This is a genomic window from Streptomyces sp. NPDC046203, assembly GCF_040646255.1.
In the GTDB taxonomy this organism is placed as follows: Bacteria; Actinomycetota; Actinomycetes; order Streptomycetales; family Streptomycetaceae; genus Streptomyces.
Map to the genome: position 1 here is coordinate 1 of NZ_JBEYZX010000052.1, position 45,041 is coordinate 45,041.

Annotated in this window: 32 protein-coding genes, 1 tRNA gene, 1 rRNA gene and 1 pseudogene; 10 read left to right on the forward strand and 25 right to left on the reverse strand. The window is 72.2% G+C overall.

Features of this window, described 5'->3' with window-relative positions; translation table 11 throughout:
* Positions 1 to 215: 215 nt before the first annotated feature.
* The 3 genes from ABZ990_RS26910 to miaB are packed head-to-tail and all read right to left on the reverse strand — an operon-like array spanning position 216 to position 2,827.
* Positions 216 to 923: a hypothetical protein gene (locus tag ABZ990_RS26910; protein WP_361236697.1), complete on the reverse strand. Its 708-nt coding sequence runs from the start codon at positions 921 to 923 to the stop codon at positions 216 to 218.
* Between the two features lie 26 nt (positions 924 to 949).
* Positions 950 to 1,255: a hypothetical protein gene (locus ABZ990_RS26915; RefSeq protein ID WP_361236700.1), complete on the reverse strand. Its 306-nt coding sequence runs from the start codon at positions 1,253 to 1,255 to the stop codon at positions 950 to 952.
* A gap of 51 nt (positions 1,256 to 1,306) precedes the next feature.
* Positions 1,307 to 2,827 (reverse strand): tRNA (N6-isopentenyl adenosine(37)-C2)-methylthiotransferase MiaB, encoded by a 1,521-nt coding sequence (gene miaB, locus ABZ990_RS26920; RefSeq protein WP_361236703.1) that lies wholly within the window; start codon positions 2,825 to 2,827, stop codon positions 1,307 to 1,309.
* 448 nt (positions 2,828 to 3,275) lie between these two features.
* Here miaB and ABZ990_RS26925 point away from each other — a divergent pair, with 448 nt between their 5' ends.
* Complete coding sequence (locus ABZ990_RS26925; RefSeq protein ID WP_361236706.1) at positions 3,276 to 4,274, forward strand: TAXI family TRAP transporter solute-binding subunit; 999 nt, start codon at positions 3,276 to 3,278, stop codon at positions 4,272 to 4,274.
* Positions 4,275 to 4,363: 89 nt separating this feature from the next.
* Here the strand turns inward: ABZ990_RS26925 and ABZ990_RS26930 are convergent, their stop codons facing one another.
* On the reverse strand, positions 4,364 to 5,797 hold the full coding sequence (locus ABZ990_RS26930) for a HAMP domain-containing sensor histidine kinase (RefSeq protein WP_361236710.1): 1,434 nt from the start codon (positions 5,795 to 5,797) through the stop codon (positions 4,364 to 4,366).
* Between the two features lie 21 nt (positions 5,798 to 5,818).
* Positions 5,819 to 6,523, reverse strand: coding sequence for a response regulator transcription factor (locus tag ABZ990_RS26935; protein ID WP_361236713.1), 705 nt, complete (start codon positions 6,521 to 6,523; stop codon positions 5,819 to 5,821).
* 406 nt (positions 6,524 to 6,929) lie between these two features.
* On the opposite strand from ABZ990_RS26935, the gene ABZ990_RS26940 reads away from it, so the two are divergent.
* From ABZ990_RS26940 to ABZ990_RS26960, 5 genes are all read left to right on the forward strand, one after another.
* Positions 6,930 to 7,715 carry an amino acid ABC transporter ATP-binding protein gene (locus ABZ990_RS26940; protein ID WP_361236716.1) on the forward strand — a complete coding sequence of 262 codons (786 nt, stop codon included), beginning with the start codon at positions 6,930 to 6,932 and terminating at the stop codon, positions 7,713 to 7,715.
* A gap of 288 nt (positions 7,716 to 8,003) precedes the next feature.
* On the forward strand, positions 8,004 to 8,921 hold the full coding sequence (locus ABZ990_RS26945) for a glutamate ABC transporter substrate-binding protein (protein ID WP_361236719.1): 918 nt from the start codon (positions 8,004 to 8,006) through the stop codon (positions 8,919 to 8,921).
* A 131-nt stretch (positions 8,922 to 9,052) separates the two neighbouring features.
* Positions 9,053 to 9,700 carry an amino acid ABC transporter permease gene (locus ABZ990_RS26950; protein ID WP_361236722.1) on the forward strand — a complete coding sequence of 216 codons (648 nt, stop codon included), beginning with the start codon at positions 9,053 to 9,055 and terminating at the stop codon, positions 9,698 to 9,700.
* Positions 9,697 to 10,611, forward strand: coding sequence for an amino acid ABC transporter permease (locus ABZ990_RS26955; RefSeq protein ID WP_361236725.1), 915 nt, complete (start codon positions 9,697 to 9,699; stop codon positions 10,609 to 10,611). Before ABZ990_RS26950 ends, ABZ990_RS26955 begins: the two co-directional genes overlap by 4 nt.
* 189 nt (positions 10,612 to 10,800) lie before the next feature.
* Entirely contained in the window at positions 10,801 to 12,618 is a 1,818-nt protein-coding gene (locus ABZ990_RS26960) for an FAD-dependent monooxygenase (RefSeq protein ID WP_361236728.1), read from the forward strand.
* Positions 12,619 to 12,780: 162 nt separating this feature from the next.
* Here ABZ990_RS26960 and recX read toward each other — a convergent pair whose 3' ends face one another.
* The 4 genes and pseudogenes from recX to ABZ990_RS26980 form a co-directional block, all read right to left on the reverse strand.
* Complete coding sequence (gene recX / locus ABZ990_RS26965) at positions 12,781 to 13,608, reverse strand: recombination regulator RecX (RefSeq protein ID WP_361236731.1); 828 nt, start codon at positions 13,606 to 13,608, stop codon at positions 12,781 to 12,783.
* Positions 13,499 to 14,608 (reverse strand): annotated as a pseudogene (recA, locus tag ABZ990_RS26970) (recombinase RecA); the annotation flags it as partial. The gene recX and the pseudogene recA, both read right to left, overlap by 110 nt.
* A 146-nt stretch (positions 14,609 to 14,754) precedes the next feature.
* Positions 14,755 to 15,894, reverse strand: a complete 1,140-nt coding sequence (locus ABZ990_RS26975) for an AI-2E family transporter (RefSeq protein ID WP_361236782.1) — start codon at positions 15,892 to 15,894, stop codon at positions 14,755 to 14,757.
* A 427-nt stretch (positions 15,895 to 16,321) separates the two neighbouring features.
* Positions 16,322 to 16,516, reverse strand: a complete 195-nt coding sequence (locus ABZ990_RS26980; RefSeq protein WP_361236733.1) for a DUF3046 domain-containing protein — start codon at positions 16,514 to 16,516, stop codon at positions 16,322 to 16,324.
* 79 nt (positions 16,517 to 16,595) lie between these two features.
* On the opposite strand from ABZ990_RS26980, the gene ABZ990_RS26985 reads away from it, so the two are divergent.
* Complete coding sequence (locus tag ABZ990_RS26985; RefSeq protein ID WP_361236736.1) at positions 16,596 to 17,531, forward strand: hypothetical protein; 936 nt, start codon at positions 16,596 to 16,598, stop codon at positions 17,529 to 17,531.
* Positions 17,532 to 17,592: 61 nt separating this feature from the next.
* Here ABZ990_RS26985 and ABZ990_RS26990 read toward each other — a convergent pair whose 3' ends face one another.
* The 3 genes from ABZ990_RS26990 to ABZ990_RS27000 all read right to left on the reverse strand — a co-directional run bounded on the left by ABZ990_RS26990 (position 17,593) and on the right by ABZ990_RS27000 (position 19,593).
* On the reverse strand, positions 17,593 to 17,901 hold the full coding sequence (locus tag ABZ990_RS26990) for an AzlD domain-containing protein (RefSeq protein WP_361236739.1): 309 nt from the start codon (positions 17,899 to 17,901) through the stop codon (positions 17,593 to 17,595).
* On the reverse strand, positions 17,898 to 18,686 hold the full coding sequence (locus ABZ990_RS26995) for an AzlC family ABC transporter permease (RefSeq protein WP_361236742.1): 789 nt from the start codon (positions 18,684 to 18,686) through the stop codon (positions 17,898 to 17,900). The genes ABZ990_RS26990 and ABZ990_RS26995 overlap by 4 nt, the downstream gene beginning before the upstream one ends.
* Before the next feature lie 127 nt (positions 18,687 to 18,813).
* Entirely contained in the window at positions 18,814 to 19,593 is a 780-nt protein-coding gene (locus tag ABZ990_RS27000; RefSeq protein ID WP_361236785.1) for an AraC family transcriptional regulator, read from the reverse strand.
* A 626-nt stretch (positions 19,594 to 20,219) separates the two neighbouring features.
* Here ABZ990_RS27000 and ABZ990_RS27005 point away from each other — a divergent pair.
* Positions 20,220 to 24,929 (forward strand): ATP-dependent helicase, encoded by a 4,710-nt coding sequence (locus ABZ990_RS27005; RefSeq protein ID WP_361236745.1) that lies wholly within the window; start codon positions 20,220 to 20,222, stop codon positions 24,927 to 24,929.
* 7 nt (positions 24,930 to 24,936) lie between these two features.
* The gene (locus ABZ990_RS27010) at positions 24,937 to 25,719 is read left to right on the forward strand and encodes a DNA-formamidopyrimidine glycosylase family protein (RefSeq protein WP_361236748.1); all 783 of its coding nucleotides are present in this window, start codon (positions 24,937 to 24,939) and stop codon (positions 25,717 to 25,719) included.
* A gap of 37 nt (positions 25,720 to 25,756) precedes the next feature.
* Here ABZ990_RS27010 and ABZ990_RS27015 read toward each other — a convergent pair whose 3' ends face one another.
* From ABZ990_RS27015 to ABZ990_RS27060, 10 genes are all read right to left on the reverse strand, one after another.
* Positions 25,757 to 26,155, reverse strand: coding sequence for a hypothetical protein (locus ABZ990_RS27015; RefSeq protein WP_361236751.1), 399 nt, complete (start codon positions 26,153 to 26,155; stop codon positions 25,757 to 25,759).
* A gap of 155 nt (positions 26,156 to 26,310) precedes the next feature.
* Positions 26,311 to 26,781, reverse strand: a complete 471-nt coding sequence (locus ABZ990_RS27020) for a DNA starvation/stationary phase protection protein (RefSeq protein ID WP_361236754.1) — start codon at positions 26,779 to 26,781, stop codon at positions 26,311 to 26,313.
* A gap of 377 nt (positions 26,782 to 27,158) precedes the next feature.
* Positions 27,159 to 27,542, reverse strand: a complete 384-nt coding sequence (locus ABZ990_RS27025; protein ID WP_359877594.1) for a helix-turn-helix transcriptional regulator — start codon at positions 27,540 to 27,542, stop codon at positions 27,159 to 27,161.
* A 109-nt stretch (positions 27,543 to 27,651) separates the two neighbouring features.
* Positions 27,652 to 28,185: a nicotinamide-nucleotide amidohydrolase family protein gene (locus ABZ990_RS27030; protein WP_361236759.1), complete on the reverse strand. Its 534-nt coding sequence runs from the start codon at positions 28,183 to 28,185 to the stop codon at positions 27,652 to 27,654.
* Positions 28,182 to 28,856 (reverse strand): CDP-diacylglycerol--glycerol-3-phosphate 3-phosphatidyltransferase, encoded by a 675-nt coding sequence (gene pgsA, locus ABZ990_RS27035; protein ID WP_361236762.1) that lies wholly within the window; start codon positions 28,854 to 28,856, stop codon positions 28,182 to 28,184. The genes ABZ990_RS27030 and pgsA overlap by 4 nt, the downstream gene beginning before the upstream one ends.
* Positions 28,853 to 30,385 (reverse strand): 30S ribosomal protein S12 methylthiotransferase RimO, encoded by a 1,533-nt coding sequence (gene rimO, locus ABZ990_RS27040; protein WP_361236765.1) that lies wholly within the window; start codon positions 30,383 to 30,385, stop codon positions 28,853 to 28,855. Before rimO ends, pgsA begins: the two co-directional genes overlap by 4 nt.
* 94 nt (positions 30,386 to 30,479) lie before the next feature.
* Positions 30,480 to 31,310, reverse strand: coding sequence for a helix-turn-helix domain-containing protein (locus tag ABZ990_RS27045; RefSeq protein ID WP_361236768.1), 831 nt, complete (start codon positions 31,308 to 31,310; stop codon positions 30,480 to 30,482).
* Between the two features lie 366 nt (positions 31,311 to 31,676).
* A complete protein-coding gene (locus ABZ990_RS27050; protein ID WP_361236770.1) occupies positions 31,677 to 34,529 on the reverse strand; it encodes a DNA translocase FtsK in 2,853 nt (950 codons plus the stop codon).
* Positions 34,530 to 34,622: 93 nt separating this feature from the next.
* Positions 34,623 to 35,297 (reverse strand): response regulator, encoded by a 675-nt coding sequence (locus ABZ990_RS27055; protein ID WP_361236773.1) that lies wholly within the window; start codon positions 35,295 to 35,297, stop codon positions 34,623 to 34,625.
* 596 nt (positions 35,298 to 35,893) lie between these two features.
* Positions 35,894 to 41,251, reverse strand: a complete 5,358-nt coding sequence (locus ABZ990_RS27060; protein ID WP_361236788.1) for a HAMP domain-containing protein — start codon at positions 41,249 to 41,251, stop codon at positions 35,894 to 35,896.
* A 393-nt stretch (positions 41,252 to 41,644) separates the two neighbouring features.
* Here ABZ990_RS27060 and ABZ990_RS27065 point away from each other — a divergent pair, with 393 nt between their 5' ends.
* On the forward strand, positions 41,645 to 44,296 hold the full coding sequence (locus ABZ990_RS27065) for a SpoIIE family protein phosphatase (RefSeq protein WP_361236776.1): 2,652 nt from the start codon (positions 41,645 to 41,647) through the stop codon (positions 44,294 to 44,296).
* A 30-nt stretch (positions 44,297 to 44,326) separates the two neighbouring features.
* Here the strand turns inward: ABZ990_RS27065 and ABZ990_RS27070 are convergent, their stop codons facing one another.
* The 3 genes from ABZ990_RS27070 to rrf all read right to left on the reverse strand — a co-directional run.
* Complete coding sequence (locus ABZ990_RS27070) at positions 44,327 to 44,734, reverse strand: YciI family protein (protein WP_361236779.1); 408 nt, start codon at positions 44,732 to 44,734, stop codon at positions 44,327 to 44,329.
* A gap of 136 nt (positions 44,735 to 44,870) precedes the next feature.
* A tRNA-Thr gene (locus ABZ990_RS27075) sits at positions 44,871 to 44,943 on the reverse strand.
* A 5-nt stretch (positions 44,944 to 44,948) separates the two neighbouring features.
* Positions 44,949 to 45,041: ribosomal RNA gene (gene rrf, locus ABZ990_RS27080) — 5S ribosomal RNA — on the reverse strand; the annotation flags it as partial.

Consider the following 45,041-nt stretch of genomic DNA (forward strand, 5'->3'; position numbering starts at 1 on the left):
CTCTCCCTCCGGTCGTGTGCCCGAACCGGCCGACGTGCGGACCGTCGGCCTCGTTCCGCGTCCAGCATGGAACACCGGATGACTTACGTCGGCGGCCACGGCCGTCCGCCGTTGTCACGCGCGCGTTCCCCGGGGCACGCGCGCGCGTGTGGTGCGGGTCGACGCCCACGGGGGTCAGCTCGTACGGGTCAGCCGTACGGGTCGGCTTGTCCGGGTCAGCTCCAGGTGGCGACGACGTACCCGACCCCGTAGGGGGCGTCCTCGTACAGCAGCCGCCCCGCGAGGTCCGTGCCCTCGGCGGCGCCCGCGAGCACCTGCCAGGGGGCCCGTCCGGCCGCCTTCAGCTCACTCCCCAGACCGGCGTCCAGTGCCAGCAGAGCGGCCGTGTCGGCCGTACCCAGCGCCCGCGCGGCGGCCGCGTCGAATGCCTCGGCGCGTTCGTCCAGGTAACCGGGCGCCTTGACCGTGCGGCAGGCGCTGCCGTCACCCATGACGAGCAGGGCGACCCGCTCCGCCGACCCGGCGATCTCCCGTCCGGTCTCCGCGCATCGGACGGCCTGCGCCGACTCCGCGACGCCGAGCCCCTCCACCGGGGCGCCGGACCAGTTGGTGTGGCCGAGCAGCCAGGCGGCGACGGAGAGCGAGGCGGGCAGCGGACGCTCGCCCCCGGACCCGCTGCCGAGGCGTACGGACAGATCGACTCCGAACGCGGCGAACGAGCCCGCCGAACCGCCCGGGAAGCCGCCCCGCGCGCCCTCGACAGCGGGGCCGACGACCACGAGCCGGTCGGGGCGGGCGGCGGCGAGCACGCCGAGCGCGTCGGAACAGGCCGTACGCGCGTCGGCGAGCTCCGACGCGGCACCGGCCGCGACGGCGGGCACGAGGAGCGGGGGGCAGGGACAGACGGCGGCGGCGACAAGCATGATCCGCAGCCTACTGCGCCAGGGCGCTACCAGGCCGGGTGCCGGTCCTTTGGCGTTCCGTCCGGCTCGGCCGAGTCGTACACCAGCTCGGCCAGGCTGAGGACGGTCTCTGTAGCGGACACCCTCCCCTTCACCCGGACGAGATAGCTGTCGCTCTCGCCCATCCGGTACACCTGACGCCGCTTCTCCCGCATCGGCCCGCGGAAGGTGAGAGCCACCTGCCGCAGTGCCTCCTCGGCCTGCTCCCGGTCGCCGGTCACTTCCGCGACGAGATCGGTCCTGTAGGGGTCGGCTCCAGTGCCGTACCTCGCCACGATGAGCCAGTGCCCCATGCGGTCCCCCCGCTGATGAGTGAGTGGTGCACGCGTGGGTGTACGCGTGCGTCAGTGACTCCCGCACGCCGGCGCGTCCGCCACCGGCAGCGGCTCCGGGACGCCGATCTTCGGCAGACCCAGCAGCACCCCGGCCGGCTTCGGCTCGGGCGCGGCGGTGCGCTTCTCCCAGGCGTCACCCGCGCGGGTGCGGCGCACGGCGGCGACCGGGCCCTCGGCGAGGAGGTGGTGCGGGGCGGCGTAGGTGATCTCGACGGTCACGACGTCGCCGGGGCGCACGTCCTCGTCGGGCTTGGTGAAGTGGACGAGCCGGTTGTCGGGAGCGCGGCCGGAGAGGCGGTGCGTCTCGCCGTCCTTGCGTCCCTCGCCCTCGGCGACCATGACGTCGAGGGTGCGGCCGACCTGCTTCTTGTTCTCGTCCCAGGAGATCTCCTCCTGGAGGGCGACCAGGCGCTCGTAGCGGGCCTGCACGACCTCCTTGGGGATCTGGTCCTCCATGGTGGCGGCCGGGGTGCCGGGGCGCTTGGAGTACTGGAACGTGAACGCGCTCGCGAAACGGGCCTCGCGCACCACGTGCATGGTCTGCTCGAAGTCCTCCTCGGTCTCGCCGGGGAAGCCCACGATGATGTCGGTGGAGATGGCGGCGTGCGGGATGGCTGCGCGCACCTTCTCGATGATCCCGAGGAAGCGGTCCTGGCGGTACGAGCGGCGCATCGCCTTCAGGACGGTGTCCGAGCCGGACTGGAGCGGCATGTGCAGCTGCGGCATGACGTTCGGCGTCTCGGCCATGGCGGCGATGACGTCGTCGGTGAAGTCGCGCGGGTGCGGGGAGGTGAAGCGGACCCGCTCCAGGCCCTCGATGTCGCCGCAGGCGCGCAGCAGCTTGCTGAAGGCCTCGCGGTCGCCCATGTCGGAGCCGTAGGCGTTGACGTTCTGGCCGAGCAGGGTGATCTCGGAGACGCCCTCGCCGACCAGGGCCTCGATCTCGGCGAGGATGTCGCCGGGCCGGCGGTCCTTCTCCTTGCCGCGCAGCGCCGGGACGATACAGAAGGTGCAGGTGTTGTTGCAGCCGACGGAGATCGACACCCAGGCGGCGTACGCGGACTCGCGGCGGGTCGGCAGCGTCGACGGGAACGCCTCCAGCGACTCCGCGATCTCGACCTGTGCCTCCTCCTGGACGCGGGCGCGCTCCAGCAGGACCGGCAGCTTGCCGATGTTGTGGGTGCCGAAGACCACGTCGACCCAGGGGGCCCGCTTGACGATGGTGTCGCGGTCCTTCTGGGCGAGGCAGCCGCCGACGGCGATCTGCATGCCGGGGCGGGCGGCCTTCTTCGGCGCGAGGTGGCCGAGGTTGCCGTAGAGCTTGTTGTCGGCGTTCTCGCGGACCGCGCAGGTGTTGAAGACCACGACGTCGGCATCGCCGTCGGCGGTCTCGGAGGCCCGTACGTAGCCGGCGTCCTCAAGGAGGCCGGAGAGCCGCTCGGAGTCGTGGACGTTCATCTGGCACCCGTAGGTGCGTACTTCATAGGTTCGCTGGACGTCCACTGTCTGGCTCCGGTCGCTGCTGGTCATGCGACAAGGGTATGCGGTGCCGGGCGCTGCCCCGTCCGGAGCGGCCGGGCGGGGGCGGGGCCGCTCCGCGGGACCGGCGTACACCGCGCGGCGCGCCCCCGGTACGACCCCGGTGCGGTCCCGATACGACGCCGGTGCGGTCCCGATACGACCCCGCCCGGGCAGCTCCTCCGCCGAGCCGGGGTTCGTCAGGTCGGCCCCGGCGCCTCGGCCGTACGCGGGGCCGGACCCCCGCTTTCCGCCGTCCTCCCGCAAGCCCGTCCGTCCGTGTGAACGGGCGGGCGGGCGGTATCACGGGCTGACGAAATCCGGCCATGTCGCCACCCTCACATCGGGGCCGTACGGCCCTTCTCATCAGGGCATATGCCACTTCGATCACCCGCCCCGCCCACTACCTCCCTCCGTCCCACCCTGGTCAGAAACGGGGCCCGGCTGGCAGGATCGCCAGGTGTTCGCCTCCCTGCCCCGTTCCGTCCGCCGCCGCGTCCTCCCTCTCGCGGTGGCGCTTCTGGCGCTGGCCGGACTACTGGTGGGATGGCTGGTTCCTTTCGGTTCGAAGTCGCCGAGCGGGCACATCACCTTCAGTACGGGCGTCCCCACGGGCGTCTACCAGCGGTACGGGGAGCTGCTCCAGCAGGCCCTCGACCGCGATCTGCCTCATGTCTCGATATCCCTGACGAACAGCGAGGGGTCCCAGCAGAACCTGGCTCGGCTCGCGTCCGGTGAGGCCGACTTCACCGTGGCGACAGCGGACGCCGTGGCCCAGTACCAGCGGGACCGCAAACCCGGCTTCGAACGGCTGCGCGGCTGCGCCCGGCTGTACGACGACTACATCCAGCTGGTCGTCCCCAAGGGCTCACCCGTCCAGTCGGTGGCGGATCTGCGCGGGCTGCGCGTCGGCGTCGGCCAGTCGGGATCGGGGGTGCGGCTGATCGCCGACCGGGTCCTCGCGGCGGCCGGGCTCACCCCGGATGTGGGCATCACACCCGTCCCGGCCGGCATCGACACGATGCCGAGCCTGCTGGAACGCCGCGAGATCGACGCGTTCTTCTGGTCGGGCGGGCTGCCCACCCAGGCCGTCCAGGCACTGTCCGAGCGGCTTCCGGTACGGCTGGTGCCGCTGGACGCGGCCCTGGCGCGGAGCCTGCACGACGTGGGCGAGTCCACCCGCTTCTACCGCACGGCGGTGATGCCGGGCGACGCCTACGCGCTCGCCCAGAACGGCAACCCGGTGGAGACCCTGGCCGTGGCGAACATCCTCGTCACCACCGACGCGGCCGACCCCGACCTGGTGGAGGGCTTCACCCGCACGGTGATCGGCAGCCGGGACGGGATCGGCAGCAAGGTGCACCCGGCCCAGCTGGTGGATCTGCGGACCGCGATCTACACCGAGCCGCTGCCGCTGCACGAGGGCGCACAGCGTTACTACCGCTCCGTGAAGCCCTGAAGCCCTGAGGCCTTGAGGCCTTGAGGCCCGGAAACCCGGAAGCCCCACAACCAGGCACCCACGAAAACCCCTGAGCCCCCTGCCCCGGACTACTCCTGCTCCCCGTCCGCTCCCCCGGGAAGCTCGCCGCGCGGATCCTCCCTCGGGACGCGGACGGTGACCTTCAGACCGTGCGGCGTGTGCGGGGCGTACGCGATCGTGCCCTCGCCCGCCGCGAGCAGCACCCGCGCGATGGACAGACCGAGCCCGGAACCGCTGATGTTCTGGTGCCGGCCGGAGCGCCAGAAGCGGTCGCCGACCCGCTCCAGTTCCTCCTCCGTGAGACCGGGCCCGTGGTCGGCGATCTCGATCTCGACGGTCCGGCCGTCCTGTGCGAGCCGGGTGACGACGGTGACGTCCTCACCCTCCGGGGTGAACTTCAGCGCGTTGTCGATCACCGCGTCGAGCGCGCTGGAGAGCGCCACCGGGTCCGCCCAGGCCGCCAGGGCCGCGAGGTCGGCCTCGATCCGTACGCCCTTGTCCTCGGCGACCGGACGCCAGGAGGCGACCCGTTCGGCGGTGAGCGCGCCGATGTCGGTGAGCCGCAGATCGGCGGCGGTGTGCTCGGCGAGGGCCAGGTCGAGCAGGTCGTCGAGCACCCGGGCGAGCCGCTTGCCCTCGGTGCGGACGGAGGCGATCTCCTCGTTGTCCTCGGGAAGTTCGAGCGCGAGCAGCTCGATGCGCAGCAGCAGCGCGGAGAGCGGGTTGCGCAGCTGGTGCGAGGCGTCGGCGACGAAGGCCCGCTGCTGTTCGAGGACTTCCTCGACGTTGTCGGCCATCTCGTTGAAGGAGCGGGCGAGGCGGCGCAGTTCGGGCGGGCCGCCGGCGGCGGCGACCCGGGAATTCATCCGGCCGGTCGCGATGTCGTGGGTGGCGGCGTCGAGGATCCGCACCGGGCGCAGCACCCATCCGGTGAGCCGGAAGGCGGCGCCGACCGCGAGCAGCATGGCCGCGACCTCGCCGACGAAGATCAGCAGCCAGCCGTGCAGGACGCGCGCACGCAGTTCGCCGGTGGGCGAGTCGGTGACGACGACGGCGACGACATCGCCGTCCCGGACCACCGGGGAGGCGATGATCAGCCGCGCGTCGCTCTGCCAGGGCCAGACCTGCGGCGGGTCGTGGCTGCGGCGGCCGAGCAGGGCCTCGTTGAAGGCGCGCCGGCCTTCCCCGTCGTAGGGGACGACCCAGTCCTCGGGCGCGGCGGCCATGGCGCGGTTGTCGCGGTAGAAGATGCCGGCCCGGATGTCGTACACGTCGTGGTAGCTGGCGAGTTCGCCGCTCAGGGTGGTGCGCCGCTCGTCGGGCCCGAAGCGGCGCTCGCTGACGAACTGGGCGAGCGCGGCGAAGCGGGCGGCGTCGTCGAGCCGGTCGACGACCACCCGCTGCTGCTCGGCGGCGGCGTTCCCGGCGGCCAGCGGGAAGCCGAGGGCGAGCAGCACACCGGCCATCAGGACGATCAGCAGGGGCAGGAGTCGGGTGCGCACGGGCGGGCCGGGGCAGGGTGGTTACGCGGCGGGCGCGACCAGGCGGTAGCCGACGCCCCGCACGGTCTCGATCAGGGCGGGCAGGCGCAGCTTCGAGCGCAGGGAGGCGACATGGACCTCCAGCGTGCGGCCGGTGCCCTCCCAGTTGGTGCGCCAGACCTCGCTGATGATCTGCTCGCGGCGGAAGACCACGCCGGGCCGCTGGGCGAGCAGCGCCAGCAGGTCGAACTCCTTGCGGGTGAGCGGGACGGTGTCGCCGCCGACGCTGACCCGGCGGGTGGGCAGCTCGACGGTGACGTTGCCAAGGCGCAGCACGCCCTCGTCGGCGCCCGTCCCGGCCTCCTCGCCGGTGGTGCTGCGCCGGCTGACGGCATGGATCCGGGCCAGCAGTTCGCCGGTGTCGTACGGCTTGACCACGTAGTCGTCGGCGCCCAGGTTCAGGCCGTGGATCCGGGACCGTACATCCGAGCGGGCGGTCACCATGATCACGGGGGTGCTGGTGAGCTTCCGGATCCGTCCGCAGACCTGGTAGCCGTCCTGGTCGGGCAGGCCGAGGTCGAGCAGGATCACCCCGAACGAGGGGCGCTCGCCGTGCGCGGCGGGCAGCACGGCCTGGAGCGCCTCCTCGCCGTTGCGGGCGTGGGTGACGGAGAAGCCATGGCGGGCGAGGATCGCGGAGAGCGCGGCGGCGACATGGTCGTCGTCCTCGACGAGCAGCAGTCTCATGGGCCCTCCTTCGTGCCTCGGGGTCGCTCGGGTGCACGCCCCTGGGATGGGTGCGCGGTACTGGGCGGTGACGTCGGGCATATGCCCGGCCGAATCCATGGACAGCCCGGCATATGCCCGGCCGCCCCGCGGATGCCACGCGGCGTCCCGCGGGTGAACACCCGCGGCGTGCGATGGACATCTGTCTACCAAGGCATGAACGCCGATGGTGGCGGTCTCCGTCAAGCCTTCCCCTGTTTTTCCGTTGTTTCCGTTATGCAGCCGGTACGCCACAGCACATCCTCTTCACACAGAGTGCCCGTTTGCGACCGGATCGTTATCCTCAAACTTCGCTCAGATGTGATGACTCCGCTCCCATCTGCTCTCTAATGTCCTCCCCAACCGAGCAGGACGGAGCGATAAGCCGATGAGCAATGTGTCAGTGACCAAGGGTGTGAGGGACGCCGTGCCGACCGCGGACGAGCTGGTCGTGCTCTCCGACGTGAACAAGCACTTCGGCGCGCTGCACGTGCTCCAGGACATCGACCTGACGATTCACCGCGGCGAGGTCGTGGTGGTCATCGGTCCGTCCGGGTCCGGCAAGTCCACGCTGTGCCGCACGATCAACCGCCTGGAGACCATCGACTCCGGCAGCATCACCATCGACGGGAAGCCCCTGCCCCAGGAGGGCCGGGAGCTGGCGCGACTGCGGTCGGACGTCGGCATGGTCTTCCAGTCGTTCAACCTCTTCGCGCACAAGACCGTGCTCGAGAACGTGATGCTGGGGCAGATAAAGGTCCGCAAGACCGACAAGAAGGAAGCCGAGACCAAGGCGCGCGCGCTGCTCGACCGGGTCGGGCTCGCCGCCCACGCGGACAAGTACCCGGCGCAGCTCTCCGGTGGTCAGCAGCAGCGCGTGGCCATCGCCCGCGCGCTGGCCATGGGCCCGAAGGTCATCCTGTTCGACGAGCCGACCTCGGCACTCGACCCGGAGATGATCAACGAGGTCCTGGAGGTCATGCAGCAGCTGGCGCGCGAGGGCATGACGATGGTCGTCGTCACGCACGAGATGGGCTTCGCCCGCTCCGCCGCCAACCGCGTGGTGTTCATGGCCGACGGCCGGATCATCGAGCAGGCCTCCCCCGAGGAATTCTTCAGCAACCCGCGCAGCGACCGCGCCAAGGACTTCCTGTCGAAGATCCTGCACCACTGAGTCCCCGGCCCCGCGCCGTGCCGCCGCACCGGCGGTACGGCGACGAGCCGAACCGGCGCCGCGACGCGCCCGCGCGGCCGACGCCCCGGCGTACCGGCACACCGACACAACGGCGTACCGACGCACCCGGAGCATCGAAGCCCCGGCCCGCCGGCGTCACCGACACGCTCGGCACAACCGGCGTACCGGCACTTCGGCGCCGCCTCCGGCAGCGGAAAACTCTCCGCCGCCGTACGCGACTTGCCGCACACTGACGATCGACTACCCACGACTTGAGGGATGTTCACGATGAAGCTCCGCAAGACCGCGGCCGTGGCCGTTGCCGTTCTCGCCCTCACCGCGACCGCCTGTGGCGGCAAGGAGGGCTCGGCCGGCGACAAGCCCGCCACGAAGCCGGGCGACTCCGCCGCCCCGCAGCTCCCCACCTACACCGTCGCGAGCGGTGTCAGCCTCGACTCCGCGACCTTCAAGAAGGCCAAGGAGCGCGGCAAGCTGATCATCGGCTCCAAGGCCGACCAGCCGTACCTCGGCTTCGAGGACCAGGCGACGAAGAAGCGCTCCGGCTTCGACGTCGAGATCGCCAAGATGATCGCCGCCGAGCTCGGCTTCTCCGAGGACAAGATCGAGTGGAAGACGGTCGACTCCAAGCTCCGTGAGACCGCGATCGCCACGGGTCAGGTCGACTACTACGTCGGCACCTACACGATCAACGACAAGCGCAAGGAGCAGGTCGGCTTCGCGGGCCCGTACTACAAGGCCGGCGCCGACCTCCTGATCCGCAAGGACGAGACCGGGATCACCGGCCCGGAGAGCGTCAAGGGCAAGAAGGTCTGCTCGATCACGGGCTCGACCCCGCTCCAGGAGATCAAGAAGCCGGAGTACGGCGCGCAGACGATCGAGCTGGGCAAGTACTCCGACTGCGTCCAGCAGCTGCTCACCAAGCAGGTCGACGCCGTCACCACCGACGACTCGATCCTCAAGGGCTACGCCGCCGCCAACTCCGGCAAGCTCAAGGTCGCGGGCAAGCCGTTCACCGAGGAGCCCTACGGCATCGGCATGGCCAAGGACGACAAGGTCCTGCGCGGCAAGGTGAACGACATCCTCGAGAAGTTCGAGAAGGACGGCACCTACAAGAAGATCTACGAGGCCACCCTCGGCCTCTCCGGCTCGGCCTACACCGCGCCGCCGGCGATCAACCGCTACTGATCCGCCACCGCGTGAGCGCCCCGTAGGCCCTTCCCCGCCTCGGGGCGCCCCGCGCCCCCTCCGGCCCGCGCGCCCTCGCCCGCGGGCCCGCTGTCCGTAAGCCCGCCGCCGACCGCCGACGCGGAGTCCTCATGAATGTACTGCTCGACCATTTCGCGGAATTCCGCGACGGGTTCATAGGAACCGTCGAGATCACCGCCATCAGCTCGGTCATCGCGCTGGTCCTCGGCATCGTCGTCGCCGGCTTCCGGGTCTCCCCCGTCCCCCCGCTGCGGTTCTTCGGCACCGCCTGGGTGACGCTGCTGCGCAACACCCCGCTGACGCTGCTCTTCCTGATCTTCTTCTTCGTCGTACCGGAGATCCTCTTCCCGGGCATGAGCCCCTTCCTGCTCGGCTCGCTCGCGCTCGGCTTCTACACCTCGTCCTTCGTGTGCGAGGCCGTCCGCTCCGGTATCGGCACCGTGCCGCTCGGCCAGGCCGAGGCCGCCCGTTCGCTGGGCATGTCCTTCTCGCAGACGCTGCGGCTGATCGTGCTGCCGCAGGCCACCCGGACCGTGCTGCCCCCGCTCAGCTCGATCTTCATCGCGCTGACCAAGAACTCGGCCATCGCCGGCGCCTTCAGCGTCACCGAGCTCTTCGGCTGGCAGACGCTGATGAGCGAGCAGGGTTACGCGATCGCCCCGATCTTCGCCTGGGTCGCCGTCGCCTACCTCGTCGTCACCTTCGCCATCAGCGGACTCTTCCGGGTCCTCGAGCGCAACATGGAGGTCGCCCGATGAGCGCCAGCGTTCTCTTCGACGCGCCCGGCCCGAAGGCGAAGGTCCGCAACCGGATCTACGCCGTCGTCGGCACCCTCGTCATCATCGCCCTGCTGGGCATCAGCATCTCCCGGCTGAGCGCCAAGGGGCACCTCGCCCCCGAGATGTGGGACATCTTCAACTACTCGGGCATCCGGCAGAACATCGCCGACGCCCTCGTCGCCACGCTGAAGGCCTTCGGCCTCGCGGCGGTCGGCTCCCTCGTCCTCGGTGTGCTGCTCGCCGTCGCCCGGCTCTCGGACCACAAGCCGGTCCGCTGGGCGGCCACCGCCTTCGTCGAGATCTTCCGCTCGCTGCCGCTGCTCATCACCATCTACGCGGTGTGGGTCGGCTTCCTCACCGACTACTCGATGTGGGCGCTCGCGCTCGGCCTGTCGATCTACAACGGCTGTGTCCAGGCCGAGGTGCTGCGGGCCGGTGTGAACGCGGTGCCGCGCGGCCAGCGCGAGGCGGCGTACGCCCTCGGCATGACGAAGACGCAGGTGATGATCACCGTCCTGCTGCCGCAGGCGATCCGGGCCATGCTGCCGACGATCATCAGCCAGCTCGTGGTGACCCTCAAGGACACCTCGCTCGGCTTCGTCATCCTCTACCCGGAGCTGCTCCAGACCGCCCGTCTGATCGCCTCCAACACGCTGGTCAACGGCCAGTACCCGTATGTGTCGACGATCGTCGTCGTCGGCACCATCTACATCGCGCTGTGCCTCGCCCTGTCGGGCCTCGCGACCTGGATCGAGAAGCGCGGCCGCCGGGCCAAGACCGGTATCGCCGTGGCCCACGCCGGTGCCCCGGGCACCGAGGCGGAGCCCGCCGGGGCCGACGCCCCGACGAGCGGCGGACCGGCCGACGGCGGCGGCATCGCGAAGATCTGACGGCATGTGACATCATCCGGGGGCAGTGGCGAGCGCCGCTGCCCCCATTCACTTGACGCGCGCATCCCCAGTGGGTTGCATACGTTCTGTGATCAAGTTCCGGGCCCGCGCCACCCTTCGCCGTGCTTCCCGCACGGCCGTACGGTCTCGGATCGTACGCCGCCCCCGCACCTCGTCGGGAGAAGCCCCGTGGAGCCGGTGATCATCGTGGGCGCGGGGCCGGTCGGCCTCGCGCTCTGCCTCGCGCTGGCCGCGCAGGACGTACCGAGCGTCGTCCTCGACGAAGGCTCCGGCACCGAGGAACCCCGTCCCGCCCGTACCGTCGTCCTGCGCGCCGACATGGCCGCGCTGGTGGAGCGGCTGGGTTGCGCCACCGTGCGTGACGAGGGGGTCCGCTGGGTCGGCTGGCGCGCCATGCGGCGCGGCCGGCAGACCCGGAACGTACCGCTCGACCTCGGCCTCGGTGGCGTCATCGCCGGCGAGGAGGGCCTGCCGGGCGACGCGGCGGGCCCGGCCGCACCGCTGCACATCCCCCAGCACTCCCTCGCGCGCGGTCTGCGCGACGCCGCTGCCCGCCACGACCTCGTCACTCTCGTCCCCGGTTCCCGGGTCGACATCATCGAGCAGGACGAGCACGGGGTCAGCGCCCACACCAGGGGTCCCGACGGGACCTGGTGGCGCGGCACCCATCTGGTCGGCTGTGACGGCGCCCGCTCCATCGTGCGCAAGCTGCTCGGTGTCCGCTTCCCCGGGCGTACGGCGGTGGAGCGGCACGCGGTCGCCGCGCTGCGCACCGAACTCCCGTGGGCGGGCGAGGCCCTGCTGCATCGCCGGCCGCCGTGGCGGAACGCGGGCGAGGAGATCGCGGCCCGGCCGCTGCCCGACGGGCTGTGGCGGATCGACTGGCTGCTGCCGTCGCGCGGCGATCTGGTCACGCCCGACGCGCTCGTCGGCAAGATCCGCGACACCCTCGCGGGCTGGTGCGAGGGGGAGACCCCGCCGTACGAACTGATCGACACCGGCGTCTACACCGTGCATCACCGGCTGGCCCGGCGCTGGCGGGCGGACCGGGTGCTGCTCGCGGGGGACGCCGCGCATCTGCTGGGCGCGGTCGGTACGCAGGGGGTCGACGAGGGGATGCGGGACGTCGACAACCTGGCCTGGAAACTCGCCCATGTCTGGCACCACCCGGACACCTCGGAGACCCTGCTCGACAGCTACCAGAGCGAGCGGCGGGCGGCCGTGGCCGGTCTGCTGCGCGCGGCCGACCAGGCGCTTCCGGTGCTGCGCGGCGGCGGAGGGCTGCGCGGCCATCTGCCGGGCGGCGGGCACCGGCACGACGTCCTGCTCACCGACGGGCATCTGGGGCGCGGCCCGCTGGGCGCGCTGCCCGCCTATCCGCACTCCCCGCTGGCGCCCGAGCCGTCCGCGGGCCGGATCCCGGTGGACACGCCGGACGGGGCGCCGGTCGACGACGTACGGGTCTCGGCACCGGACGGAACGACCGTACGGCTGCGCGACCGGCTCGGCCGGGGGCAGCTGCTGGTGCTCCTGGTCGCACCGGGCACCGGGGTGTGGGAGCGGCGGCACTGGGTGAGCGCGGGAGTGATGCCGCAGCTGGCCAAGGCCGTGAACGAGCTGCCCATGCCGGCCGAACTGCTGGTCACGGACGGCTATCCGGGCGCTCCCGCGCACGCGGTGCTCCTCGTCCGGCCCGACGGGCATCTGGCGGCCGCGTTCAATGGAGTGCTCCCGGAGGAACTGCACGCGGCGGCCGAAGCGGTACGGGGCGGCGACCCCGAGGCCGAGACCACCGAACCCACCGAGACCACGGACGGGGACTCCGACGCGGACCCAAACACAGCGGACGACGCGGGTGCCGACGACATGGCGGACGACGAGGGCCACGGCGACGAAGCAGAGACGGGGCGCGGAGGCCGGCGCGGGAAAATACGCCGGAAGACGCGCGCGAAGGACCGCGAGGACGTGGCGGCGGACGCCGGCTGACGTCCCGGGGAGCCTGCTGCCCCCGGAGCGAGCGTCCCGTTCGGGGAGCGCGCCGTCTCCCGAGCGGCCGGGTCCACGGGATCGGCTGGACCGCCCGGCCCGTGAAGGAAGCACCGAGGGTTCGCCCCGGCGGACGGGCGGACGACAGACGGCGGGCAGGACCTAGAAAGGCTCTTCGAGCCCCTCGGTGTCCTCGCCCTCTTCCTCCAGGGCCTGGCGTACCACCCGCAGCGCCATGCCCTCCGGGTATCCCTTGCGCGCGAGCATGCCGGCGAGTCTGCGCAGCCGCTTGTCGCGGTCGAGACCGCGGGTGGCGCGCAGCTTGCGGTCGACGAGTTCGCGGGCGCGGACCTCCTCCTGGTCGGAGTCGAGCCGCTCGACCGCCTCCTGGATCACCGTCGGATCCACGCCCTTGGTACGCAGCTCACGGGCGAGTGCCCGACGGGCGAGGCCCCGGCCGTGGTGACGGGAGTCGACCCACGCGCCGGCGAACGCGGCGTCGTCGATCAGCCCCACGTCCTCGAAGCGGGACAGCACCTCCTCGGCGATCTCGTCCGGGACCTCGCGCTTGCGCAGGGCGTCGGCGAGCTGCTTGCGGGTGCGCGGGGTCCCGGTGAGCAGGCGCAGGCAGATCGCCCGCGCCCGCTCGGCCGGGTCCTGGGACGACAGCGCCTTCTCGGCCCTCGACGAGTCGGGGCTGTCGTCCGGCCATTCGGTGCGACCGGTCACCGGGTCAGCTCTTGGCCGCGGTGGCCTTGGTCGCCTTGGCGGTCTTGGCGGAGGCCGGGGCCGCCTTGCCCGCCTCGTCCGCGCCACCGGCCGCGTCCGCGCCCGGCTCGGCCGAGGGCTCCTCGGTCCGGACGCCGACGCCCAGCTTGTCCTTGATCTTCTTCTCGATCTCGTTGGCGAGGTCGGGGTTGTCCTTGAGGAAGTTGCGGGCGTTCTCCTTGCCCTGGCCGAGCTGGTCGCCCTCGTACGTGTACCAGGCACCGGCCTTGCGGACGAAGCCGTGCTCCACGCCCATGTCGATCAGACCGCCCTCGCGGCTGATGCCCTGGCCGTAGAGGATGTCGAACTCGGCCTGCTTGAACGGGGGCGCGACCTTGTTCTTGACGACCTTGCAGCGGGTGCGGTTGCCGACCGCCTCGGTGCCGTCCTTCAGGGTCTCGATGCGGCGGATGTCGATGCGCACGGAGGCGTAGAACTTCAGCGCGCGGCCACCGGTCGTGGTCTCCGGCGAGCCGAACATGACGCCGATCTTCTCGCGGAGCTGGTTGATGAAGATCGCGGTGGTCTTGGACTGGTTGAGCGCGCTGGTGATCTTCCGCAGGGCCTGGCTCATCAGACGGGCCTGGAGACCGACGTGCGAGTCGCCCATCTCGCCCTCGATCTCCGCGCGCGGGACGAGCGCGGCGACGGAGTCGATGACGATCAGGTCGAGGGCGCCGGAGCGGACCAGCATGTCGACGATCTCGAGGGCCTGCTCGCCGTTGTCCGGCTGGGACAGGATGAGGTTGTCGATGTCGACGCCCAGCTTGCGGGCGTACTCGGGGTCGAGGGCGTGCTCGGCGTCCACGAAGGCGACCTGGCCGCCGGCCTTCTGCGCGTTGGCGACGGCGTGCAGGGTCAGGGTCGTCTTACCGGAGGACTCTGGGCCGTAGACCTCGACGACACGGCCACGCGGCAGGCCGCCGACGCCGAGGGCGACGTCGAGGGCGGTCGATCCGGTCGGGATGACCTCGATCGGCTCCCTCGGGCGCTCTCCCATGCGCATGACGGCACCCTTGCCGAATTGCCGTTCAATCTGTGCGAGCGCGGCGTCGAGCGCCTTCTCGCGGTCGGTTCCTGCCATGGGTTCCACCCGGTTTGCTTGAGTCGATCGCTTCATGTGAAAGACGCTAACCCCTGCCACTGACAATGGGCCCCGACGTCTCTCCAGCCTGTGGATAACTCGGCGACAACCCCGTGATTCCAAGGCTCCGGCACCCATGAGAATAGATGTTCGATTTTCGTGTCAAGCGCACCGCGCCGGGCGCGCCGCCGCCGGAGGGCGGGGTTCCCCGCGTCTGCCGGAGCCCTGGAATCACGGGGGGGTGCCCGGCGCGGAATCGGCGCCGGGCGAGCCGGCAGCGACCCCTAGCCCTCGGATCCGGCCTCCCCGGCCGCTTCCTTCCTGGCGTGCAGCGCCTTCTGGAGACGGGCGAGGACCGCCTCCCCCTGACCCCGGTGGCCGTGGACGCGCGGGTCCTCGGTGACGTCGTACCGCTTCACGTAGGCACCGAGGAACGCCTGGAGGGTGGCGACGGCCGGGATGGCGATCAGCGCGCCGACCGCGCCGAGCAGCGCGGTGCCCGCGATGACCGAGCCGAAGGCCACGGCGGGATGGATGTCGACGGTCCTGGACGTGAGCTTCGGCTGGAGCACGTAGTTCTCCACCTGCTGGTACACCACCACGAAGACCAGCACCCACACCGCGTACCAGGGGTCCACGGTGAAGGCGATCAGCATCGGCAGCGCGCCCGCCAGATAGGTGCCGATCGTCGGGATGAACTGCGACACCAGACCGACCCAGACGCCGAGCGCCGGCGCGTACGGCACGCCCAGGATCTCGAAGAGCACGAAGTGCGCGACACCGGAGACCAGCGCCATCAGACCGCGCGAGTAGAGGTAGCCACCGGTCTTGTCGACGGCGATCTCCCAGGCCCGCAGGACCTCCTTCTGCCGGGCCGGCGGCAGGACCGAGCACAGCCCGCGGCGCAGCCGGGGCCCGTCGGCGGCGAAGTAGAACGCGAACAGGAAGATCGTCAGGAGCTTGAACATCCCGCCGAGCAGGGTCGTCGAGACGTCCAGCACGCCCGACGCGCTGTTCTGCACGTACTTCTGCAGCCAGTCGGACCGCAGCAGGCTGTCCTGGACCTCCAGCCGGGACAGCTCGGTGTGGAAGTGCTGGTTGGTCCAGTTGATCAGCGAGTCGAGGTACTGGGGGAAGTTCTCGACCATGTCGACGATCTGGCCCGCCAGCATCGAGCCGAGCATCGCGACGAAGCCGGCGCCCGCGAGCAGGACGCCGGAGAAGACGAGGAAGGTCGCGACACCCCGGCGCATGCCGCGGGCCGCCATCCGTCCGACGGCCGGCTCGATGGCCAGGGCCAGGAAGAAGGCGAGCAGGATGTTGAGCAGCAGGCCGATCAGCTGGTGGAAGGCCCAGCTGCCGAGCTGGAAGCAGGCGTAGAGCGTGAGGGCGAGCACCAGGGCGCGGGGCAGCCAGCGGGGCATCCGGGCGCCGGCGGGCGCGCCGGCCCGGTCCGTGCCGCCGAAGCCGCCCGCGCCCTCGGCCGGGGCGGGCGCGTGCTCCCCCGGAGCCGGTGCGGACTCGGCCGGGGAGGGCGCCGGGACGGTCGCCACCGCGGTGGCGGTGGCGCCACCGGCACCTCTGCCCGTGGCTGTGCCTGCGCCTGCGCTTGTGCCTGTGCCTGTGCCTGTGGTGCCGTCGGCGCTCAGGGCCTGTCCGGCGGGCGCCGCACTCCGTCCCGTACCGCCGTCCCGGGCATGCTCGGCACGGCTGCCGCGACCGGCACGGCCGGCGTCGCCGGCCGCCCGGTCCGTGTCACGGTTCTCGTCATCGGTCTCGTCGTTCGCGTCAATCGGGGCCACTCAGCCAGTCTCGCGCACCTCGCGGACATTCCCCGCCGACCCCCTCACATCACCGCTTCTCGGCGGGCACACCGACGACCGAGCAGACCGCCCGCCAGACGTCCTTGGCCTCCCAGCCCGCGTCCAGTGCCTGATGCACCGTGCGCCCGCCGAGTTCCGACATCACATGGTCCCGGGCGAAGGTCTCGGCAGAGGACGGACCGAAGTGGTCGGTCATGCGTTCCCAGAAAATCGTCAACCGCATGACCCCAGTATCCCGCCCTCAGGAGTGCAGCCGGGGCCGAAGCCCTTGTCAGACGCGCTTTCCCCCCTACGGTCTGAGCATGGCCGGAATTCCTCCAGAAACCACCGCTCCGTCCGCGTCGCCGCTCGCGCGGGCCGAGCACTTCGTCTGGCTGACCGCCCGCGTGCTGGAACAGCGCCGGTTCGCCTATCACTTCCTGCGCGGCGGCGCCGACCCCGTCGAGGCGGCCCTCACCGCGTACCTCGGCGAGGACGGCGGCTACGGGCACGCGCTCGAACCCGACCTGCGCGGGCCGGTCAGCCGGCCCCTGCACACCGCGCACGCGCTGCGGGTCCTCGACTCCATCGGCCGCTGCGGCGGGCTGCGGATCGAGCGGATCTGCCGCTATCTGACCGACGTGTCCACCTACGACGGGGCGCTGCCCGCCGTCCGCCCCGCCCAGCGCGGATACCCGCCGGCCCCGTTCGTGCCCGTCGTCGACGACCCGCCCAGCGCGCTGCTCGCCACCGGTCCGGTGGTCGGTCTGCTGCACCGCAACCAGGTCTGGCACGCCTGGCTGTTCCGGGCCACCGAGTTCTGCTGGGCCGCCGTGGACGCGCTGGAGAAATCCCATCCGTACGAGGTCCAGGCGGCGATCGCCTTCCTTGACGGCGTCCCGGACCGAGCCCGCGCGCAGGCGGCGAGCGACCGGCTCGGGCGCATGGTCCGCGAGCAGCGGCTCGCGGTGCTCGATCCGGACCGGCCGCAGGACTACCCGCTCGCCGACGGGTACGCGCCCGGGGAGCACCACTATCCGCACGACTACGCGCGCGTACCGGACTCGACGGCCCGCCTCTGGTTCACGGACGAGGAGATGACGCGCTCCCTCGACCATCTCGCGGCGGCGCAGCAGGAGGACGGCGGCTGGCCCGTCACCTGGCGGCAGTGGGCACCGGGAACGGCCCTGGAGTCGCGTCCGATCGTGACCGTGGAGGCATTGCGGACGCTGCGCGCGCACGGTCGCCGGATCGGCTGAGCCCAGGGCCGGGGTCTGGGGTCTGGGGCCGGGGTCTGGGATCCGGGGGCCTGGCGGGGCGTCAGCCGCTCAGGGCCCGTACTCCCGCCGTGACCAGCACCGCCACGGCGACCACGACCAGGAACGGGGCCCGCAGCAGCAGCGCGACCGCGGCGGCCCCGAGTCCGGCGGCGCGGGCGTCGAGGACGAGGGCGCCCTGGGCGCTGAAGGTCTGCTGCGCGGTGAGGGCGGCGAGCAGGGCGACCGGGAGGAGTGAGGACAGACGCCGGACGAGGGGACGTTCCAGGGTGTCGGCCGGGACGAGCAGGCCGAGCAGTTTGACCAGGTAGCAGCCGGCGGTGGTCAGCGCGATGGCGATCCAGACGTTCATCGGGCACTCCCCTCGCCCCGGCGCGTCCCCCGCAGCCAGAGCACGAGCGGCGCGGCGAGCGCCGCGACGAGGACGGGCACCCCGGCCGGCAGGACCGGCAGCAGACCGAGCCCGAGGAGTACGGCGAAGGCCGCGGTGGCCCGCTCGGTGGCGGTCCGCAGCATCGGCGCGAGCAGGGCGAGGAAGACGGCGGGCCCGGCCGCGTCCAGGCCCCACGCGCCGGTGTCGCCGATGGCCTCGGCGCCGAGCGCGCCGAGCAGCGTGGTCACGTTCCACAGCACGTACAGCGTCACACCGGTGACGGTGAAGCCGAGGCGGGCGGCCTTCCGCGTGGGCTGGGCGAGGGCGACGGCCGTGGTCTCGTCGATCACCCACTGCGCGGCGAACGGACGGACGATCCGGCGCAGCGCCAGTACCTGCGACAGACGCAGTCCGTAGAAGGCGTTACGGGTGCCGAGGAAGAACGCCCCGGCCGCCGCGGTGAACGGGTTGCCGCCCGCCGCGAGCGCGCCCACCAGCGCGAACTGCGAGGCGCCGGTGAAGACCAGCAGGCTGAGCGCGCAGGTCTGGAGCAGGCTGAGGCCGGAGCCCGCCGAGGTGACGCCGAAGGCGAAGCCCGAGAGCCCGACGGCCACCCCGACCCCGAGGGCGTCGCGGACCACGGCGGCGTCGCTCTTGGGGGTCGCGGACTCGGGTGCGGGGGTGGGGAGGGAAGCGGTGATCGGATCCGGATCCGGGGCGGGCCCGGTGCCGGGTATGTCCAGGGGAGCTGTCTGTTCTGCCACGTCGGCGACGGTACGGGTCAGGTCGTACGGGAGTCTTGTACGTTCTTGCGCGCCCCGCGCCCCGCGCCCCGCGCCCCGCGCGCGTGCCCCGCGCGCGTGCCCGCACCCCGCCCCGGCGCCGCGCCGGTCAGCGGCTCCTCCCCCGCTGGTACGCGCCGGGCGGCACGCCCACGCTCCGGGTGAAATGGCGGTTGAGGTGCGGCTGGTCGGTGAAGCCGACGGCGAGGGCGGCCTCGGCCGGCGGCACGCCCGCGTCGAGGAGCCGCCGGGCCCGCCGGACCCGCGCGTCGGTCAGCCAGGTGTGCGGCGGCATCCCGTACACGGCCCGGAAGGCCCGCAACAGTGCGAAGGGGCTGGTGCCGAGGTCGGTGGCGAGCCGCTCCAGGGTCGGCGGATCGGCCATCCGCTCCTCCAGCACCGCACGCGCGCGTGCCGCGTCCCGCGCCCCCGCCGCGCGCGAGGGCAGCGGCGTGACCCGGCCCCCGTGACTGCGCAGCACCCGCGCGGTGACCAGGCGCAGCAGGCTGTCGGCGGCCAGCGCGTTGCCCTCCTCGGCGGCCCGGTGCACGGCGACGACGAGCCGCGCCGCGTACGGGTCGTCCACGACGGGCTGGATGAACCCGGCGTCGCCGCGCAGCGCGAGCGTGTCGTCCGCGATGGACCGGATCAGTCCGGGGTCGGGATAGATCGTGCGATAGGTCCAGCCCTCGGGCACGCCCGCGTGCCCGGTGTGCGGGGTGTCCGGGTTGACCAGGGCGATCTGGCCGGGTCCCGCGTGGACGAGGTCGCTGCCGTAGTGGAAGGACTCGACGCCCTCGGTGATGGCGGCGAGGACGAAACTCTCGTGGGTGTGCCGGGAGAACGACTTCCGTACGTAGCGGGCGTGCAGCAGGTCGACCCCGGGCAGGGCGGCGGGCCGCCAGTAGCGGGCCCGCTCGCCGGTGTCCCGCCGCCGCGCGGACTCCTCCGGCCGTCCCTGATCGTCTGCCGATCGCGCCTGATCGTGTCCTGGCTGTTCCGGATCGTGTCCCGGCCGTCCCGCGTCGGCGGGTGCGCCACTGCGGTCGCCCTCGGTGACGGAGTGCCCGCGCGGCCCGCTCGTCCGACGGCCGGGGAGCGCCGTATCGGAGTCCGCCCGCTCCCGACCGGCCCGCTCCCGACCCGCCCGGCCCTGGCCGGCCCGGACCGAGTCCGGTTCGCCCGGACCCACGCCCTCCGGCCCCGCGGACGACCCCACACCCTCCGCCACGGACGGCCCCGCGCTCTCCGAACCCGCCGTCTGCGGCCCCACCGTCTCCCGACCCGGGCCCTTCGGCCCCTGGTCGCCCGGGCCCGTACCGTCCAGGCTGGGACCGCCCCGGCTCGGACGGCCGGGGCCCAAAACGTTCGGGGTCCGGCCCGCCGGCCCCGGTCCGTCCGCGTCCCTGCTCGCCATGCCCTCATTGTCGCCCGGCCGGCCCCGCCACGACCCGCCGCCGAACGGGTTTCCCCAGGTCCGGGCGGTTGTCAGTGGCGGGGTGCACGATGGGGGGCATGGCCGGTTCCGCGCTCGACACCTTCTCCCCCGCGACCCGAAGCTGGTTCACCGGGGCCTTCTCCGCGCCCACCGCCGCGCAGGAAGGCGCCTGGCGGGCCATCGGCGCGGGCTCGGACGTGCTCGTCGTGGCGCCGACGGGTTCCGGCAAGACGCTGGCCGCGTTCCTCGCCTCGCTCGACCGGCTGGCGGCCACTCCCCCGCCCGCCGACGCCAAGAAGCGCTGCCGGGTGCTGTACGTGTCACCGCTGAAGGCGCTCGCCGTGGACGTCGAGCGCAATCTGCGCTCGCCGCTGACCGGCATCCGTCAGGAGTCGGTCCGGCTCGGGCTGCCCGAGCCGGACATCAGGGTCGGCATCCGCTCCGGCGACACGCCTCCCGCCGAGCGGCGGACGCTCGCGACCCGGCCGCCGGACATCCTCATCACCACCCCCGAGTCGCTGTTCCTGATGCTGACCTCGGCCACTCGCGACGCCCTCGCGGGCGTGGAGACGGTGATCCTCGACGAGGTGCACGCGGTCGCCGGGACCAAGCGCGGCGCGCATCTGGCGCTGTCCCTGGAGCGGCTCGACGAGCTGCTGCCCCGCCCCGCCCGCCGGATCGGGCTGTCGGCGACGGTACGGCCGGTGGAGGAAGTGGCGCGGTATCTCTCGCCGATGCGGAAGGTGGAGATCGTCCAGCCGCCGTCGGCCAAGGAGTTCGACCTGTCGGTGGTCGTGCCGGTCCAGGACATGGGCGAGCTGGGCGGCGCACCGTCGGCCGACGCCTCCGGCGGACCGGAGGGCGGCGGGGACAAGCCGTCGATCTGGCCGCATGTGGAGGAGCGCATCGCCGATCTGGTGCAGGCGCACCGCTCGACGATCGTCTTCGCCAACTCGCGCCGGCTCGCCGAGCGCCTGTGCAACCGGCTCAACGAGATCGGGTACGAACGGGCCACCGGCGAGGCCCTGCCCGAGGGCGGCCCGCCCGCCGAGATCATGGCCCAGTCCGGCGCGGCCCTGGGCGCGCCGCCGCTGCTCGCCCGGGCGCACCACGGCTCGGTCTCCAAGGAACAGCGCGCCCAGGTCGAGGAGGACCTGAAGGCGGGCCGGCTGCCGGCCGTGGTGGCCACATCCAGCCTGGAACTGGGCATCGACATGGGCGCGGTGGACCTGGTCGTCCAGGTCGAGGCGCCGCCGTCGGTGGCCTCCGGGCTCCAGCGGGTGGGCCGCGCGGGGCACCAGGTCGGCGCGGTGTCCACCGGGGTGGTCTTCCCCAAGTACCGGGGCGATCTGGTGCAGTCGGCGGTGGTGACCGAGCGGATGCGCACGGGCTCCATCGAGTCGCTGCGCGTCCCGGCGAATCCGCTGGACGTGCTGGCCCAGCAGCTGGTGGCGATGGTCGCGCTCGACACCCGGCCGGTGGACGAGCTGCTGGCCACGGTGCGGCGGGCCGCGCCGTTCGCGGCACTGCCGGAGTCGGCGTTCACGGCGGTCCTGGACATGCTGGCGGGCCGTTATCCGTCGGACGCGTTCGCCGAACTGCGCCCGCGCGTGGTGTGGGACCGGGTGGCGGGGACGGTGACGGGCCGGCCCGGCGCGCAGCGGCTCGCGGTCACCTCCGGGGGCACGATCCCCGACCGGGGCCTGTTCGGGGTGTTCCTGGCCGGTTCGGACCCGAAGAAGGGCGGGGGCCGGGTCGGCGAGCTGGACGAGGAGATGGTGTACGAGTCGCGGGTCGGCGACGTCTTCACCCTCGGCACCACCTCCTGGCGCATCGAGGACATCACCCGCGACCGGGTCCTGGTCACGCCCGCGCCGGGCGTACCGGGACGGCTGCCGTTCTGGAAGGGCGACCAGCTGGGCCGGCCGCTCGAACTGGGCCGTGCGGTCGGCGCGTTCCTGCGCGAGGTCGGGGCGCTCGCGCCCGAGGACGCCCGGCTGCGGCTGCTGGCCGCCGGGCTCGACGCCTGGGCCGCGGACAATGTGATCGCGTATCTCGCCGAGCAGCGCGAGTCCTGCGGACACGTACCGGACGACCGGACGATCCTGGTGGAGCGGTTCCGCGACGAGCTGGGCGACTGGCGGGTCGTCGTCCACTCCCCCTTCGGGGCGCAGGTGCACGCGCCGTGGGCGCTGGCCCTCGGCGCCCGGCTGGCCGAGCGGTACGGGCTCGACGCGCAGGTGATGCACGCCGACGACGGGATCGTGCTGCGGCTGCCCGACGCGGATCTGATGGGCCTGGACCTGCTCGACGGCACCTCCGGCGACGCCGTGGACCCGGCCCGGCTCGCCGAGACGGCGTACGACAGCGAACAGGCGCCGGTCGGGGCGGCCGACGCCGTCTTCGACCAGGGCGAGATCGAGCGGATCGTCACCGACCAGGTCGGCGGCTCGGCCCTGTTCGCGTCCCGGTTCCGGGAGTGCGCGGCGCGCGCCCTGCTGCTGCCCCGGCGCAGCCCCGGCCGCCGTACCCCGCTGTGGCAGCAGCGGCAGCGGGCGGCGCAACTGCTCCAGGTGGCGAGCGAGTTCGGCTCCTTCCCCATCGTCCTGGAGGCGGTCCGCGAGTGCCTCCAGGACGTCTTCGACGTCCCCGGGCTGCGCGAGCTGATGGGCGACATCGAGTCCCGCCGGGTCCGTCTGGTGGAGGTGACCACCCCCGAGCCGTCGCCGTTCGCCCGCTCCCTGCTGTTCGGGTACGTCGCGCAGTTCCTGTACGAGGGCGACTCGCCGCTCGCCGAGCGGCGGGCGGCGGCGCTCTCCCTGGACTCGCGGCTGCTCGCCGAACTCCTCGGCCAGGCCGAGCTGCGCGAGCTGCTGGACCCGGAGGTGCTGACCGAACTGGAGCGGGAGCTCCAGTGGCTGACGGAGGACCGGCGGATCAAGGATGTCGAGGGTGTCGCGGATCTGCTGCGGGTCCTCGGGCCGCTGACGGACGCGGAACTGACCGAGCGGGGCGCCGGATCCGGCTGGGCGGAGGAGCTGGGCCGGGCCCGGCGGGCGATCCGGGTGCGGATCGCGGGCGCGGACCACTGGGCCGCGATCGAGGACGCGGGCCGGCTGCGCGACGCCCTGGGCACGGCGCTGCCGGTGGGCGTACCCGAGGCGTTCACCGAGCCGGTGAAGGACCCGCTGGCCGATCTGCTCGCCCGCTACGCCCGGACCCACGGGCCGTTCACGTCCTCGCAGGCCGCCGCCCGGTTCGGGCTCGGCCCTGCGGTCACCGACGGCGCGCTCCAGCGGCTGGCCGCCGGGGGCCGGGTGGTGGCGGGCGAGTTCCGCCCGCAGGGCGCCGAGGCCCCGTCCGAGGAAGCGCTGCGGACCGCCGTATCGGAACTGGGCACCGGTCAGGAGTGGTGCGACGCCACCGTGCTGCGCCGGCTGCGCCGCCGGTCCCTCGCGGCGCTGCGCCAGGAACTGGAACCGGTGCCGCCCGCCGCGCTCGCGACCTTCCTGCCGCAATGGCAGCACCTGGGGAGCAGCGGTCTGCGCGGGATCGACGGACTGGCCCGCGCGATCGAACAGCTCCAGGGCGCGCCGGTGCCCGCCTCCGCCCTGGAGAAGCTGATCCTGCCGTCCCGGGTCCGCGACTACACCCCGGGGCTGCTCGACGAACTGACCACCACCGGCGAGGTGGTGTGGGCGGGCGCGGGCTCGCTGCCCGGTAAGGACGGCTGGGTCGCGCTCTACCTCGCCGACGCGGCGCCGCTGCTCCTGCCGCCACCGCACCCGCTGGAGCTGTCGGGGCTGCACGAGTCGGTGCTGGCGGCCCTGTCCGGCGGATACGGGCTGTTCTTCCGTCAGATCGCCGACCAGGTACGGGCCACCACCCACCCGGACACGACGGATCCGCAGCTCGCCGACGCGCTGTGGGACCTGGCCTGGTCGGGACGGCTGACCAACGACACGCTCGCCCCGCTGCGTTCGCTCCTCGGCTCGGGCCGCACCGCCGGATCCACCGCGCACCGGGCCCGGCGCACGGTGCCGCGCGGCCGGTACGGGACGCTGAGCGCCGCGGCCCGCCCGGTCTCCCGCAGCGGCCCGCCGACGGTGAGCGGCCGCTGGTCGCTGCTGCCGCCGCCCGAACCCGAGCCCACCCACCGCGCGCACGCCCTGGCCCGTACGCTGCTCGACCGGCACGGTGTGGTGACCCGGGGCGCGGTGGCCGCCGAGGGCGTCGAGGGCGGTTTCGCGGCGACGTACCGGATCCTGTCGGCGTTCGAGGACAGCGGGCAGGCCCGGCGCGGCTATGTGGTGGAGGGGCTGGGCGCGGCCCAGTTCGCGATGGAGGGCGCGGTGGACCGGCTGCGCGCGGCGGCGACCGCCCGCGACCGGGGCGCCGAGGAGGGCACCGGGCCGAGGGCGATGGTGCTCGCGGCGGCCGATCCGGCGAACGCGTACGGAGCGGCCCTGTCCTGGCCGGAGCCGCCCACCGGAGCCGGGCACAAGCCGGGCCGCAAGGCGGGCGCGCTGGTGGTCCTGGTCGACGGGGAGCTCGCCCTCTATGTGGAGCGCGGCGGCAAGTCGGTGCTGTCCTGGGCGGGCGGTCCCGACGCGCCGGCCCTGCGCGCGGCGGCCGAGGCGCTGGCGGCCTCGGCCAAGGCCGGCGCGCTCGGTACGGTCACGGTGCAGCGGATCAACGGGGAGGCCGCGCTCACCTCGCCGCTCGCCCGCCCGCTGGAGGCGGCCGGTTTCCACGCCACGCCCCGGGGCCTGCGGCTGCGGGCATGATGACCCCATGCCCGAAGGAGACACCGTCTGGTACGCGGCCCACCGGCTCGACGCGGCGCTCGCGGGCCGGGTCCTCACCCACGCGGACCTGCGGGTGCCGCGTTTCGCGACCGCCGATCTCACCGGCCGCCGGGTCCTCGGTGTCGTGCCGCGCGGCAAGCATCTGCTGGCCCGGATCGAGGGCGGGCTGACGCTCCACTCGCATCTGCGGATGGACGGGGCCTGGCGGGTGTACGCGGCCGGGGAACGCCCTCGGGGCGGCCCGGCCCACCAGATCCGGGCGGTGCTCGGGAACACGGAGTTCACGGCGTACGGCTATCGGCTGCCGGTCCTGGAGCTGATCCGTACGGCTGAGGAGAGCAAGGTGGTCGGGCATCTCGGGCCTGATCCGCTCGGCCCGGACTGGGATCCGGCGGAGGCCGTCCGCCGGCTGACCGCCGATCCCGCGCGCCCGCTCGGCGAGGCCCTGCTCGACCAGCGGAACCTGGCGGGCATCGGCAATGTCTACAAGTCGGAACTGGCGTTCCTGGCCGCCGTCGCGCCCTGGCTCCCGGTCGGCGAGCTCGGCCCCGGGGTGCCGGACCGGCTGGTGGCCACCGCGCACCGGCTGCTGGAGGCCAACAAGGACCGGCCGGACCGTCGGACGACCACCACCCGCCGTATGGGTGAACGGCTGTATGTGTACGGGCGTGAGGGCCGGCCCTGCCCGCGCTGCGGCGCCCCGGTGCGCAAGGCCGAGTCGGGGGACCGGGTGACGTACTGGTGCCCCGCCTGTCAGCGGGGCGCGTAGGAACCGCGTATCCGGACCGGGTCCGGGAAGCCGTGCCTCAGAAGCCGTCCCGCTCGGGCACCTCCGACGCCCCGGCCCCCTTCGAGCCATCGTCCGGAACTCCTGGAACCCCCGGGGCCCCCACGCCCTCATCCGGCACACCGGACCCACCGCCCCCGACAGCCCCACCGGACCCACCACTCCCACCGCCGGCCCCGGCCACTCCACCGCCCCGCGCCGCCCAAGCCCCCACGACCCCGCGCCGTCCCGAGGAGGCGGCCACGTGTACCGGCAGCAGGCTCAGCCCCCAGCCGCCCGCGGCCACCACCCCCTCGACCGGCCCGGTCTCCCCCGGCACCAGCAGCAGACGCAGCGCCGCCCACCACCAGAGCCCTCCGGCCACCAGTCCGGCCGCGACCAGCATGAGCGTCACCAGCGGAACCCGTCGCCGCACCATGGCCGCCTCCTCCGGTCGACGCTAGCCCCGCGGGATCACCCGGCGGGAGGGCGCACAGGAGGCAGGCCCGGCGCACGCACCGCGTATCGCCGGCCCCGCCGTTCCCGGCACCGCGCCGGACGTCACCCTGGCCACCGCCTCGCGCGCCCTCACCCTCAGGCGCTCTCCGCCTGGTACATCCAGCTGTGCTTTTCCAGGTCCGCGGTGAGCGCGATGAGGATGTCCTGGCTCACCGGGTCCGGGTCGCCGGTCACGTCGATCCGCTCCCGCATCCGCGCGACGACCGCGCCCAGCGCGTCCACCAGGAGCCGTACCGCGTCCACGTCCTTGATCCAGCCCTCGGGCACATGGCCGATCGCGCTGCTGGACGCGACGGTCGCGGCGCGCCCGTCCGGGTTCGCCCCGATCGCCGTGGCACGCTCGGCCACGATGTCCGAGTGCGTCCGGGCGGTGGCGACCACCTCGTCCAGCTGGAGGTGGACGGAGCTGAACCGGGGGCCGACCACGTTCCAGTGGACCTGCTTGGCCACCAGCGACAGATCGACCAGGTCGACGAGCGCGCCCTGCAGTGCGCCGCCGACCGTCTTGAGCTGGGCCTCGGACAAGGGGCTCTTCACGACGGACATTCGGGTTCTCCATTCGGTCGCGTGTCGCGTGGCATCGGCGCGTGGAACGGCGCGCGGCGCACGGCATACGGCGCGGGGCACATGGTTCGTCACCCCATGCCGTATGCCGCATGTCCACCCACCATGGCACGCCTCACCCGAATCCGGCATCTCAAACCAAACCAACCCAAGGGCCGTGAAGTCCCGCGCGAACAAAGGCGGCAGGCAGGGCAGCGGGCACGGAGGCGGGGGCGCGACGGCGGACACCCCACGAGCGCCAAGCGAGCGCCAAGCGCGCACCCACCGAGCACCCGGCAACCACAGAAAGAAGCCCCGACCGGCACCCTCGTGAGGGCACCGTCCGGGGCTTCGAACCGATCCTGTGGTGTCAGGTGGTGTCAGGCGGCGACGACGTCGACAGCCTTCGCGGGCGCCTTGATGGTCACCCGCTCGGTGGGCACACCGCCCACCGACGTCACCGACACCGAATTGAGCATGGGTCGCACCGGCGCCGGCACCGGTTCGCTCGCGGCGGCCGACGCGGCCAGTTCGGCCAGCGACAGCTCGTCGCTCACTTCGCGCATCAGCTCGGACATCCGTACGTCCAGCGCGTCGCAGATCGCGGAGAGCAGCTCGGAGGAAGCCTCCTTCTGCCCCCGCTCCACCTCGGAGAGATAGCCGAGTGAGACTCGGGCGGACGAGGAGACTTCGCGCAGAGTACGGCCCTGGCGCTGGCGCTGCCGACGCAGCACGTCACCCAGCAGGCGACGGAGCAGAATCATCGGTGGCTCCCTCCTCGGACCGCGTAGCCGCATCCTTCACGCCCCACCGTACCGCCTCGCGCCGCGGCCGTGCGGGGAGCGATGTCGTGTTCACTCATGGCTGCAAACATCAATCTCCCCCGTTCTGTTCCGTATCCTGTGCCCGCGCATTTCCCGGCTGTTCGCCGTCGAGCTGGGCCCGCAGCAGGGCGAGCACGCTCCGTACACTCTCTGTACGGATGTCCGCCCGGCCGCCGTTCAACCGCAGCGCGGTCACCTTTCCCGTTCCCGCGTCGTGCGCACCGGGTCCGGCGACGGCGACGTACACCGTCCCCACCGGCTGCCCGTCCTGCGGGTCGGGTCCCGCCACCCCCGTCGTCGCGATGCCCCAGTCGGCTCCGAGCAGCTCCCGTACACCGGCCGCCATCTGCGACGCGACCTCGGGATCGACCGCTCCCCGCTCCGCGAGCAGGGCCCCGTCCACCCCGAGCAGCCGCTCCTTCAAAGGAGTGGCGTAAGCGGTGACCGAGCCGAGGAAACTGCGGGACGCACCCGGCACCCCGGTCAGTTCGGCCGCCACCAGACCGCCCGTGAGGGACTCCGCGACAGCGAGCGTGTGATCACGCTCCGCGAGCAGTTCCAGCACCCGGGCGGCTTCGTTCATCGTGCGTCGGCCCTCTCCGCCGCTTCGGCCGCTTCGGCCGCGAGTCCCTGGCGGCGCAGGACGACGGCCTGTCGCACATAGTCCAGACCGGTGACGACGGTCAGCACGACGGCCACCGCCATCACCCAGAAGCGCAAGGTGGCGAGCGGACCGGTGAGCATGAGGACGTACATGCCGACCGCCGTGCCCTGTGCGAGGGTCTTCATCTTGCCGCCGCGGCTGGCCGGGATCACTCCGTGCCGGATGACCCAGAACCGCATCAGCGTGATGCCCAGCTCACGGGCGAGGATCACCGCCGTCACCCACCACGGCAGATCGCCGAGCCAGGAGAGGCTGATCAGTCCGGCCGCCATGATCGCCTTGTCGGCGATCGGGTCGGCGATCTTCCCGAAGTCCGTGACCAGGTTGTACGTCCGGGCCAGGTGTCCGTCGAAGACATCGGTGATCATGGCGACGGCGAACGCCGCCCAGGCCCAGGCGCGCCAGGCCGGGTCGTGTCCGCCGTCCTGGAACAGCAGCACCACGAAGCCGGGCACGAGGACGAGCCTGACCATGGTCAGGATGTTGGCGATGTTCCACAGGCTGGCCTGATTGACGGCCGCAGTGCCCAGCTTGCCTCGGGGCGCCGGCCTTCCGGTCCCGCCCGTCGCGGATGCCGGGACTCCGGTCATCTGCCCGCCTCCTCGATCAGACACGCGGCCACCAGGTCGACACCCTCGGTGCCGACGACCTTCGCCGTGACCATCCGGCCGGGGGCGAGGTCCAGGCCCTCGGTCGAGTCCGCCGTGAGGACCACCTGTCCGTCGGTCTCGGGCGCCTGGTGCGCGGCCCGGCCGATCCAGCCGCCCTCGCCGTCGTTCTCGTCCTCTTCGAAGGACTCGACCATCACTTCCAGGGTCTCGCCCATGCGCTCTTCCGCACGCTGGGCGGTGAGCTCCTCGGCGAGCCGGGACAGATGCGCGAGCCGCTCGTCGACCACGTCCTGGGGCAGCTTGTGCTCGTACGTGGCGGCCTCGGTGCCGTCCTCGTCGGAGTAGCCGAAGACGCCGATGGCGTCGAGCCGGGCGTGCGTGACGAAACGCTCCAGCTCGGCGAAGTCCGCCTCGGTCTCGCCGGGGAAGCCGACGATGAAGTTGGAGCGGGCGCCGGCCATCGGGGCCTTGCCCCGGATGGTCTCCAGCAGCTCCAGGAAGCGGTCGGTGTCGCCGAAGCGGCGCATCCGGCGCAGCACGTCCGGGGCGCTGTGCTGGAAGGACAGGTCGAAGTACGGGACCACCTTGTCGGTGGAGGTCAGTACGTCGATCAGGCCGGGGCGCATCTCGGCGGGCTGGAGGTAGCTGACCCGGACCCGCTCGATGCCGTCGACACCGGCCAGCTCGGGCAGCAGGCTCTCCAGGAGCCGGATGTCGCCGAGGTCCTTGCCGTAGGAGGTGTTGTTCTCGGAGACCAGCATGATCTCCTTGACGCCCTGCTCGGCGAGCCAGCGCGTCTCGTTCAGCACGTCGGAGGGGCGGCGCGAGACGAAGGAGCCGCGGAAGGACGGGATGGCGCAGAAGGAGCAGCGGCGGTCGCAGCCGGAGGCCAGCTTCACCGAGGCGACGGGGCTGGTGTCCAGGCGGCGGCGCAGCGGGGCGCGCGGACCGGAGACGGGCGCGACGCCCTCGGGGAGGTCGCTGGGCACGTTCTCGGGGGCGGTCGCCGGGGCGGCGGCCGGCTCCTCGGCCGCGGTGCCGTGGCCGGGCAGGGCCACGCTCTCGGCGGCCTTCTGGCGCTCGACGGGGGACAGCGGGAGCAGCGAGCGCCGGTCGCGCGGGGTGTGCGCCTCGACGCTGCCTCCGCTGAGGATGACCTGGAGACGGTTGGAGATGTCGGCGTAGTCGTCGAAGCCGAGCACACCGTCGGCCTCGGGGAGGGCGTCGGCAAGTTCCTTGCCGTAGCGCTCGGCCATGCAGCCGACGGCGACGACGGCCTGGGTGCGGCCGTGGTCCTTCAGATCATTGGCTTCGAGAAGGGCGTCGACGGAGTCCTTCTTGGCGGCTTCGACGAAGCCACAGGTGTTGACGACGGCGACGTCCGCTTCCTCGGCGTTCTCGACGAGCTCCCAGCCGTCCGCTGCCAAGCGGCCTGCGAGCTCCTCCGAGTCCACCTCGTTACGGGCGCAGCCGAGAGTGACAAGGGCGACGGTACGGCGTTCGGGCATGGGCTCAAGACTACTTCGTCCCGGCCGCGTCTTCGTCGCGCAGGGTTCACCCTGGCGACGAACACACGACCGGGACGCCGGACGGGGGGCCTGGTCAGCCCGCCTGAGGGTCGCCCTTGGCGTACGACAGGCGCTCGACCTGGCCGGACTCGAAGCGGTCCTCGACCTTCTTGCCGTTCACGTACAGCTCGATCGGACCGGCGTTGCCGAGGATGAGATCGACGCGCTCGTCGTCCTGGAAGGTCTTGGACTGGCCGGCCAGGAGCAGCCCGTCGAAGAGCAGCTTGCCGTCGTGGGCCTTGGCGGAGATCCAGCTCTTGTCGTCGGTCGCGGTCAGCTTGACGGTGACCTTGTCCTGGGGGACGGCGGCGATGGCGCTGTCGGAGGGGACGGGCTTGGGAGCGGCCGGCTTGGCCGGCTTCGGCTTGGCGGGTGCGGAGGCGCTGGTCGCGGGGGCGGGGCCCTCGGCGGCCGAGCCGCCGCCGGCCGGGGCGTCGGTCCCGTTGAACATCGTGAAGCCGACGAAACCGACGACGGCGACGATCGCGGCGACCATGGCGGCGGTCCAGTTGGGGCGCCTGGGCTCGGCGCGGATACGTTCCGCCTCGAACAGCGGCGCCGCCGGGGTCGGCGCGGGACGGCCGCCGTGCTCGGCGTCGTACCGCTCGATCAGCGGCGCCGGATCGAGCCCCACGGCGCGCGCGAGCGTACGGATGTGTCCGCGCGCGTAGACGTCGCCGCCGCAGCGCGAGAAGTCGTCGTCCTCGATCGCGTGCACGATCGGGACCCGCACCCGGGTGGAGGCGCTGACCTCCTCTGCGGTGAGACCGGCGGCGATACGGGCCTGCTGGAGGGCACGACCGATGGATTTCGGGTCGTCTGCCGGGAAGTACCGGTCGTCTTCGGGGGAGTTGCCGATGGACACGAGAGCGCCTTTCGAGCGTGTAACCACCTGCTGGAGGTTCAGTCTATGGCTGGTACGAAAGGGTGGGGCAACCGGGCGGGGGAGGTTTGTACGCCAGAGGAAGGGGGCAATTGCCGCCCCCTTCTCCCCTGACGTGCGGTCGGCGGAAAGGGTTGCTCCGGTTTCCTCACGGACGGGTCTCGGCCGGATCTCGCCGGGGGGCCGGCTGATCCGGCCGGGGATGCGGCCAGGGCCCCGGGAAGGGGGCCGGACGAGGGGACGGACAGGGGGCCGATCGGGGGTCGTCCGCCCGGGAGTCGTCCGCTCGGGGATCGGCCGCTCGGGGATCGGCCGCTCGGGGATCCGGGCGCCGGCCGGGTCGCGGGCTCACGGCCCGTCCTCGCCGCGGATCACCGCGAGGACCCCGTCCAGCTCGTCGGGCTTGACGAGCACGTCACGCGCCTTGGACCCCTCGCTCGGGCCCACGATGTCGCGCGACTCCATCAGGTCCATCAGCCGGCCGGCCTTCGCGAAGCCCACCCGCAACTTGCGCTGGAGCATGGAGGTCGAGCCGAACTGCGTGGAGACGACCAGCTCGGCCGCCTGGCACAGCAGGTCGAGGTCGTCGCCGATCTCCTCGTCGATCTCCTTCTTCTGCTTGCCGCCGACGGTGACGTCGTCCCGGAAGACCGGCGCCATCTGGTCCTTGCAGTGCCGCACGATGGTGGCGACCTCGGCCTCCGTGACGAAGGCGCCCTGCATCCGGACGGGCTTGTTCGCGCCCATCGGCAGGAACAGGCCGTCGCCCTTGCCGATCAGCTTCTCGGCGCCGGGCTGGTCGAGGATGACGCGGCTGTCGGCGAGCGAGGAGGTGGCGAAGGCGAGCCGGGAGGGCACGTTCGCCTTGATCAGACCGGTGACGACGTCCACCGAGGGCCGCTGGGTGGCGAGCACCAGATGGATGCCGGCCGCGCGGGCCAGCTGGGTGATGCGGACGATCGCGTCCTCGACGTCGCGCGGCGCGACCATCATCAGGTCGGCCAGCTCGTCGACGATCACCAGGAGATACGGGTAGGGCTGCAGATCGCGCTCGCTGCCCGGCGGCGGCTGCACCTTGCCCTCGCGGATCGCCTGGTTGAAGTCGTCGATGTGCCGGAAGCCGAACGCCGCGAGGTCGTCGTAGCGCAGGTCCATCTCGCGGACGACCCACTGGAGCGCCTCGGCGGCCTTCTTGGGGTTGGTGATGATCGGCGTGATGAGGTGCGGGATGCCCTCGTACGCCGTCAGCTCGACCCGCTTGGGGTCGACGAGCACCATCCGGACGTCCTCCGGGGTCGCTCTTATCATCACCGACGTGATCAGGCAGTTGATGCACGAGGACTTGCCGGATCCGGTGGCACCGGCGACCAGGATGTGCGGCATCTTCGCCAGGTTGGCCATCACATAGCCGCCCTCGACGTCCTTGCCGAGCGCCACCAGCATCGGGTGGTCGTCCTCCGCCGCCTCGGCGAGCCGCAGGACGTCGCCGAGGTTGACCATCTCGCGGTCGGTGTTCGGGATCTCGATGCCGACCGCGGACTTGCCCGGGATCGGCGAGATGATCCGCACATCGGGGCTGGCCACCGCGTACGCGATGTTCTTGGTGAGCGCGGTGATCTTCTCGACCTTGACGGCCGGGCCCAGTTCGACCTCGTAGCGGGTGACCGTCGGACCGCGGGTGAAGCCGGTGACCGCCGCGTCGACCTTGAACTCGGCGAAGACGTTGGTGAGCGACTCGACGACGACGTCGTTGGCGGCGCTGCGCGTCTTGCCGGGGCCGCCGCGCTCCAGCAGGTCCATGGAGGGCAGGGAGTACGTGATGTCGCCGGCGAGCCGGAGCTGTTCGGCCCGCACGGGCAGCTCGGTCGGCTCGGGCGCCGGCTTGGTCAGGTCGGGGACGCCGGAGCGCTCCTCGGGGGCGCGCCGCTTGCCGGCCCGCGCGCCCGGCACCGCGGCGCCGGCCGGGGCCGCCGGAGCGCTCTCCCCCACCGCCTCGGCGGCCGCCGCGGCGACGGCTGCGGCCCGGTCGGCGGTGAGGTCCCGGGTGAGATCGGCGACCAGCGGGGACGGCGGCATGCCATTGAGGACGGCCCCGTCGAGGGCCGCGGCAGCGGCGGCGGCCACGTCGACCGGGTCGAGACCGCCGGTGTCGAACGCCGAGGCGGGCGGGGTACGGCGCCGGCCGCGCCGCTCCAGGGCCTCGGCCTCGGCCTCCGCCTGGTCCGCGTCGGCGGACCGGCGACGGGACGACCGGGCCGGGCGCGGTGCGTCGTCGTCCCACTCGTCGCCGTACACCTCGTACGGATCCGCGTCGGGATCGTAGGCGGGTTCGACGACGCCGAGCCGGACGCCGAGCGCGCGCAGCCGCTGCGGGATGGCGTTGACCGGGGTGGCGGTGACCACGAGCAGCCCGAAGACGGTGAGCAGCAGGAGCAGCGGCACCGCCAGGACCTCGCCCGTCAGGAAGACGAGCGGCTTCGACGCGGCCCACCCGATCAGACCGCCCGCGTCCTGCATGGCCTTGGTGCCGTCGCCCCGACCGGGCGAGCCGCACGCGATGTGCACCTGCCCCAGGACGCCGAGGACCAGCGCGGACAGCCCGATGACGATCCGTCCGTTGGCCTCCGGCTTCTGCGGATAGAGGATCAGCCGGACGCCGATCGCGCCGAGCAGCAGCGGTACGAGCAGATCGAGCCGGCCGAAGGAGCCGGTGACCAGCATCTCCACCAAGTCCCCGACGGGGCCGCGCAGATTGGACCAGGTGCCGGCGGCGACGACGAGGGCGGCACCGATCAGCAGCAGCGCGAGTCCGTCCTTGCGGTGCGCCGGGTCGAGGCCCTTGGCGCCCCGTCCTATGCCGCGGAACATCGCTCCGACCCCGCGCCCGAGTCCGCGCACCAACCGGTAGATCCCCCCGGTGGGGGACGGCGCCGGGCGCGGTGCGGGCTTCTTCGCCACCACCTTGCGCGCGGGCGCGCGCTTGGCGGGCACGGCCTTCTTGGCCGGCGCCTTCCGCGCGGCCTGCTTCGCGGCGGGGGCGGAGGACTTGACGGGGGATTTTCCAGGGGACTTTCCGGGCGCCGCCTTCTTCGCGGCGCCGGTCGTCGTACGGCCGGCGCGCGGCTTCGCGGTGCCCGCCGTGCCCTGGGAACCCTTGCCGGACGTACGTGAGGCCATGATGCTGAGGTTACCGGTGCACATGGCCGGGAAAACACGCTCACCCGTTCGTGTCGTGCCGTGTCGGGCGCGAAACTGACGCCCGTTCACGACGGGCGCCCACGGGGTGACCTTCCGTCAATTCTGCGAGGGCAGAGCGGGGGTACCGCCGGTGCCCGGCTCCAGTGCGTCGAGGGCCCTGCGCAGTCCGGTGAGTTTGCGTTCCAGGTGCGCGGCGGTGGCGACGGCCGCCGCGTCGGCGGAGTCGTCGTCGAGCTGTTTGGACAGCGCCTCGGCCTGTTCCTCGACGGCGGCGAGGCGGGCGGACAGCTCGGCGAGCAGGCCCGCGGACTCCTTGGTCTGCCCGCCGGGGCCGCCGCCCTCCAACTGGAGCCGGAGCAGCGCGGCCTGTTCGCGGAGCTTGCAGTTCTTCATGTACAGCTCCACGAAGACCGACACCTTGGCACGCAGCACCCAGGGGTCGAACGGCTTGGAGATGTAGTCGACGGCACCCGCCGCGTACCCCCGGAAGGTGTGGTGGGGGCCGTGATTGATGGCGGTGAGGAAGATGATCGGGATGTCCCGGGTCCGCTCCCGCCGCTTGATGTGCGCGGCCGTCTCGAACCCGTCCATGCCGGGCATCTGGACGTCCAGCAGAATGACCGCGAAGTCGTCGGTCAGCAGCGCCTTGAGCGCTTCCTCCCCGGACGATGCCCGGACCAGGGTCTGATCGAGCGCGGAGAGAATGGCCTCCAGCGCCAGCAGATTCTCCGGCCGGTCATCGACCAAGAGGATCTTGGCCTTCTGCACCATGCCTCGTCCTCCTCGCCCCGGCACTGGCTCGCTCCGGCTCCGCGAGCCGAGGGAAGCACCGGGCGCCGCCCCAGAAGACGACTCCCACACGCCGTCCGTCCTTGTGCCGGTCATCGTAGCCGCACCCCACCCGTCGCCACACCCTGTCACCGCGATGTCACTGAGCACGCAGATCCGTGCCCGTCTGTCGAACGCGGTGGGATCCCGGAAGGTTCCCGGTGCCACGGGAAGTCCGTCCCGAAGTCCGCCCGGGGCGCCGCCCGGTGGCCCTCACGCCGCCACCGGGCCGGGAGCGGAGCCCGTCCCCCCGGCCCCGTACGGGGCTCCCTACGGCTCCGGCGCACCCGCCGGGTCCGGGCGCCGGGCGGGGTCCGCGTACGAGCCCGGTCCGGGTCCGCGTACAGACCCCGGCCGAATCCCGGACGGACCCCGACTTCCGTACAGATCCCGAACGGACTCCGCCTTCCGGACGTGCCCGGACGGGCTCCGGCTTCCGGCCGTGCCCCGGCGGGACTCCGACTTCCGTACGGGCCCCGGACCGCCCCCGGCTTCCGGACGGCCCCGACTTCCGTACAAACCCCGGCCCGTCCCCCGACTCAGCTCCCGTCCCCCCGCATCCACCGCTCCATGACCGTGAGCAGATGGTCCGGGTCCACCGGCTTGGTCACATAGTCCGAGGCCCCGCACTCGATCGCCTTCTCGCGGTCGCCCTCCATCGCCTTGGCGGTCAGCGCGATGATCGGCAGTCCGGCGAACTGCGGCATCCGCCGGATCGCGGTGGTCGTCGCGTACCCGTCCATCTCCGGCATCATGATGTCCATCAGCACCACGGACACGTCCTCGTGCTGTTCCAGGACCTCGACGCCCTCCCGCCCGTTCTCGGCGTACAGCACCCCGAGTCCGTTCTGCTCCAGGACACTGGTGAGCGCGAACACGTTGCGGACGTCGTCGTCGACGATCAGCACCTTCTCGCCGCAGAACGAGAACTCCGGCCGCGGCTCGCGCCCGGCCCGCTCGCCGCCCTGAGCCGCCGGCTCCTCCTTGGCGGTCTGCCCGGGCAGTTGCGCCCGCTGCGGGGCCGCCGCGCGCCGGTGCCGGAACAGCGCCCCGGCGCCCGCCCGGACCTCGCCGGGCGCGGGCGCGGGCGCGAAGTGCGCCAGCCCCTCGGCGAAGCCGGCCTCGTCCGCGTACCCGAGCGCGGCCTCCCGGCGCTCCTCCTCGTCCTGGTCCTGACCGGTGCCCGGGTGCGCCGGCTCGGTGGGGCACAGCGGCAGGTAGAGGGTGAACGTCGAGCCTCGGCCCGGCTCGCTGGCCGCGTGGATCTCGCCGCCGAGCAGCCGGGCGATCTCCCGGCTGATGGACAGGCCGAGGCCCGTACCGCCGTACTTGCGGCTGGTGGTGCCGTCGGCCTGCTTGAACGCCTCGAAGATGACGAGCATCTTGCTCTCGGCGATGCCGATGCCGGTGTCCGTCACCGAGAAGGCGATCAGGTCGGCGTCCGCGTCGCGCAGCGTCCCGGCCTCCAGCATCTGCTCGCGGATCGTCTGCGGGACGTCCGCGCCGGCCGGGCGGATGACCAGCTCGACGGCGCCGGTGCCGGTGAACTTCACCGCGTTCGACAGCAGGTTGCGCAGCACCTGGAGCAGTCGCTGCTCGTCGGTATGCAGGGTGGCGGGCAGCTCGGGCGAGACCCGCACCGAGAAGTCGAGCCCCTTCTCCGCGGTCAGCGGCCGGAAGGTGGCCTCGACGTAGTCGACGAGCTGGACGAGCGCGATCCGGGTCGGCGACACGTCCATCTTGCCCGCCTCGACCTTCGACAGGTCGAGGATGTCGTTGATCAGCTGGAGCAGATCGGAACCGGCGCCGTGGATGGTGTCGGCAAACTCGATCTGCTTGTGCGTCAGATTGCCGTCGGCGTTGTCGGCGAGCAGCTTGGCCAGGATCAGCAGCGAGTTGAGCGGGGTGCGCAGCTCGTGCGACATGTTGGCGAGGAACTCGGACTTGTAGCGCATGGAGACGGCGAGCTGTTCGGCCCGCTCCTCCAGGACCTGCCGGGCCTCCTCGATCTCGGTGTTCTTCACCTCGATGTCGCGGTTCTGCCGGGCGAGCAGGGCCGCCTTCTCCTCCAGTTCCGCGTTGGAGTTCTGGAGTTCCTTCTGTCGGTTCTCCAGCTCCCCGGAGCGCTCCTTCAGCTGCTCGGTCAGCTCCTGCGACTGCTTGAGCAGCACCTCTGTTCGGGTGTTGACGCTGATGGTGTTGACGGTGGTGGCGATCAGCTCGGCGATCTGGTTGAGGAAGTCGCGCTGGATGTGGGTGAACGGCTGGAAGGACGCCAGCTCGATCACGCCGAGCACCCGTCCCTCGAACAGCACGGGCAGCACGATCACATGGGCCGGGGCGGCCTCGCCCAGTCCGGACGAGATCTTCAGATAGCCCGGCGGGACGTTGACCTGGATGGTCCGCTTCTCCTCGGCGGCCGTGCCGATGAGCGTCTCGCCCGGCCGGAAGGACGTCGGCATGGTGCCGGCCGAGTAGCCGTAACTGCCGCGCATCCGCAGCTCGTACACGCCGTCGCCCTCCCCCACGGGTTCGACGTCGCTGTAGGCGCTGCCGAGCGGGGTGGCGACGAAGAAGGCGCCGTGCTGCGCGGAGACGACCGGGGTCAGCTCGCTCATGATGAGCGCGGCGACGTCCTCCAGGTCGCCCCGGCGGCCCTGCATGAGGCCGGAGATACGGGCCAGGTTGCCCTTCAGCCAGTCCTGCTCCTCGTTGGCGAGGGTGGTGTCGCGCAGGTTGGCGATCATGGTGTTGATGTTTTCCTGGAGGGCCTGGATCTCGCCGGCCGCGTCCACCCCGTCGATCTTGAGGTTGAGGTCGCCGCGGGTCACCGCGGTGGCGACCTTCGCGATGGCCCGTACCTGACGGGTCAGATTGCTGGCCATCTCGTTGACCGACACGGTCAGGTCCCGCCAGGTGCCGTCCACGTCCCGGACCCGGGCCTGACCGCCGAGCTGCCCGTCCGTGCCCACCTCCTGGGCCACCCGGGTGAGCTCCCCGGCGAGGTTGGAGAGCTGGTCGACCATCGTGTTGATGGTGCTCTTGAGCTCCAGGATCTCCCCGCGCGCGTCGATGTCGATCTTCTTGGTGAGATCGCCCTGGGCGATGGCGGTGGTGACGGCGGCGATCTGGCGCACCTGGCCGGTCAGATTGTCGGCCATCGAGTTCACCGAGTCGGTGAGGTCCTTCCAGGTGCCCGAGACACCGGGAACGCGTGCCTGGCCGCCCAGGATGCCCTCGGTACCCACCTCACGGGCCACCCGGGTCACCTGATCGGCGAAGGACGACAGGGTCGTCACCATCGTGTTGACGGTGTCGGCGAGTTCGGCGACCTCGCCGCGGGCCTCGACCGTCACCTTCTTCGTCAGATCTCCGTTGGCGACGGCCGAGGAGACCCGGGAGATGTTCCGCACCTGGCTGGTCAGGTTGTTGGCCATCAGGTTGACGTTGTCGCTCAGGTCCTTCCAGATGCCGGTCACCCCGCGCACCCGGGCCTGGCCGCCGAGGATGCCCTCGGTGCCCACCTCACGGGCGACTCGCGTCACCTCGTCGGCGAAGTTGGACAGCTGGTCGACCATGGTGTTGACGGTCGTCACCAGTTCGAGGATCTCGCCCTTGGCGTCGACGGTGATCTTGAGCGACAGGTCGCCGCGCGCCACGGCCGTCGTCACCTGGGCGATCTGCCGTACCTGCGAGGTCAGGTTGTTCGCCATCATGTTCACCGACTGGGTGAGGTCCTTCCAGGTGCCGGAGACCCCCTGCACCTCGGCCTGGCCGCCCAGGATGCCCTCGGTACCCACCTCACGGGCCACCCGCGTCACCTGCTCCGCGAAGCTGGAGAGCTGGTCCACCATCGTGTTGAGGGTGTTCTTCAGCTCCAGGATCTCCCCGCGCGCGTCCACGTCGATCTTCTGCGACAGGTCGCCGCGCGCCACGGCGGTCGCGACCTGCGCGATGTTGCGCACCTGGTCGGTGAGGTTGCCGGCCATGCCGTTCACCGAGTCGGTGAGGTCGCGCCACACACCGGCGACGCCCGGCACCTGCGCCTGACCGCCGAGGCGGCCTTCCGTACCCACCTCGCGGGCCACCCGGGTCACCTGGTCCGCGAACGCGGACAGCTGATCGACCATCGTGTTGATGGTGTTCTTCAGCTCCAGGATCTCCCCGCGCGCGTCCACGTCGATCTTCTGCGACAGGTCACCGCGCGCCACGGCCGTCGTCACCTGGGCGATCTGCCGTACCTGCGAGGTCAGATTGCCGGCCATGAAGTTCACCGAGTCGGTCAGCTCGCGCCACCGCCCCGAGACGCCGTCCACCCGGGCCTGACCGCCGAGGCGCCCCTCGGTGCCCACGTCCCGCGCCATCCGCGTCACCTGATCGGCGAACGACGACAGCTGCGACACCATGGTGTTGACGGTGTTCTTGAGCTCCAGCATCTCGCCGGCCACGTCGACCGTGACCTTCTGCGACAGATCGCCATTGGCGACCGCCGTCGTCACCTGCGCGATGTCGCGCACCTGGCCCGTCAGGTTGCGGAAGGCCGTGTTCACGGAGTCCGTGAGGTCCTTCCACGTCCCGGCCGCCCCCGGCACCTGCGCCTGGCCGCCGAGCAGACCCTCGACGCCGACCTCCCGCGCCACCCGGGTCACCTCGGAACCGAACGCGGACAGCTGGTCCACCATGGTGTTGACGGTGTTCTTGAGTTCCAGCATCTCGCCGGCCACGTCCACGGTGACCTTCTGCGAGAGATCACCGTTGGCCACCGCCGTCGTCACCTGCGCGATGTCCCGCACCTGCGTGGTGATGTTGCGGAAGACGGTGTTGACCGAGTCGGTGAGGTCCTTCCAGGTCCCCGCCGCGCCCGGCACCTGCGCCTGACCGCCCAGCAGACCCTGGGCACCGACCTCGCCGGACACCCGCGTCACCTCGTCCGCGAAGGTGCGCAGCGTGTCCGTCATCTGGTTGATGGTGTCCGCGAGCTGGGCGATCTCGCCGCGCGCCGACACCTGCACCTTCTGCGACAGGTCGCCGTTGGCCACCGCGGTGGTGACCTCCGCGATACCCCTCACCTGATTGGTGAGATTCCCCGCCATCGTGTTGACGGAATCGGTGAGGTCCTTCCACACACCGGCGACCCCGGCCACCTCGGCCTGGCCGCCCAGCTCGCCCTCCGTACCCACCTCACGGGCCACCCGGGTGACCTCGGAGGAGAACGACGACAGCTGGTCCACCATCCGGTTGACCGTGTTCTTCAGCTCCAGCATCTCGCCGGCCACGTTCGCCGTGACCTTCTGCGAGAGATCGCCGTTGGCCACCGCCGTCGTGACCAGGGCGATGTCCCGCACCTGCGCCGTGAGCTGGTTCGCCATGGTGTTGACGGAGTCCGTGAGGTCCTTCCAGGACCCGGACATCCCGCGTACCTGGGCCTGCCCGCCGAGGATGCCGTCGGTGCCGACCTCCAGGGCGACCCGGGTCACCTCGTCCGCGAACACCGACAACTGGTCGACCAGGTTGTTCACCGTACGGGCGACCTTCAGGAACTCGCCGCGCAGCGGCCGCGTCGTCCCGTCCGCGCCCTCCGAGCGCAGCTCCATCCGCTGCCCCAGATCACCGTCGGCCACCGCCGACAGCACCCGCCCGACCTCGGAGACGGGCCGCGCCAGCTCGTCGACCAGCGCGTTCGCCGCGTCGATCGCCGAGGCCCAGGCCCCCTCGCCGGCCCCGGTGTCCAGCCGCTCCGACAGCTTGCCCTCGCGGCCCACCACCCGGCGCACCCGCGACAGCTCCCCGGTCAGATGCGTCTGCCGGTCCGCGACCTCGTTGAACACGGCGGCGATCTCCGCCATGACCCCGTCGCCGGAGACGGTCAGCCGTTTGCGGAAGTTCCCGTCCCGCATCGACACCAGTGCGGCCAGCAGGCGCTGCAGCGCGGCCGTGTCCACCTGCACCGTGCCTCCGCCCCGGGGCCGCCCGCCGCCCTTCGCCCGCGCACCGCCACCGCGCCGCGTCGTCGTGCCAGACTCCACCGTGTCCCTCCCGAGGGGGTCGAACGGACCGTACGGTCTCTCGCTATCTGCCTGCCCAGTGTTTCACCGGGTCCGGACCAGGCGATAACAGTCCGGCGGCTTCGCACAAGGTCCCCACGTCCGGGGGACGCGAATTCGCGACCGGCATCCGCGGGGACAGCGAAGGTAAGTAACCTGGCATCCGGCTGTCCAACCCGCCCCGGTCCACCCGGCGGGAGCGGGACGGCGGAACGTGGGCACGGACAGCGGGAGGGCACACCGACCATGGCAGAGCCGGGCGTCGAGACGCGTACGAGGAGTTCAGTGATCACCGCGCGGGCGGCCGCCAGCTTCGAACCCGCCGGGCGGTCCGTCGCGACCGCCCGCGCCTTCGTCCGGGACACCCTCCAGGGCTGGGGATACGCCGAGGTCGTCGACGACGCCGTGGTCCTCACCAGCGAACTCGTCACCAACGCCGTCATCCACGCCGGCACCTCGGCCGACGTGCTGTGCCTGCGCCACGAGGACGGCGTCCGCATCGAGGTCGCCGACCGTTACCCCGAGCGCGAGATCCCGCTCCAGCTGAACCGTTCCCCCGGCAACCCCGACCGGGAGAACGGCCGGGGGCTGATGCTCTGCGCGGCCCTCGCCACCCGCTGGGGCGTCGACTACGCCCCCACCCACAAGCACGTCTGGTTCCACCTCGACCTGCCGGAACGTCCCGTCGGCACCCGCTCCGCGGGCCCCGTCCTGCCCGACCAACTGCTCCCCCGCACGGACAGCCGGGTCCGGGTCGCCGTCGTCCAGCTCGACGCCGACGGCGCGATCGCCGCCTGGAACGAGGACGCCGGGGAGATCTTCGGCTACGAGTCCGAGCAGGTCGTCGGCAAGCCGCTCGGCGATCTCGCCGCCTGGCCGCACACCCCCGGCATCGCCACCGGCCTCGCCGAGGCCCTGCGGCTGTCCCGCTGGGAGGGCAGCTACGGCATCCGCTGCGCCGACGGCCGGGTCGTCCCCGTCTACGCCTCGCACCTGCGGGTGCGCGACGCCCAGGGCGAGCCGTCCACCGTTTGCCTCCTCGTCCGTGAGTTCGAGCGCGCGGTGCTCCAGACCCCGCAGCGCACCCCCGGCGCGGAGAATGGCCCCAAGGACCGCACCGCCGCCGACCCCTTCGAGGTCTTCATCGGCTCCCCGGCCCCCGACGACCTCGACGGCCTTCTCCAGCGCACGGTCGAACGCGCCCGCGACATGCTCGACGCCGACGCCGCCTTCCTGCTCCTGGCCACCGACGACGAGACCGAGCTGGAGGTACGGGCCACCACGGGCCTGCCCTCCGCCCGCCAGCGCTTCGCGCGCGTACCGGTCGAGACGGGCGCCAGCCGCTACGGCTCCGCCCGGATGCCCGCCGTCCACGAGGACCTGGCCGCCGTCCCCGGCGCCGTACCCCTCCTCGAAGGCACCGGCATGCGCTCGGTCGTCACGGTCCCGCTGAAGGTCGAGGGCCGGCTCACCGGCTCCCTCGGCGTCGCCGCCGAGTCCGCGGACCGCTACTCCAATGAGGAGGCCCTGCGCCTCCAGTTCGCCGCCGACCGGATCGCCCTGGCCGTGGAGTCCGCCCGGCTCGGCGAGCTCGAACGGCTCCGCCGCGGCTCCCTCAGCTTCCTCGTCGAGGCGTCCGACCTGCTGGCCGGCACACTCGACCGGGACCAGACACTGGCCCTCATGGCCCAGATGACGGTCCCCACCCTGGCCACCTGGTGCGCCGTCTACACGATCGCCGAGCCGACGTCCGACCCTCATCTGTCGTACGTCCTGCACGAGGACGAGGACCAGATCGACGGGGTGAAGGCGCTGCTCCTCTCGATCGACCCGCCCGACCCGGTGACGACCCCCGGCGCCCGGGTCTGGACGGCCCCGGGCGAGGCCGCCCACCGCGCCGCGCTGAGCGCCTCGATGCGCGAGCTCGGCGGCCCCGGCAGCCCCGTCTCCTCCGGCATCGACCACGCCCTGACCACGGCGACGACCGTCGGCGGCGAGACCGTGGTCCTGCCGCTGCTGGCCCGCAACCGCGTCATCGGCATGCTGACCCTGGGCCGGCCCGCCGACGACCACTTCCGCCAGGAGAGCCTGGAGCTGGCCGAGGACCTGTCCCGCCGGGCCGCGCTCGCCCTGGACAACGCCCGCCTCTACTCGGAGCGCGTGGCCATCAGCCAGTCCCTCCAGCGCAGCCTGCTGCCGCCCAGCCCACCGGCGATCCCCGGCGTCGAGGTCGACGTCATCTACCGCGCGGCCGGCGAGGGCAACGAGGTCGGCGGCGACTTCTACGATCTCTTCCCCATCCGCGACGGCGCGTACGGCCTCGCCATCGGCGATGTCTGCGGTACGGGCCCCGAGGCGGCCGCCGTGACCGGTCTCGCCCGGCACGCCCTGCGGCTGCTGGCCCGCGAGGGCTTCGGCGGCCCCGCCGTCCTGGAGCGGCTGAACGCGGCGATCCTCGACGAGGGCGCCCGCAGCCGCTTCCTCACCCTGCTGTACGGCGAGCTGCGCCCGCACGAGGACGGCTCGGCCCTCCTCAAGCTGGTCTGCGCCGGCCATCCGCTGCCGCTCCGCCTCAGCCAGGACGGCACGGTCCGCCCGGTCGCCGACCCGCAGCCGCTGCTCGGTGTGATGGAGGACCTGGAGCTGTACGAGCAGAGCGTCACCCTCGACCCGGGCGACGTCCTGCTGTGCGTCACGGACGGCGTCACCGAACGCCGCGAGGGCACCCGCATGCTGGGCGACGACGGTCTCGCCGACGTCCTGAGGTCGTGTACGGGCCTGACGGCCGGCGCGGTCGCCGCGCGGGTGCTGCGGGCGGTCGAGCGCTTCGCCCATGCTCCGGCCTCGGACGACATGGCGATCCTGGCCCTGCGCCTCCCGGAGCGGCAGGACCCGTAGGACCGTACGGGGGTCCCGCACCGCCCCGGGTCACTCCGCGGCGGTGTGGGATTCCCCCATGAACGGCCGGATCTCCAGCCACTCGTGGATCGGCCGGCCGCCCGCGCCCGGTGCGGCCGACAGCTCGGCGGCCAGGTCGAGGGCCCGCTGGTAGGTGTCGACGTCGATCGCCATCCAGCCGGCCACGAGGTCCTTGGTCTCGGCGAACGGCCCGGAGGTGACCGGTGGGCGTCCCTCCCCGTCGTACCGGACGAACGTCCCCTCGGGGGAGAGCGCCTGGCTGTCGACGTATTCGCCCGTCCCCTTCAGCCGGTCCGCGAAGTCGTTCATGTACTGGATGTGGGCCGAGACTTCCTCGGGCGTCCACTGGTCCATCGGAACGTCGTTGACCGAGGCCGGCGCGCCCCGGTAGTGCTTCACCAACAGATACCTGGCCATCGCGCCTCTCCTTCGTGCGGTGCGGCCCATTCTGGTCGCGCTCGCTGCGGGGAGGCGGTTGGCCACGCCGTCCGGCACCTGTGAACCCCTTGAAACGCAAAAAGGCCCCCGCCATAAGGCGGGGGCCTTTTCTCTGAGCCCTTTAACGGAATCGAACCGTTGACCTTCTCCTTACCATGGAGACGCTCTACCGACTGAGCTAAAAGGGCGGGTTGTTCGGCGGCGTCCTACTCTCCCACAGGGTCCCCCCTGCAGTACCATCGGCGCTGAAAGGCTTAGCTTCCGGGTTCGGAATGTAACCGGGCGT

What these genes read in the sequence shown, in the direction of transcription:
- ABZ990_RS26910 (WP_361236697.1), bottom strand. Translation starts at nt 923, where the DNA reads ATGCTTGTCGCCGCCGCCGTCTGTCCCTGCCCCCCGCTCCTCGTGCCC.
- ABZ990_RS26915 (WP_361236700.1), bottom strand. Translation starts at nt 1,255, where the DNA reads ATGGGGCACTGGCTCATCGTGGCGAGGTACGGCACTGGAGCCGACCCC.
- miaB (WP_361236703.1), bottom strand. Translation starts at nt 2,827, where the DNA reads ATGACCAGCAGCGACCGGAGCCAGACAGTGGACGTCCAGCGAACCTAT.
- ABZ990_RS26935 (WP_361236713.1), bottom strand. Translation starts at nt 6,523, where the DNA reads ATGAGACTGCTGCTCGTCGAGGACGACGACCATGTCGCCGCCGCGCTC.
- ABZ990_RS26940 (WP_361236716.1), top strand. Translation starts at nt 6,930, where the DNA reads ATGAGCAATGTGTCAGTGACCAAGGGTGTGAGGGACGCCGTGCCGACC.
- ABZ990_RS26945 (WP_361236719.1), top strand. Translation starts at nt 8,004, where the DNA reads ATGAAGCTCCGCAAGACCGCGGCCGTGGCCGTTGCCGTTCTCGCCCTC.
- ABZ990_RS26950 (WP_361236722.1), top strand. Translation starts at nt 9,053, where the DNA reads ATGAATGTACTGCTCGACCATTTCGCGGAATTCCGCGACGGGTTCATA.
- ABZ990_RS26955 (WP_361236725.1), top strand. Translation starts at nt 9,697, where the DNA reads ATGAGCGCCAGCGTTCTCTTCGACGCGCCCGGCCCGAAGGCGAAGGTC.
- ABZ990_RS26975 (WP_361236782.1), bottom strand. Translation starts at nt 15,894, where the DNA reads ATGCCCCGCTGGCTGCCCCGCGCCCTGGTGCTCGCCCTCACGCTCTAC.
- ABZ990_RS26980 (WP_361236733.1), bottom strand. Translation starts at nt 16,516, where the DNA reads ATGCGGTTGACGATTTTCTGGGAACGCATGACCGACCACTTCGGTCCG.
- ABZ990_RS26985 (WP_361236736.1), top strand. Translation starts at nt 16,596, where the DNA reads ATGGCCGGAATTCCTCCAGAAACCACCGCTCCGTCCGCGTCGCCGCTC.
- ABZ990_RS26990 (WP_361236739.1), bottom strand. Translation starts at nt 17,901, where the DNA reads ATGAACGTCTGGATCGCCATCGCGCTGACCACCGCCGGCTGCTACCTG.
- ABZ990_RS27005 (WP_361236745.1), top strand. Translation starts at nt 20,220, where the DNA reads ATGGCCGGTTCCGCGCTCGACACCTTCTCCCCCGCGACCCGAAGCTGG.
- ABZ990_RS27010 (WP_361236748.1), top strand. Translation starts at nt 24,937, where the DNA reads ATGCCCGAAGGAGACACCGTCTGGTACGCGGCCCACCGGCTCGACGCG.
- ABZ990_RS27015 (WP_361236751.1), bottom strand. Translation starts at nt 26,155, where the DNA reads ATGGTGCGGCGACGGGTTCCGCTGGTGACGCTCATGCTGGTCGCGGCC.
- ABZ990_RS27020 (WP_361236754.1), bottom strand. Translation starts at nt 26,781, where the DNA reads ATGTCCGTCGTGAAGAGCCCCTTGTCCGAGGCCCAGCTCAAGACGGTC.
- ABZ990_RS27025 (WP_359877594.1), bottom strand. Translation starts at nt 27,542, where the DNA reads ATGATTCTGCTCCGTCGCCTGCTGGGTGACGTGCTGCGTCGGCAGCGC.
- ABZ990_RS27030 (WP_361236759.1), bottom strand. Translation starts at nt 28,185, where the DNA reads ATGAACGAAGCCGCCCGGGTGCTGGAACTGCTCGCGGAGCGTGATCAC.
- pgsA (WP_361236762.1), bottom strand. Translation starts at nt 28,856, where the DNA reads ATGACCGGAGTCCCGGCATCCGCGACGGGCGGGACCGGAAGGCCGGCG.
- rimO (WP_361236765.1), bottom strand. Translation starts at nt 30,385, where the DNA reads ATGCCCGAACGCCGTACCGTCGCCCTTGTCACTCTCGGCTGCGCCCGT.
- ABZ990_RS27050 (WP_361236770.1), bottom strand. Translation starts at nt 34,529, where the DNA reads ATGTGCACCGGTAACCTCAGCATCATGGCCTCACGTACGTCCGGCAAG.
- ABZ990_RS27055 (WP_361236773.1), bottom strand. Translation starts at nt 35,297, where the DNA reads ATGGTGCAGAAGGCCAAGATCCTCTTGGTCGATGACCGGCCGGAGAAT.
- ABZ990_RS27060 (WP_361236788.1), bottom strand. Translation starts at nt 41,251, where the DNA reads ATGCGGGACGGGAACTTCCGCAAACGGCTGACCGTCTCCGGCGACGGG.
- ABZ990_RS27065 (WP_361236776.1), top strand. Translation starts at nt 41,645, where the DNA reads ATGGCAGAGCCGGGCGTCGAGACGCGTACGAGGAGTTCAGTGATCACC.
- ABZ990_RS27070 (WP_361236779.1), bottom strand. Translation starts at nt 44,734, where the DNA reads ATGGCCAGGTATCTGTTGGTGAAGCACTACCGGGGCGCGCCGGCCTCG.